54 protein-coding genes and 1 pseudogene (1 of these 55 only partly in view) are annotated in these 56,094 nt (G+C 67.7%); 24 read left to right on the top strand and 31 right to left on the bottom strand.

Features of this window, described 5'->3' with window-relative positions; all coding sequences use genetic code 11:
* Together AB0J09_RS04930 and AB0J09_RS04925 are read left to right on the top strand one after the other, a co-directional pair.
* A protein-coding gene (locus AB0J09_RS04930) for an SOS response-associated peptidase (RefSeq protein ID WP_360685231.1) crosses the window boundary here: on the top strand, positions 1-188 show its end. 559 nt of this gene lie to the left of the window's left edge; 188 of the gene's 747 nt are visible here — the last part of the coding sequence; its start codon lies off the left edge, out of view; its stop codon occupies positions 186-188.
* 155 nt (positions 189-343) lie between these two features.
* The gene (locus AB0J09_RS04925) at positions 344-676 is read left to right on the top strand and encodes a TraR/DksA C4-type zinc finger protein (protein ID WP_360685228.1); all 333 of its coding nucleotides are present in this window, start codon (positions 344-346) and stop codon (positions 674-676) included.
* Between the two features lie 115 nt (positions 677-791).
* On the opposite strand, the gene AB0J09_RS04920 is transcribed toward AB0J09_RS04925, so the two are convergent.
* A complete protein-coding gene (locus AB0J09_RS04920; protein WP_360685225.1) occupies positions 792-1,559 on the bottom strand; it encodes a methyltransferase domain-containing protein in 768 nt (255 codons plus the stop codon).
* Between the two features lie 309 nt (positions 1,560-1,868).
* Between AB0J09_RS04920 and AB0J09_RS04915 the strand changes: the two genes are divergently transcribed.
* The 7 genes from AB0J09_RS04915 (at position 1,869) to AB0J09_RS04885 (ending at position 8,272) form a co-directional block, all read left to right on the top strand.
* On the top strand, positions 1,869-2,474 hold the full coding sequence (locus tag AB0J09_RS04915) for a sigma-70 family RNA polymerase sigma factor (RefSeq protein WP_360685222.1): 606 nt from the start codon (positions 1,869-1,871) through the stop codon (positions 2,472-2,474).
* The gene (gene rsrA / locus AB0J09_RS04910; protein WP_360685219.1) at positions 2,471-2,737 is read left to right on the top strand and encodes a mycothiol system anti-sigma-R factor; all 267 of its coding nucleotides are present in this window, start codon (positions 2,471-2,473) and stop codon (positions 2,735-2,737) included. The genes AB0J09_RS04915 and rsrA overlap by 4 nt, the downstream gene beginning before the upstream one ends.
* A gap of 10 nt (positions 2,738-2,747) precedes the next feature.
* Positions 2,748-3,689, top strand: coding sequence for an NAD-dependent epimerase/dehydratase family protein (locus AB0J09_RS04905; protein ID WP_360685216.1), 942 nt, complete (start codon positions 2,748-2,750; stop codon positions 3,687-3,689).
* A 221-nt stretch (positions 3,690-3,910) separates the two neighbouring features.
* Entirely contained in the window at positions 3,911-5,260 is a 1,350-nt protein-coding gene (locus AB0J09_RS04900; RefSeq protein ID WP_360685213.1) for an HD-GYP domain-containing protein, read from the top strand.
* Positions 5,257-6,549, top strand: a complete 1,293-nt coding sequence (locus AB0J09_RS04895; RefSeq protein WP_360685210.1) for an HD domain-containing phosphohydrolase — start codon at positions 5,257-5,259, stop codon at positions 6,547-6,549. The genes AB0J09_RS04900 and AB0J09_RS04895 overlap by 4 nt, the downstream gene beginning before the upstream one ends.
* A 122-nt stretch (positions 6,550-6,671) precedes the next feature.
* A complete protein-coding gene (locus tag AB0J09_RS04890; protein ID WP_360685207.1) occupies positions 6,672-8,027 on the top strand; it encodes a biotin carboxylase N-terminal domain-containing protein in 1,356 nt (451 codons plus the stop codon).
* A 32-nt stretch (positions 8,028-8,059) separates the two neighbouring features.
* Complete coding sequence (locus AB0J09_RS04885) at positions 8,060-8,272, top strand: biotin/lipoyl-binding carrier protein (RefSeq protein ID WP_360685204.1); 213 nt, start codon at positions 8,060-8,062, stop codon at positions 8,270-8,272.
* Here AB0J09_RS04885 and AB0J09_RS04880 read toward each other — a convergent pair.
* Positions 8,262-8,645: a thioesterase family protein gene (locus tag AB0J09_RS04880; RefSeq protein ID WP_360685201.1), complete on the bottom strand. Its 384-nt coding sequence runs from the start codon at positions 8,643-8,645 to the stop codon at positions 8,262-8,264. The genes AB0J09_RS04885 and AB0J09_RS04880 overlap by 11 nt on opposite strands.
* Positions 8,646-8,935: 290 nt before the next feature.
* Here AB0J09_RS04880 and AB0J09_RS04875 point away from each other — a divergent pair, with 290 nt between their 5' ends.
* Positions 8,936-10,525, top strand: a complete 1,590-nt coding sequence (locus AB0J09_RS04875) for a serine/threonine-protein kinase (RefSeq protein WP_360685198.1) — start codon at positions 8,936-8,938, stop codon at positions 10,523-10,525.
* 5 nt (positions 10,526-10,530) lie between these two features.
* On the opposite strand, the gene AB0J09_RS04870 is transcribed toward AB0J09_RS04875, so the two are convergent.
* From AB0J09_RS04870 to AB0J09_RS04855, 4 genes are read right to left on the bottom strand one after another with little or no spacing between them, the layout of a single operon-like run.
* The gene (locus tag AB0J09_RS04870; RefSeq protein ID WP_360685195.1) at positions 10,531-12,177 is read right to left on the bottom strand and encodes an acetolactate synthase; all 1,647 of its coding nucleotides are present in this window, start codon (positions 12,175-12,177) and stop codon (positions 10,531-10,533) included.
* A gap of 49 nt (positions 12,178-12,226) precedes the next feature.
* Entirely contained in the window at positions 12,227-13,006 is a 780-nt protein-coding gene (locus AB0J09_RS04865; protein ID WP_360685192.1) for a DUF4097 family beta strand repeat-containing protein, read from the bottom strand.
* Positions 13,003-13,659 (bottom strand): response regulator transcription factor, encoded by a 657-nt coding sequence (locus AB0J09_RS04860; protein ID WP_360685189.1) that lies wholly within the window; start codon positions 13,657-13,659, stop codon positions 13,003-13,005. The genes AB0J09_RS04865 and AB0J09_RS04860 overlap by 4 nt, the downstream gene beginning before the upstream one ends.
* Complete coding sequence (locus AB0J09_RS04855) at positions 13,650-14,810, bottom strand: histidine kinase (protein ID WP_360685186.1); 1,161 nt, start codon at positions 14,808-14,810, stop codon at positions 13,650-13,652. The genes AB0J09_RS04860 and AB0J09_RS04855 overlap by 10 nt, the downstream gene beginning before the upstream one ends.
* 132 nt (positions 14,811-14,942) lie before the next feature.
* Between AB0J09_RS04855 and AB0J09_RS04850 the strand changes: the two genes are divergently transcribed.
* Both AB0J09_RS04850 and AB0J09_RS04845 read left to right on the top strand, forming a co-directional pair.
* Positions 14,943-15,518: a hypothetical protein gene (locus tag AB0J09_RS04850; RefSeq protein ID WP_360685183.1), complete on the top strand. Its 576-nt coding sequence runs from the start codon at positions 14,943-14,945 to the stop codon at positions 15,516-15,518.
* 282 nt (positions 15,519-15,800) lie between these two features.
* The gene (locus AB0J09_RS04845; protein WP_360685180.1) at positions 15,801-16,784 is read left to right on the top strand and encodes a BtrH N-terminal domain-containing protein; all 984 of its coding nucleotides are present in this window, start codon (positions 15,801-15,803) and stop codon (positions 16,782-16,784) included.
* A gap of 3 nt (positions 16,785-16,787) precedes the next feature.
* On the opposite strand, the gene bioD is transcribed toward AB0J09_RS04845, so the two are convergent.
* Both bioD and AB0J09_RS04835 read right to left on the bottom strand, forming a co-directional pair.
* Positions 16,788-17,498 carry a dethiobiotin synthase gene (gene bioD, locus AB0J09_RS04840; RefSeq protein ID WP_360685177.1) on the bottom strand — a complete coding sequence of 237 codons (711 nt, stop codon included), beginning with the start codon at positions 17,496-17,498 and terminating at the stop codon, positions 16,788-16,790.
* A 159-nt stretch (positions 17,499-17,657) separates the two neighbouring features.
* Positions 17,658-18,377, bottom strand: a complete 720-nt coding sequence (locus tag AB0J09_RS04835) for a GntR family transcriptional regulator (RefSeq protein ID WP_360685174.1) — start codon at positions 18,375-18,377, stop codon at positions 17,658-17,660.
* Positions 18,378-18,858: 481 nt separating this feature from the next.
* Here AB0J09_RS04835 and AB0J09_RS04830 point away from each other — a divergent pair, with 481 nt between their 5' ends.
* Positions 18,859-20,328, top strand: coding sequence for a histidine kinase N-terminal domain-containing protein (locus AB0J09_RS04830; RefSeq protein WP_360685171.1), 1,470 nt, complete (start codon positions 18,859-18,861; stop codon positions 20,326-20,328).
* A gap of 126 nt (positions 20,329-20,454) precedes the next feature.
* On the opposite strand, the gene AB0J09_RS04825 is transcribed toward AB0J09_RS04830, so the two are convergent.
* Together AB0J09_RS04825 and AB0J09_RS04820 are read right to left on the bottom strand one after the other, a co-directional pair.
* Positions 20,455-20,709 carry a WhiB family transcriptional regulator gene (locus AB0J09_RS04825; RefSeq protein WP_360685168.1) on the bottom strand — a complete coding sequence of 85 codons (255 nt, stop codon included), beginning with the start codon at positions 20,707-20,709 and terminating at the stop codon, positions 20,455-20,457.
* A 273-nt stretch (positions 20,710-20,982) separates the two neighbouring features.
* Complete coding sequence (locus tag AB0J09_RS04820; RefSeq protein WP_360685165.1) at positions 20,983-21,945, bottom strand: diacylglycerol kinase family protein; 963 nt, start codon at positions 21,943-21,945, stop codon at positions 20,983-20,985.
* 88 nt (positions 21,946-22,033) lie between these two features.
* Here AB0J09_RS04820 and AB0J09_RS04815 point away from each other — a divergent pair, with 88 nt between their 5' ends.
* Complete coding sequence (locus AB0J09_RS04815; protein ID WP_360685162.1) at positions 22,034-22,417, top strand: hypothetical protein; 384 nt, start codon at positions 22,034-22,036, stop codon at positions 22,415-22,417.
* Here the strand turns inward: AB0J09_RS04815 and AB0J09_RS04810 are convergent.
* From AB0J09_RS04810 to sodN, 3 genes are all read right to left on the bottom strand, one after another.
* Positions 22,414-23,193, bottom strand: coding sequence for an RNA polymerase sigma factor SigF (locus AB0J09_RS04810; RefSeq protein WP_176573444.1), 780 nt, complete (start codon positions 23,191-23,193; stop codon positions 22,414-22,416). The two genes, AB0J09_RS04815 and AB0J09_RS04810, sit on opposite strands and share 4 nt — an antisense overlap.
* A gap of 17 nt (positions 23,194-23,210) precedes the next feature.
* Positions 23,211-23,636 (bottom strand): anti-sigma factor, encoded by a 426-nt coding sequence (locus AB0J09_RS04805; RefSeq protein WP_358118069.1) that lies wholly within the window; start codon positions 23,634-23,636, stop codon positions 23,211-23,213.
* 127 nt (positions 23,637-23,763) lie between these two features.
* Positions 23,764-24,165 (bottom strand): superoxide dismutase, Ni, encoded by a 402-nt coding sequence (gene sodN, locus AB0J09_RS04800; protein WP_360685157.1) that lies wholly within the window; start codon positions 24,163-24,165, stop codon positions 23,764-23,766.
* Between the two features lie 17 nt (positions 24,166-24,182).
* On the opposite strand from sodN, the gene AB0J09_RS04795 reads away from it, so the two are divergent.
* Complete coding sequence (locus AB0J09_RS04795) at positions 24,183-24,641, top strand: S24 family peptidase (protein ID WP_360685154.1); 459 nt, start codon at positions 24,183-24,185, stop codon at positions 24,639-24,641.
* Here AB0J09_RS04795 and AB0J09_RS04790 read toward each other — a convergent pair.
* The 4 genes from AB0J09_RS04790 to AB0J09_RS04775 all read right to left on the bottom strand — a co-directional run bounded on the left by AB0J09_RS04790 (position 24,638) and on the right by AB0J09_RS04775 (position 27,598).
* Positions 24,638-25,063: a CGNR zinc finger domain-containing protein gene (locus AB0J09_RS04790; RefSeq protein ID WP_360685152.1), complete on the bottom strand. Its 426-nt coding sequence runs from the start codon at positions 25,061-25,063 to the stop codon at positions 24,638-24,640. The genes AB0J09_RS04795 and AB0J09_RS04790 overlap by 4 nt on opposite strands.
* Positions 25,064-25,175: 112 nt before the next feature.
* The gene (locus AB0J09_RS04785) at positions 25,176-25,919 is read right to left on the bottom strand and encodes an amino acid ABC transporter ATP-binding protein (protein WP_360685149.1); all 744 of its coding nucleotides are present in this window, start codon (positions 25,917-25,919) and stop codon (positions 25,176-25,178) included.
* Positions 25,916-26,743 (bottom strand): amino acid ABC transporter permease, encoded by an 828-nt coding sequence (locus AB0J09_RS04780; RefSeq protein WP_360685146.1) that lies wholly within the window; start codon positions 26,741-26,743, stop codon positions 25,916-25,918. Before AB0J09_RS04780 ends, AB0J09_RS04785 begins: the two co-directional genes overlap by 4 nt.
* Positions 26,744-26,746: 3 nt before the next feature.
* Positions 26,747-27,598, bottom strand: a complete 852-nt coding sequence (locus tag AB0J09_RS04775) for an ABC transporter substrate-binding protein (protein WP_360685143.1) — start codon at positions 27,596-27,598, stop codon at positions 26,747-26,749.
* Positions 27,599-27,858: 260 nt separating this feature from the next.
* On the opposite strand from AB0J09_RS04775, the gene AB0J09_RS04770 reads away from it, so the two are divergent.
* Positions 27,859-29,067 (top strand): NADP-dependent malic enzyme, encoded by a 1,209-nt coding sequence (locus tag AB0J09_RS04770; RefSeq protein ID WP_360685140.1) that lies wholly within the window; start codon positions 27,859-27,861, stop codon positions 29,065-29,067.
* A 172-nt stretch (positions 29,068-29,239) separates the two neighbouring features.
* Positions 29,240-30,601, top strand: coding sequence for a hypothetical protein (locus AB0J09_RS04765; RefSeq protein ID WP_360685138.1), 1,362 nt, complete (start codon positions 29,240-29,242; stop codon positions 30,599-30,601).
* An 85-nt stretch (positions 30,602-30,686) separates the two neighbouring features.
* On the opposite strand, the gene AB0J09_RS04760 is transcribed toward AB0J09_RS04765, so the two are convergent.
* The 7 genes and pseudogenes from AB0J09_RS04760 to AB0J09_RS04730 all read right to left on the bottom strand — a co-directional run bounded on the left by AB0J09_RS04760 (position 30,687) and on the right by AB0J09_RS04730 (position 40,480).
* Positions 30,687-32,186, bottom strand: a complete 1,500-nt coding sequence (locus AB0J09_RS04760) for a hypothetical protein (RefSeq protein WP_360685135.1) — start codon at positions 32,184-32,186, stop codon at positions 30,687-30,689.
* A 177-nt stretch (positions 32,187-32,363) separates the two neighbouring features.
* Positions 32,364-33,872, bottom strand: a complete 1,509-nt coding sequence (locus tag AB0J09_RS04755) for a hypothetical protein (RefSeq protein WP_360685132.1) — start codon at positions 33,870-33,872, stop codon at positions 32,364-32,366.
* Positions 33,873-34,305: 433 nt separating this feature from the next.
* Positions 34,306-35,814 (bottom strand): hypothetical protein, encoded by a 1,509-nt coding sequence (locus tag AB0J09_RS04750; protein ID WP_360685129.1) that lies wholly within the window; start codon positions 35,812-35,814, stop codon positions 34,306-34,308.
* 861 nt (positions 35,815-36,675) lie between these two features.
* A complete protein-coding gene (locus AB0J09_RS04745; RefSeq protein WP_360685126.1) occupies positions 36,676-37,143 on the bottom strand; it encodes a transposase in 468 nt (155 codons plus the stop codon).
* A 101-nt stretch (positions 37,144-37,244) separates the two neighbouring features.
* Positions 37,245-38,780 (bottom strand): hypothetical protein, encoded by a 1,536-nt coding sequence (locus AB0J09_RS04740; RefSeq protein WP_360685123.1) that lies wholly within the window; start codon positions 38,778-38,780, stop codon positions 37,245-37,247.
* Between the two features lie 275 nt (positions 38,781-39,055).
* A pseudogene (locus tag AB0J09_RS04735) lies at positions 39,056-39,235 on the bottom strand (hypothetical protein); the annotation flags it as partial.
* Positions 39,236-40,153: 918 nt separating this feature from the next.
* The gene (locus AB0J09_RS04730) at positions 40,154-40,480 is read right to left on the bottom strand and encodes a hypothetical protein (protein ID WP_360685120.1); all 327 of its coding nucleotides are present in this window, start codon (positions 40,478-40,480) and stop codon (positions 40,154-40,156) included.
* 420 nt (positions 40,481-40,900) lie between these two features.
* Between AB0J09_RS04730 and AB0J09_RS04725 the strand changes: the two genes are divergently transcribed.
* Positions 40,901-41,311, top strand: coding sequence for a hypothetical protein (locus AB0J09_RS04725; protein WP_360685117.1), 411 nt, complete (start codon positions 40,901-40,903; stop codon positions 41,309-41,311).
* 174 nt (positions 41,312-41,485) lie between these two features.
* On the opposite strand, the gene AB0J09_RS04720 is transcribed toward AB0J09_RS04725, so the two are convergent.
* The 3 genes from AB0J09_RS04720 to AB0J09_RS04710 all read right to left on the bottom strand — a co-directional run bounded on the left by AB0J09_RS04720 (position 41,486) and on the right by AB0J09_RS04710 (position 45,357).
* Complete coding sequence (locus AB0J09_RS04720; RefSeq protein ID WP_360685115.1) at positions 41,486-42,649, bottom strand: hypothetical protein; 1,164 nt, start codon at positions 42,647-42,649, stop codon at positions 41,486-41,488.
* A 196-nt stretch (positions 42,650-42,845) separates the two neighbouring features.
* The gene (locus AB0J09_RS04715) at positions 42,846-43,946 is read right to left on the bottom strand and encodes a hypothetical protein (RefSeq protein WP_360685112.1); all 1,101 of its coding nucleotides are present in this window, start codon (positions 43,944-43,946) and stop codon (positions 42,846-42,848) included.
* Positions 43,947-44,235: 289 nt separating this feature from the next.
* Positions 44,236-45,357, bottom strand: coding sequence for a serine protease (locus AB0J09_RS04710; RefSeq protein WP_360685110.1), 1,122 nt, complete (start codon positions 45,355-45,357; stop codon positions 44,236-44,238).
* Between the two features lie 286 nt (positions 45,358-45,643).
* On the opposite strand from AB0J09_RS04710, the gene AB0J09_RS04705 reads away from it, so the two are divergent.
* The 6 genes from AB0J09_RS04705 to AB0J09_RS04680 all read left to right on the top strand — a co-directional run bounded on the left by AB0J09_RS04705 (position 45,644) and on the right by AB0J09_RS04680 (position 50,730).
* On the top strand, positions 45,644-47,080 hold the full coding sequence (locus tag AB0J09_RS04705; protein ID WP_360685107.1) for an acetyl-CoA synthetase: 1,437 nt from the start codon (positions 45,644-45,646) through the stop codon (positions 47,078-47,080).
* 81 nt (positions 47,081-47,161) lie between these two features.
* A complete protein-coding gene (locus tag AB0J09_RS04700) occupies positions 47,162-47,455 on the top strand; it encodes a DUF6364 family protein (protein ID WP_360685104.1) in 294 nt (97 codons plus the stop codon).
* Positions 47,442-47,870, top strand: a complete 429-nt coding sequence (locus AB0J09_RS04695; protein WP_360685101.1) for a type II toxin-antitoxin system VapC family toxin — start codon at positions 47,442-47,444, stop codon at positions 47,868-47,870. Before AB0J09_RS04700 ends, AB0J09_RS04695 begins: the two co-directional genes overlap by 14 nt.
* 46 nt (positions 47,871-47,916) lie before the next feature.
* The gene (locus AB0J09_RS04690) at positions 47,917-48,795 is read left to right on the top strand and encodes a hypothetical protein (protein ID WP_360685098.1); all 879 of its coding nucleotides are present in this window, start codon (positions 47,917-47,919) and stop codon (positions 48,793-48,795) included.
* Positions 48,796-48,838: 43 nt separating this feature from the next.
* Positions 48,839-49,795 carry a zinc-binding dehydrogenase gene (locus AB0J09_RS04685; RefSeq protein ID WP_360685095.1) on the top strand — a complete coding sequence of 319 codons (957 nt, stop codon included), beginning with the start codon at positions 48,839-48,841 and terminating at the stop codon, positions 49,793-49,795.
* A gap of 77 nt (positions 49,796-49,872) precedes the next feature.
* Complete coding sequence (locus AB0J09_RS04680) at positions 49,873-50,730, top strand: oxygenase MpaB family protein (RefSeq protein WP_360685092.1); 858 nt, start codon at positions 49,873-49,875, stop codon at positions 50,728-50,730.
* 58 nt (positions 50,731-50,788) lie between these two features.
* Here AB0J09_RS04680 and AB0J09_RS04675 read toward each other — a convergent pair whose 3' ends face one another.
* From AB0J09_RS04675 to AB0J09_RS04660, 4 genes are all read right to left on the bottom strand, one after another.
* On the bottom strand, positions 50,789-51,529 hold the full coding sequence (locus tag AB0J09_RS04675) for a PadR family transcriptional regulator (protein WP_360685089.1): 741 nt from the start codon (positions 51,527-51,529) through the stop codon (positions 50,789-50,791).
* Positions 51,526-52,281 carry a DUF4097 family beta strand repeat-containing protein gene (locus tag AB0J09_RS04670; RefSeq protein WP_360685086.1) on the bottom strand — a complete coding sequence of 252 codons (756 nt, stop codon included), beginning with the start codon at positions 52,279-52,281 and terminating at the stop codon, positions 51,526-51,528. Before AB0J09_RS04670 ends, AB0J09_RS04675 begins: the two co-directional genes overlap by 4 nt.
* Before the next feature lie 197 nt (positions 52,282-52,478).
* A complete protein-coding gene (locus AB0J09_RS04665; RefSeq protein ID WP_080045373.1) occupies positions 52,479-52,658 on the bottom strand; it encodes a DUF6104 family protein in 180 nt (59 codons plus the stop codon).
* 69 nt (positions 52,659-52,727) lie between these two features.
* The coding region (locus AB0J09_RS04660; RefSeq protein WP_360685082.1) for a multifunctional oxoglutarate decarboxylase/oxoglutarate dehydrogenase thiamine pyrophosphate-binding subunit/dihydrolipoyllysine-residue succinyltransferase subunit at positions 52,728-56,094 on the bottom strand (3,367 nt) is incomplete at its 5' end.

Below are 56,094 nucleotides of genomic sequence, written 5' to 3'. Positions count from 1 at the left end.
GGGAGCGCTGGGAGGAGTGGCTCGACCCCAAGCTCAACGACGTCGAGCAGGCCACCCGGCTACTGGTGCCCGCCGAGCAGGGACGGCTCACGGCGTACCCCGTCTCCACTGACGTCAACAACGTCAGAAACAACGGCCCGGACCTCATCAAACCGCTACCGGAGGAGGAGGAAACCGCCCTTTTCTAAAGGTGTAAGAAGCGTGGTAAGTGGGCATTCGGTGAGGAAAGCGATGCATCCGTTCACTCGGTGTCACCGCCAAAAATGCCCCCTAATTGCGCCGGGCGGGACAACCGGGGAGTCCTAGCCGCGGGTTGCCGTGATTCACCCGGAGGTGCGGATTCGTGGACGTCACGACCGCTCGTGAGCGGCTGGAAGACATGCTCGCGGAACTGGACCGATCGATCGGGGTCCTCCAGGGCGACCCCGTCGCCGTGCGCGAGCACTCGGCGGCCGACGCAGGCTCAGACCTGACCGACACCGATCGTGCTCAGGCCATGCTGACCGTCGCCACCGCGCAGCGTCGCGCCGTGATCGAGGCGATCAAGCGCCTGGACGAGGGTGTGTACGGCCGGTGCGTCGACTGTGCCGAGCCGGTGCCGGAAGGACGGCTCGATGCCCGGCCGGAGGCCGCGCGTTGCGTGCAGTGTCAAGGCAAGCGGGAGCGCCGTCGCTGAGCACGGGGGCCGCCGGACACGAAGAACGGCGGCCGGGGCTCAGCCTCCACAGGCGCCGCTCAGGCTCTTCACGGATCGGGGCCTCAGGCGTTCAGGCTCTTCACGGATCGGGGCCTCAGGTGCTCAGGCCGGGGCCTGATCGGGTCTTGCGGCAGCTGGCCACCAGATGGATGCCGACCGTGTCGTCGTCGTCCGGATGGGCCTCCAGCTCCGTGCGCACCAGATAGTTCAGTGCCCGTGCGTCCGACCCGAGCACATGGTCCACCGTGGACGGCGACAGCACCGTGCGCGGCCGCATCCACTCGACCTCGAGCCCGGCGCCCATCAGCAGCTCGCGCAACTGCCCGCTGCTGAAGCAGCGCGTGATGCTGCCGTCCGGCCACGGCACCAGCATGACCTCGCCGGTCTGCCTCAGGTGCTGCCACTGCTCCTGCTCGGCCAGGATCGCCATGCCCAGCACCAGCGAGTCGACGCACACCAGCGCCCGCCCGCCCGGCCGCAGCACCCGGGCCACGTCGTTCATCGCCGACTCGGCCATCAGCTCGATCGACAGCACGCGTTCCTCGGCGAGCACCGCGTCCACGCTCGCGTCGGGCAGGAACGCCAGATCGTCGGCGCGTACGTGACGAACCCGGTCGACATCCCGCAGCCGGGACTGCCCATCGACGACGGCACGGCGGAAGTCGAGCACCTCGATCACCTTGTGCCCTGCCCTGGCCGCCTGGCCGGACCATCGCCCCCGGCCGCCGGAGAGATCGAGGATGACGGAGGGTTCGCCAGGGAGCCATCGGTTGAGTTGTTCGGCGGCGACGGCGCGGTAGAAGGTCCAGTACGGCCCGAGCGTCCCTGAGCCGTTCAGTTCCTCGGCCGGAATGGGCAGCACACGCGACTCCTGGGTTCCGGGTAAAGGGCTACCAGCCGGTACGTATGGACGTTCCCCGCACCGGGTCCTTCGTACCTTCTATCTTGCGGGAACAGACAAGGGCGCGGGTGTGTTGCGACGAGCATGCTCGCTGTTGTTGATGGTCGCGACCGCTTCGGCAGTCGTTGGCTCGGTCCTCGCTCACTCCCGCCGAGCTCCTTCGCTCGCATGCTCGAACCCCTCCCCGCTGGCCAGCAAGTCATCGGCCAGCGGGTATCCTCCCCTGAGTACGGTGTTCCGCAACAGCCGGCCACCGGTGATCTTAGGGGGGTGGGTCCGGTGCCCGCGACAGGCGCGGAGACGCTGGAGCAGCGAAGCGAGCGATTCGAGCGCGACGTCATGCCGTATCTCGAGCAGCTCTACTCCGCCGCGCTCCGGATGACCCGGAATCCCGCGGACGCGGAGGACCTGCTGCAGGAGACCTTCGCCAAGGCGTTCGCGTCGTTCCACCAGTTCCAGGAGGGCACCAACCTCAAGGCGTGGCTCTACCGGATCCTGACGAACACGTTCATCAACAGCTACCGCAAGAAGCAGCGTGAGCCGAAGCAGTCCGGCACGGAGGAGATCGAGGACTGGCAGCTCGCGCGGGCCGAGTCCCACACCTCGAGCGGCCTGAAGTCGGCGGAGGTAGAGGCGCTCGAGCACCTGCCTGACGGCGACATCAAGCAGGCGCTCGCGGCCCTGCCGGAGGAGTTCAGGATCGCGGTCTATCTGGCCGACGTCGAAGGCTTCCCCTACAAGGAGATCGCCGACATCATGGGCACTCCGATCGGCACTGTGATGTCGAGGCTGCACAGGGGACGCAGGCAGCTCCGGGGCCTCCTTGAGGACTATGCCCGCGGGCGTGGCCTGGTTCCGGCGGAGGGATCGAAATGAGCTGTGGCAACCCGCATGACACCGACTGTCGCGAAGTGCTCGACAAGGTCTACGCCTATCTCGACGGTGAGCTGACCGAGAGCGACGTCGTCGACATCCGCGTGCATCTCGACGAATGCGGCCCGTGCCTGAAGGAATACGACCTGGACAAGGCGGTCAAGGCGCTCGTGCACAAGCACTGCGGCTGCGACCCGGTTCCCGCGGACCTGCGCTCCAAGGTCCTGGCCCGCATCGCGCAAGTCAGGGCGGAGCTTCCGGACTAAGATTCACACCATGCGTGTGCTGGTCACCGGAGGCGCCGGGTTCATCGGGTCCAATCTTGTCGATCGTCTGCTCGCCGAGGGCCATGACGTCGACGTGGTCGACGATCTGTCGTCCGGGTCGAGGGACAACCTGGCCGAGGCCGTCGAGAGCGACCGTTTCAGGTTGCACGTGCTCGACGTGCTCGACCCCGGGCTGATCGGCCTCGTGGCCGAGCTGCAGCCGGAGGTCGTCTGCCACCTGGCCGCGCAGATCAGCGTGCGCAAGAGCGTGGCCGACCCGAGGCGCGACGCCAGGGTCAACGTCGAGGGCACCGCCGCCGTGCTGTCCGCGGCCCATGAGGGTCGCGCGCGCAAGGTGGTGTTCGCCTCCTCCGTGGCCGTCTACGGCAGGCCCGCCACGATCCCCGTGCCCGGTGACGCGCCCACCGACCCGCGCTCGCCGTACGCCGCGTCGAAGCTCAGCGGTGAGACCTACCTCGCCGCGTTCCGCGCGCTCTACGGCATGGAATACACCACGCTGGTGCTCTCCAACGTCTACGGCCCGCGCCAGTCGCCCGAGGGCGAGGCGGGCGTGGTCGCGATCTTCACCGACGCGCTGCTCAGCGGCACGCCCACGGTCGTCTACGGCGACGGCGCCCAGACTCGCGACTACATCTACGTCGACGACGTGATCGACGGGTTCGTCAAGGCGTGCGGCCAGCAGGGCGACGGCCAGAGGTTCAACCTCGGCACCGGCATCCAGACGACCGACCGCCGGCTCCACTCGCTGATCGCCGACGCCGCGGGCGCGCAGGACCATCCGGGGTTCGCGCCGCCGCGCCCTGGCGACCTGCCCGCGATGGCGGTCGATCCGGTGCCGGCCCACGAGGGGCTCCGCTGGCAGCCGAGCATCGACCTGCCCACCGGGGTGAAGAAAACGGTCGAATGGGCGCGAAACCGTCGCCACAAGTAGTTGCATGATTACGCTTTGCTTGCGATTCCCGACTCGGCCCATGCGGTGACGGCGTCTTCTGTAGCGTGAGCTCCAGAAGCCGACATGGAGGCATGTGGATGATGAAGGTTACGGTCGCCCGGCTACTCACGGCCATCCTGTTGATCACCCCGGTGATCATGCTGATCGGGGGAGCGGTTCCTCCCGGGGTGTCCTGGACCTGATCTCCGTAGGGGGCCGCAATGCGTGATCTGCCGTGGCCCGCAAGGGTCTATCTGGTTGCCGTGATCGGGGCGGCGGCCGCTCTCATCGTGCGTAGCGTCATGGTCTCCGGCGCCCCCGTGGCGCAGGAGGACCTGGACGTCCTGCTGGTGCTCGCGCTGCTGTTCCTGGTGTGCGAGTCGATGCCGACGCTGCTCAACATGGAGCAGTTCGCGGTGTCGGTCAGCTTCTCCGCCTCCCTGGCGGCGGTGGTGCTGATCGGGCCGGAGGGCGCGGCGCTGGTCGGGCTGACCGCGGTGCTGAGCGTGCGTCCCGGGCTGCCGCTGGTCAAGCGGCTGTTCAACGGTGCGCAGTTCGCCATCTGCGGCTACGTGGCCGGTCGGGTCTACGAGGCCCTCGGCGGCCAGGTGGGCGTGCCCCAGGTCAACGCGTTCGACGATCTCATCGGCCCCTACGCGGCGGCCACCGCCGTGTTCGTGCCACTCAACATCGTGCTCACGCTGACCATCATCGGGCTGGCCACGCGGGTGCGGCCCGCCGAGGTGCCGATGCGCGGCATGGCCCAGTTCCTGCTGTCGTACCTGGGCTACGGCACGTTCGGCCTGCTGGTGGCCGGGCTCTGGGCCACCGTGCAGTCGATCTCGGCGGTGCTGGTGCTGCTGCCGCTGTTCGTGGCGCGATGGGCGTTCGGGCAGTACCACGCGCAACAGCGCTCGTACGACGCCACCATCGCCGCGCTCTGTCAGGCCGTGGAGACCAAGGACTACTACACCCGGGGCCACTGCACGCGGGTCTCGCTCGCCTCCTCCATGATCGCCCAGGAGATCGGCATGGGCCCCGAGCGCGTGCGGGCCATCCGTTACGCGGGCATGCTGCACGACGTGGGCAAGCTCGGGGTGCCGACCAAGGTGCTGCAGAAGGACGGGCCGCTCACCGAGGAGGAGTTCGCCGCGATCCAGCTCCACCCCATGCGCGGCCTGGAGATCGTCCGTGGCATCGGCTTCCTCGACGAGGCGTACGCCGGGATCATGCACCACCACGAGCGCCACGACGGCACCGGCTACCCGATGGGCCTGGCCGGTGACGAGATCCCCGAGTTCGCCAAGGTCATCGCGGTGGCCGACGCGTTCGACTCGATGACCTCCGACCGCTCCTACCGCGGCGCCAGGCCCGTCACGGAGGCGCTCGAGGAGCTGCGCAAGACCGCGGGCACCCACTTCGACCCGGTCATGGTCGTGGCCTTCATCCGCGCGCTCGAGCGGGAGCCGTGGCAGCCGCCGCGCAAGGTCGAGGCGCCGCCGCCCGACGAGACCCCGATCAAGGACCACGACGACCCGACCATGCCCATCGAGGTCGTGACCGGGCAATGATCACCACGGAGCGCCCGAGGCGCACAGAACGCTCGCTGAACACGGTCCTCCGCCGGCTCGACTCCGGCCAGCTGCTGCTCATCTGCGCGGCGGGGCTGGCCGCGGTCGCGGGCGTCGCCCACACCGCCGCCGTCGGGCTCGATCGCCCGGAGATCGCGGTCGGGTTCGGCGCGCTGATCGCGGTCGGCGAGCTGGCCAGGCTCACCATGCCGGGCAACAGGGAGGTCGCGCCCATCGGCGCCGCCGCCGCGCTGGGCTACACGCTGCTGCTCGACCTCAGCCAGCACCCGCTCCGCCACTCCGCGCTGCAGGTCGTGGCCGTGATCGCGGTCGGGATGCTGGCCGGGGCGCTCCCGCACCTGGCGGTCGGCCGCCCGCCCCGGCTGGACGCGATGGCGCGGCGGCTGCTCACCGGCGCGCTGCTGGCCTTCGCGTTCCGGCCGCTGGCCGACCCGCTCTACGAGCTGACGAAGCCGCCGACCAGCACCTGGTGGCCCGCGCTCGTGGTGATGGTGACGCTCATCGCGATCACCCTGATGATCGACGTGCTGATCGCCGCGCTGCTACGGGCCGAGCAGCTGCGCACGGCGTTCAGGGTGGCGGTGCGCGACGAGATCAACATGGCCTTCCCGCTGGGCGCGGCCGTGGCCTCGTCGGGCGTGCTGCTCGCGCTGGCCACGCACAGCATGGACCTCGTCGCGCTGCTGGTGTTCGCCGCGCCGCTGCTGGTCACGCAGGTGGCCTTCAGGAAATATGCCGGCATCCGCGCGACCTACCTGCAGACCGTACGCGCCCTGTCGCGGGTCACGGAGGTCGGCGGCTACGTCGAGCCCGGCCATTCGCGCAGGGTGAGCCGCCTGGCCGTGGCGATCGGCAGGGAGCTGGGCATGGCCGAGCCCGAGCTGCTCGAGCTGGAGTACGCCTCGCTGATGCACGACATCGGCCAGCTCTCGCTGCGCGACCCGATCCCCGGCGGCGCCACCGTGCTGACCGAGCCCGAGCAGGCGCGGCGCATCGCCGAGCTGGGCGCCGAGGTGATCAGACAGACCGGCGTGCTCGATCGGGTGGCCGACGTGGTCAGGCGGCAGTGCGACCCGATCGCCGACGATCCGCCGCTGTCGAGCCGCATCATCAATGTCGCCAACGCCTACGATGACCTCGTGGGGCCCTCGACCGACCGCGACCGCGCCGGGGCCGCGCTGGAGCGCATCCGGTTGTCGTCCGGCAGCGCGTACGACTCCCACGCGATCGAGGCGCTCACCCGGGTGATCGACCGCGGACGCGTTTAGCCCGTACAACTGCTGTCGCGTTTCGGGCCGCTCACAATTGTGGGGTTCCTACAGATCGTGCTCTTCGGATCGGTGCTTTAGGGGAAAAGGGGCGGGCCGGTAGCGGCCATAGGCTGGTCGGCGTGCTTACTGAGACGCTCGGACCCGTCCTGATCGCCAACCGAGGGGAGATCGCGCGGCGGATCATCCGCACGGTCAAGCGGCTGGGGTTGCGCGCCATCGCCGTGCACTCGGAGGCCGACGGCGATCTGCCGTTCGTGCGCGAGGCCGACGAGGCCGTGCTGATCGGCCCGGCCAACCCCGCGCAGAGCTACCTCGACGCCGGCAAGGTGCTGGAGGCGGCCCGCGCGACCGGCGCCAAGGCGATCCACCCAGGTTACGGGTTCCTCGCCGAAAACGCCGCGTTCGCCAGGGCCGTGATCGACGCCGGGCTGGTGTGGATCGGGCCCGCGCCCGAGGCCATCGACAAGATGGGCGACAAGATCAACGCCAGGAACCTCATGGAGAGCGCGGGCGTGCCGGTCGCCGCGGGCACCCGCGAGCCGGTCACCGACCTGTCGCTGGCGCTCAAGGCCGCCGAGGTCGTCGGCTACCCGGTCATGGTCAAGACCGCGGGCGGCGGCGGTGGCATCGGCATGAGCGTGGCCCACGACGACGAGGGCCTGGCCAAGGCGTTCGAGCAGGCGGCCAGGGCGGCGGCCAGGTTCGCGGGAGACGCCCTCGACGGGCCGGCCGTGCTGCTCGAGCGCTACATCGAGCGGGCCCGCCACGTCGAGGTGCAGATCCTCGGCCTGCCCGACGGCCGCGTCGTGGCGCTGGGCGAGCGCGACTGCTCGGTGCAGCGCCGCCACCAGAAGGTCGTCGAGGAGTCGCCGTCCCCGGGCATCACCCCCGAGCTGCGCGAACGCATGCTCGCCGCCGCCGTACGGGCCGGCGAGGCCGTCGGCTACCTCGGTGCGGGCACGGTCGAGTGCCTGGTCGACGCCGACAAGCAGGACTTCGTGTTCCTGGAGATGAACACCAGGCTGCAGGTGGAGCACCCGGTCACCGAGCTCGTCACCGGGCTCGACCTGGTCGAGCTGCAGCTGCGCGTCGCGGCGGGCGAGAGCCCCGAGGTGCGGGCCGCCACCACCGGGCACGCGATCGAGTTCAGGGTCTACGCGGAGGACCCCAAGAGGTTCTTCCCCGGGCCCGGCACGATCACGGCGTGGGTGGAGCCGGACGGCGAGGGCGTACGCGTGGACTCGGGCTACGCCGCGGGCAACACGGTCACCCCGTTCTACGACCCCCTGATGGCCAAGCTCTGCGTCTACGGTGAGACCCGCGCCGACGCGCTGGAGCGGGGGCGCAAGGCGGTGGACGCGTTCGTCGTCGAGGGCCCCAAGAACAACCTGCCGTTCTGTGCGGAACTGCTGGACAACGCGGAATTCATCACCGGCGACTACGACACGGGCCTGGTTACGCGGATGCGGGCCTAAGGTGAATACATTGGTGAAAGAGGGGAGTTCCGGTGGCTGAGGTACGCGCTGAGATGGTGGCGAACGTCTGGAAGGTCGTCGTCAGTGAGGGCGACACCGTCTCTGAGGGCGACACGCTGGTCATCCTGGAGTCGATGAAGATGGAGATCCCCGTGATCGTCGAGGACGGCGGCGTGGTGGCCCAGATCAAGGTGGCCGAGGGCGACGTCATCCAGGAGGGCGACCTGATCGCCGTCATCGAGTAGCAGCCCTCGCCATGAACTTGGCGCGGTCGACCACCACGCGTTCGATTGTGCCGCGGCCCACGACGGCATGCCTGTCGTGGGCTTCGAAGGCGAAGACCAGCCGCCGCCCGTCGACCTCGGTGAGCTCGACGCCGATCTGCACATGCGTGCCCAGCGGGCTGGCGGCCAAGTGCTCGAGCTCGACCCGGGTGCCGACCGACGTCTCGTCCGGCGCCAGGTGCTTCTCCACGGCCTGTACGGTCGCCGCCTCGGCCAGCGCGAGCAGCCGGGGCGTGGCCAGCACGGGCACGTCACCGCTGCCGATCTTCTTGGCGGTATCCTCCATTTCCACCATGATGAGCAGCTGGGAGCGGAGACCCGGAGCGAGCGTCATGGGATCAGCCTATGGTGGGCCGTGTTCTGACAGCACACCAGAGGCAGCGGGCGAAGGCCGCACCTACTAGTGGGTTCGCTGACTTCCCCGAAACGCGGACAAGTGCAGCCATAAGGCTCCAGGATAGGGTTTGTACGGCTTAAGAACATTTGAGTGGCATGTGGGACAGGTGAGTCGTACACTCTCTGAGTTCCGTGACCACTGTGTGACCTGAACGCGACAAAAGTTCGCTTTGTTGGAGAGCCGCGGGGTGCGCGAGGTTACAGGTGTAGGGGGGTAGCGGGGGAGTCATGGTGGCCCAAGGGACGACGCTGGCGGGGCGGTATCGGCTGGATACCCGCATCGGCGCCGGTGGCATGGGCGAGGTGTGGCGGGGCGAGGACATCGTCCTGGCGCGCACCGTCGCCGTCAAGGTGCTGCTTCCCGGCCGTACCGAAGATCCCGGGTTCGTCGCTCGCTTTCAGGGGGAAGCGCGGGCGATGGCCACGATCAACCACGCCGGTGTCGTCGACGTCTACGACTACGGCGTCAGCGGCGACACCGTCTATCTGGTGATGAAGTTCGTCGACGGTGAGCCACTCGACCGGCTGCTGGCCAGGCTGGGCCGGATTCCGCCGCAGGCGGCCATGGAGCTGATCGCGCAGGCCGCGTCGGCGTTGCAGGCCGTTCATGACCAGGGGATCGTGCACCGCGACGTGAAGCCGGGCAACCTGCTCGTGCAGCGCGACGGCACGCTGGTGCTGACCGACTTCGGCATCGCCCGCTCCGACCTGGCCAACCGGCTCACCGACGCCGGCATGGTGCTCGGCACCGCCGCCTATTGCGCCCCCGAGCAGGCCGAGGGCGCCCCTGTCACGCCCGCGGTCGACATTTACGCCCTCGGCGTGGTCGCGTACGAGTGCCTGGTGGGGCAGCGGCCGTTCGACGGCGACAGCGCGGTCACGATCGCGCTCAAGCACATCCGCGAGGCGCCGCCACCGCTGCCCGCCGAGATCCCTCCGGCGGTGCGCACGCTGGTCGAGGTCGCCCTGTCCAAGGACCCGGCCAGGCGTTACCCGACGGCCAGGGCGATGAGCGAGGCGGCCAAGGCCATCGCGAGCGGGCAGGCGCCCGCGGTCCCCGAACCGGTCCTCACCACCGGGGCGACGATGGCGCCGCCGGTGGAGGCGTACCAGACGGGGGCACAGCAGGCGCGTCCGCAGGAGGAGACCACGACGGTGGCCGACCGGCGCGGGGGCAGCCGCCGTGCGGCCAAGGCCCCGCGCAGGACCGGGCTCATCGCGGGCATCGCCGCCGCGGTGGTGCTCGGCGCGGGCGCCACCGCGATCGCGCTGACCGGCATGACCACCGGCGGGCCCACGCCGACGAATACCGTCTCCCAAGCCGCTGACGACTCGAAGAACATCGCCACGACGACGACCAAGCCGCCGCCCAGGAGAACGACCAAGCCGCCGACGACCGAGCCGACGCCGGATCCCACGCACACCACCCCCAAGCCGCCGGTGCGGACCACGGAGGAGGAAGAGGAGCCGACCAAGACGCCCAGCAGCACGCCGAGCGTCACCAAGACGCCGACCAAGACGCCGGCCAAGACGCCCACGAGCACTCCCACACCGGGCGTCAAGAAGGCGGTCGTGCCGCCAGTGGTCGGGAAGGGTTTCCTGAAGGGGCAGGAGATGGTCCAAGCGGCCGGCTTCGAGGATGTGATCCTCGACGACAGGACCTCCACCTCCAACGGCATGCGCTGCGGCAAGATCAGCCAGATCGTGCCGAACGTCGGGACGACGTGGCCGGTGAACAAGCCGGTCAAGCTGGTCGTCATCGACGGCGTGTGCCCGGAGAACAGCCCGACCCCAAGCGTCACCGCCACGACCAAGTAGCCGGGTCAGACCCCCGTCGTGTTGCGGGGGTAGGCGATCTGCGGGTCTGTCGCGATGTTCACCATGTACGGGATGCCCGAGTCGAACGCCCTGCGCAGCGCCGGCCCGATCTCCGACGGCTTGGTGACCAGCTCGCCGCCTCCGCCGAGCGCGGTCACGACCTGGTCGTAACGGCACTGCGGCTGGAGCTCGGCGGCCACGTCATAGCCGTACAGGAGCTGCATGGGGTGCTTCTCCAGGCCCCAGATCCCGTTGTTGCCGCAGATCATGACGACCGGAAGCCTGTGACGGACGAGGGTGTCGACGTCCATGAGCGAGAACCCGGCGGCGCCGTCGCCCAGCAGCAGCACCACCTGCGAGGACGGCCTGGCCAGGCGGGCGGCGATGGAGTAGCCGAGGCCGGTGCCGAGACAGCCGTACGGGCCCGGGTCGAGCCAGTTGCCGGGCTGCTTCGGCTCGACGTATTTGCCCGCGTAGGAGACGAAGTCGCCGCCGTCGCCGATCACCACGGCGTCGTCGGCCAGGACCTTGCCGAGCTCGCCGTACACACGCATGGGGTGGATCGGGTCGGAGTCGGAGGCCAGCAGCTCGGCGTCGCCCGCGATGGCAGCGGAGGCCGCGTCGGCCAGCTTCGACACCCAGGAGGCGTACGCGTCGGGCTTGACCCCCGCGTCGCCGCAGGCGGTGCCGAGGCTCCAGAGCACCACTGACAGGTCGCCGGCGGCGGACGCGGCCGGCTTCATGTGGGTGGCCAGCTGCGAGGGCGCGTCGGCGATGTGCACCACGCGGGCCAGCGGCGCGCCGTCCTTGCCGCCGAACCATCCGTATCCCAGGCGGAAGTCGAGCGGAGTGCCGACCACGATGACCAGGTCGGCCTTGGCGAAGGCGAGGCCGCGGGCCCGCGTGACGAGCAGCTCGTGGCCCGAGGGCAGGATGCCGCGGCCCTGGCCGTTGGGGATGACCGGCAGCCGCCACGTCTCGGCGAAGTCGCGTGCGGCCTCCTCGGCCCGGTCCATCCACACGTCGGAGCCGTACACGAGCACGGGCCGCTCAGCCTCGGCCAGCAGCCGAGCGATGGCGGCCAGGCCGTCGGGGTCGGGCTCGAGCGGTGACGGCGTCTGCGTCCGTACCTCGTGCGGCGGTGAGGGCGCGAACAGGTGGTCCATGTAGAAGTCGAGGAAGACCGGGCCGCGGTGGGGCGCGACCGCCGTGCGGAAGGCCACCTCGACGTGCTGGCCGATGGACTCGGCGTCGGACGCGGTGAACGACAGCTTGGTGACCGGCTTGAGCAGCGGCGGGTGGTCCATCTCCTGGAGCGCGCCGCTGCCCCACCGCGACTGGGGCGCCCGGCCGCCCATGACGACCACGGGGGAGCCGTTGAAGTGGGCGGTCGCGACGCCGCTGACGCCGTTCGTGACGCCCGGGCCGGCGGTCAGCACGGCCAGCCCCGGACTCCTGGTCAGCCTGGCCGTCGCCTCGGCGGCGAAGACCGCGCTCTGCTCGTGGCGTACGTCGAGGATGCGCATGCCCTCGTGCACCGCGCCGTCGTAGAGCGGGAAGACGTGACCTCCGGACAGGGTGAACATGGTCTCGACGCCGTAGGCCTTGGACACGGCGACGGCGGCGTCACCGGCGTGCTTCGCAGACTCCATGCCGGGAACTTACCAACCAGTCAGCAGAGTAAACAGATCTTAAGGATCTTCATTCACAGCAGACGGACACGGTTCCGCTGGGAGCCTTGGCGACGATGTTCCGCGACGCCTGGGAGTTCTGGTCGACGTCGATGTCGCTTTCGGCGGCGTCCGCTGTCACGTGGTACGCGGCCTTCGGCACATCCAGGCGGATGTCGCCCGTCGTCCTCACCACTGCCTTGACATCCGTGGGCGCGCTGATGAAGGAGAGCTTCACCTTCCCCGAGCCGATCTCCACGTCGGCCTGCTCGACGTCGAGCCCGCGGGCGTCGACGTCGCCCGTGCCGGTCCTGGCCCAGATGGTGCCGGAGATGTCGTCGATGTGGACGTTGCCGGAGACGGAGGACAGGCGCAGCTTGCCGAAGACGTCGTTGACGACGAGGTCGCCGCTGGTCGTGGCGGCCTCGATGTCGGTCTGCGGCGGCACGAACACCATGAAGTCGGCCCGGCAGAGGGGGCCGTTCGGCTGGTCCGCGCCGGGGCAGACCGCGTCGAGCCGCAGGGTGCCGGAACGGGTGTCCCAGTCCTCGGTGACGGTCGGCCGGTCCCTCGACCACAGCAGCGACCTCACCACGAGCAGCTCACCGGCCCTGCCCGGCAGGATGGACAGGTGCACCTGGCTGCCCTTGCCCGTCTTGATGCGCACGTTCGCGTGGTCGAAGGGGATGGACCTCTCCGTGTGCTCCTCCGGCATCCTGGCCCGCGCGACCCCGTGCCAGAGCGTCAGAGTGGAGATCAGCAGCGCGATCACGGTCGCCACGGCGCCCGCCGCCAGCCAGGCCACTCTCACGGCAGGCTCCTGATCTTGAGAAACTGCAGCACGGCCAGCACGCGCCGATGGTCGCCCTCGGCAGGCGACAGGTCGAGCTTGGTGAAGATGTTGCCGATGTGCTTGCCCACCGCCCCCTCGCTGAGCACCAGCGCCTGGCCGATGCCGGCGTTGGAGCGGCCCTCGGCCATCAGCCTGAGCACCTCGTGCTCCCTGGGCGTCAGCCGTTCGAGCGGATCGCTGTTGCCGCGCAGCAGGAGCTGGGCCACCACCTCCGGGTCGAGCGCGGTGCCGCCGGCGGCCACCCTGCGCAGCGCGTCGATGAACTCGGACACGTCCGCCACCCGGTCCTTGAGCAGGTAGCCGACCCCGCCCGTCGCGGCGGAGGCGAGGAGCTGGGCGGCGTAGCGCTCCTCGACGTACTGCGAGAGCACCAGGACCGCCAGCCCCGGCTGCTGGCGGCGCAGCACCAGCGCGGCCCGCAGGCCCTCGTCGGTGTGTGTGGGCGGCATCCGGACGTCCGTGATGACCAGTTCGGGCTTGTGCTCCTCGGCCGCCCGCAGCAGCCCCTCGGCCTCGTCCACGGCAGCCACCACCTGCATGCCCGAGGCGTCCAGGAGCCGGATCAGCCCCTCGCGCAGCAGCACGGAGTCCTCGGCCAGCACTACTCGCACGGAAGCTCCACTTCGATCGTCGTCGGGCCGCCCAGCGGGCTGGACAGCCGGAGCGTCCCGTCCACCGAGTCGATCCGCTGAGCCAGGCCGCGCAGACCCGTGCCGCCGTCCAGCCGGGCGCCACCGCAGCCGTCGTCGTAGACGAGCATGTGCAGGCGGTCGCGCTCGCGCCGCACGCTCACCTCGGCCTTGGTGGCCGCGGCGTGCTTGGCGATGTTGGTCAGTGCTTCGGACACGATGAAGAACGCCACCGCCTCGATGGTCGGAGAGGTACGCCGTTCGATGTCGACGCGGAGTTTCACAGGGAACGGGGCACGGGCGGTCACACCGGACAGCGCCGCGTCCAGGCCCTGGTCGTTCAGCACGGCCGGATGCAGGCCGCGGACGAAGTCACGCAGCTCCTTGAGCGCCTGCTTGGCCTCCTCGTGCGCCTGCGCGATGGCCTCGCGGGCGGGCTCGGGCAGGTCGGTGAGGGTGGCCCTGGCCAGGCCGAGGTTCATGGCGAGGGAGACCAGCCGCTGCTGGGCGCCGTCGTGCAGGTCGCGTTCGATCCTGCGCCGCTCGGCGTCGGCGGCGTCGATCACGCCGGCCCGGCTCTCGGTCAGCGTCTCGATCCGCTGGCCCAGCTCGGAACGGCTGGGGCCGAGCAGGGTACGCGCCACCGACAGGTCCAGCGCCGCCATGACGCGCGCCAGCACCGGCGCGAGCAGCAGCAGCGCGAGCCCGATCACCATGAAGACGGCGATGACCTTGTCGTCCCTGAGGTCGAACGGGAACTCCATCGGCGGGGGCTCCACCCTCCGCGGCAGAAACGACAGCAGCCCCACGATCGCCCCTCCCCACGCCACCGCCACCAGGAACGCCGCCGCGAAGCCCACGAACGGGGACAGCAGGTGGTAGCCGATCTGCCGCCACGTGGCCGGGCTGCGCCAGCTGCTCGGGGAGCGTACGGGCGCGATGTGCGCGTCGAGGAACGCCTCGAACCTGGAACGCTGCACCCCGGTGAACCGCGGCACGCTCCGCATCAGCAGGGGCGGCCACACGGCCAGCACGAGCGTCAGCCCGCCGAGCAGCACGGCGACCGGCAGGCCGATCATCACGTGAGCCGTGTCGAGCCAGGCACGCGCTGACCACGGGCGGGGGACTTTCATGCCTCAACCGTATTGAGCAGCAGGCGGGCCGCGAAATGGGCCTGGTGTGCCGATGGATGGTGGGGTTTTCCCCACCTCTTCTCCCGCGAACAAATCCGCTTCCCGGCCCATCCCATGGATGGGAGGTTCCAGATGATTCATACGGGGGTCGCCGTCGCGCTTGCGGCGGCGATGATGTCCGGCGGCTTGCCCGACGGCATGTTGTTCATGGAGTCGCACCCGCCCGCGAAGAAGTGGGAGAGCTATGAGGTGATCGACTCGAAGTCGCTGCCACTTCAGCTCAACCCCTGCTTCTTCCGCCACCGCCGCGACTCGGGGCGGCTGGAGACCAGGGCCGTGCTCTACACGGGCGAGGCTGAGACGAAGTACGAGCAGTTAGTGGTCTACAAGGACGTCCAGCACGCCGAGCGAGCGATGCGCCTGCTGCGCGCCGACCTCAGGAAGTGCGCGGACGTCGGCAAGGGCGCGCACCGCTACCGCAACTTCAGCAAGCCGCTCGCCGTGGGGGACGACGGCCTGCGGGCGGGGGCCCGCTTCTTCGAGAGCGGCGAGCAGGCGGTGGCGGTACGCCGCGGGGCCGCCGTCTACATCGTGGGCGAGATGGCCTGGCCCTCGAAGAGCCTGCCGCTCGGCCGTTTCCGCGGTCTGATCGACCAGGCGGAGCGCATGACCGTCAAGGTCTGCGAACTGCCGGAGTTGTCCTGCTAGCCCCGTTTTCAACCGGCACTCGCCGAGCCGACCTCCGGCGAGGTGGGGATCATGCGGCTGGACTCTCCCCCTGTGGGAGGCCTCATGCTGCTCCTGAGGATTCTGGTAGGTGGTCAGGGAAGCAGACGGGGAGAGCGTGTGATCATTCGCCGTGTCAGCATGATGAGTGCCGCGCCGCTGACGGCAACGACGAAGCAACGCCGTAGTCGGCGAGCCGGCGCGCGTCGCCCCGGACAGTGGCTGCGTACACGCTGATCGCCCAGTTGTCGAGGAGAGCGACGTATGACCATCGTGAAGGACATCGAGGCTCGCGGCATGCACCACTGCGAGACGACGGCGCTGGGGGTGCTGTTGCGGCATGAGGGACTTGACCTGTCCGAGCCCATGCTGTTCGGGCTGGGCTCGGGCCTGTCCTTCATCTATTGGGACAGCAAGGGCATGGCGTTCCCTTTTCTCGGAGGCCGTGTCAAGCCTTTCGACCTCACCAGGAACCTGACTGCCAGGCTGGGGCTGACCTTACTGGTCGAGGAGACCACCTCACCGCGCAAGGCGTGGGAGAACGTGGCCACCCCCATCGATGCCGGTCGGCCGGTCGGCCTTCAGCTCGACTGCTTTCACCTGGAGTACTTCGATTCCAAGGTGCACTTCGGCGGCCATGTCGTCGCCATGTACGGCTACGACGAGCACGACGTCTACTTGGTGGACACCGACCAGCAGGGAGGAGCGGTGCGCACCAGCAGGTTCAGCTTGGCCATGGCGCGGGCCGAACGCGGCCCGATGACCGCCAGAAACCGATCCTTCACCATCACCCTGCCGGAGCACTCGCCTTGCTGGCAGGACCAGATCATCCCCGCCATCAGGGACTGCGCCGACGCCTTTCTGGCCGCTCCCATCGCGAATCTGGGCCACCGCGGCATCGAGAAGGCCGCCAAACAGGTGCCCACATGGCTGCTGCGCGCCGGCAACCCGCAGCGGGACCTACCGCAAGCCGCCCTCCTCATGGAGAAGGCCGGCACCGGCGGCGCCTTGTTTCGCGCCCTCTACCGCGACTTCCTCGGCGAGTGCGTCCACCTGATCGACGACAGCAACCTCCGCGCCGGTCACAAGCTGTACGCCGAGGCCGCGACCCTGTGGACGGACGTGGCCACCTTGATCACGAAGGCCGGGGAGAGCGGCGACGTGGGGCATCTCGAGCAGGCCCGCGTCATTCTCCACGATCTTTCGCGCATCGAGAGGAATGCCATGCAGGTGCTGCGTCAGCTGTAGCTCTCAGGGGGAGGGTCTGAAGCCTGTGGGGTCGAACGTGCCGCCCAGCGTGGCGGCCAGCCCCCTGCGGGCCACCTCGGCGAACGCCTCCCTGTCGAGACTCCCCGCCCCTTCGGGCAGCACCCCGGCCAGCGGCCGGGCGGCCAGCATCTCCAGGTCGCACACGCAACTACGCTCGACGATCCCGGGCTCGTCCGGCCAGCGTCCGATGACGACCCCGGCAGGCTCGAGCCCCCGATGGGCCAGCGCCTCCAGGGTGAGCGCGGTGTGATTGACCGTCCCCCGCCCGGCCCCGGCCACGACGAGCACCTGTGCGCTCAAGGACCGTGCGAGATCGGCGATGGTCCAGCCGTCCTCGTCGAACCGCTCGAGCAGCCCTCCGGTCCCCTCCACGACGACCAGCCGGTTGCTCTCGGCCAGCTCCCGGACGAGCTGATCGACCTCGGCCGGCGACACGGGCGGCAACCCGCCGACCCGGGCGGCAGCGGCCGGGGAGAGCGGCTCGGCGAACCGGCACAGCTCGAAGGTGGTGGTGACCCCGGACAGCCGGATCACCTGGTCCACATCCCCGGCCTCACCCGGCGCCAGCCCGGTCTGCGCCGGCTTGACCACGGCCACGGAAGACCCGCGCCGCAACGCCAGCGCCGCCAGCGCCGCCGCCACCACGGTCTTGCCCACCCCGGCGTCGGTGCCGGTGATGACGAGGATGCTCATGCGACCAAGCCTAGAAGTCAGCGAAGAAGACGGCCCACATCACGCTCGTAACGGTGAGCACCCCGTGAGCCTTCACGACCGGCCATGACGGGCGGCAACCGGTTACGGCGAGTGCGGTCAACTCGGCTCGCCGTACCTCCAAAGGGTCTTTATCGGGTTTCAGGGACGACGGAGCCGGGTGACGAACTTGTAGCGGTCGCCGCGGTAGAGCGACTGCGCCCACTCGACGGGGTTGCCGTCGGCGTCGAAGGCGTGGCGGGTGAGGAGGAGCATGGGGAGGCCGACGTCGACGCCGAGGGCCTTGGCGTCGTACGGGGTGGCCAGGACGGTCTCGATGATCTCCTCGGCGTCCGTGAGCCGCACGTTGTAGGCGTTGTGCAGCGTCTCGTACAGCGACGCGTGCACCTCCAGCTCCCGCCGCAGCCGTGGGAAGCGGCGCGCGGACAGGTGTGTGGTGTCGATCGAGACCGGCTCGCCGTTGGCCAGCCGGAGGCGGTGGATGCGCAGGACGCGGCCGCCGGGGTTGATGGCCAGGCGCCTGGCCAGCGTCTCGTCGGCGGTGATGTAGCCGATCTCCAGTATCTTGGTGTCCGGCTCCAGGCCCGCCGTGCGCAGGTCGCCGATGTACGAGGTGAGCTGCAGCACCTGCGCCACCTTCGGCTGGGCCACGAACGTGCCCTTGCCCTGGATGCGCAGCAGCCGGCCCTCCACCACCAGCTCGGTCAGCGCCTGCCTGACCGTGGTACGCGAGGTCTCGAACCGCACGGCGAGCGTGCGTTCCGGCGGCAGCGCCGTGCCCGGTGACAGCGTCTTGGTGAGCTCAAGCAGGCTGCGTTTCACGTCGTAGTACTTCGGTACGCGGGGGCTGTCGTCTGTCACGCTCTCACCTTCACTTCTGCCACGGCGGTGAGGGCGTGTCTGGTCACCGCGAGATCATCGGAACTCACATCGGCCCGAGCGGTCAACCGCGGGCGGGGGCGGCCGACGGGCACCGGACGGGCACGGCGGCTGGCGCGCACGGATCCGGGCAGCTCAGGCTGATTGTGAAGGATATCCACAGCAGCGTGCGCGATCGCAACCGAGCCCGGTCCGTGAGTCGTGTCGCGGCGGAACCACCTGCCCGTGTCGATCACCTCCGTACTGCTTCTCCTGGTGTCTGAACGGGTTCGGCAGTGTGATGGTTCTCACAATATGAGATCCCCGATAGGTCCGGTTGGCTGCACGATGCCGTATCTGCGTTCACTGTGCGAGTGAGCGGGCGTGCGAACGTGCCGTGCGGAGTCCTGCCCGCGTATCCGGCTGCACATTCAGTCAGGGGGTCGGTTTGGTTCTTGCGGCGGAAAGCACGCATGATGCATCTGTGCCGACACTCAGCGACCTCGTAGCCCGTCACACCGCCCTCGACGAGGCGGATCTCGACTGGCTGCACTCGCTGGTCTCCGACTGGCAGCTGCTGGCCGACCTGTCGTTCGCCGACCTCATCCTGTGGGCGCCGCTCCTGGGCGGGAGCGGCTGGATCGCGATCGCCCAGATGCGCCCCACGACGGGCCCCACCGTCTACCACGACGACATCGTCGGCAGCGTCGCCGCCAAGGGCGAGCGCTACCTCATCGACACCGCGTGGAGCGAGCGCCGGATCTGCCGCGAAGGCGACCCCGACTGGTCCACGGGGGTCCCGGTGCGCGAGGAGACCATCCCCGTGCGGCGGACCGTCGAGGGCGGCGAGGGGCGCTTCCTGGGGGTGATCCAGCGCTCCACGAACCTCTCCTCCGCCCGCACCCCGTCCCGCCTGGAGCTGACCTATCTCCAGAGCGCGTCCGACCTGGCGCAGATGGTGGCCGAGGGCCGCTTCCCGTTCTCGGGCGAGGAGCCGATCCTGGTGCGCTCGCCGCGCGTCGGCGACGGCCTGCTCAGGCTCGACCGGGCCGGGCGCGTCACGTACGCCTCGCCGAACGCCCTGTCCGCCTACCGGCGGCTCGGCCTGCACGCCGACCTGGTCGGAGCCGAGCTGGGCCGGGTCACCGCGGCGCTCTGCTACTCCGACGAGCCGATCAACGAAGACCTCATGATCGTGGCAAGCGGGCGCGCGGCCAAGGAGACCGAGGTCGAGTCCGGCGGCACGATCGTGCAGCTCAGAGCCATCCCCCTGGTCGTCGGCGGCGGCCGCATCGGCGCGCTGGTGCTCATCAGGGACGTGACCGAGCTGCGGCGGCGCGAGCGCGAGCTGATGACCAAGGACGCCACCATCCGCGAGATCCACCACCGGGTCAAGAACAACCTGCAGACCGTGGCCGCGCTGCTCCGCCTCCAGGCCAGGCGGCTGCAGGTGCCCGAGGGCCGGGAGGCGCTGGAGGAAGCGGTACGCCGGGTCGGGTCGATCGCGATCGTGCACGAGACGCTGTCTCACGCGCCCGAGGAGTTCGTGGACTTCGACGAGATCGCCGACCGGGTGATCGCGATGACCGGGGAGGTGTCGGCCGCCGAGGTGGCCGTCATGCCCAGGAGAGTCGGGGGGTTCGGCGTGCTGCCCTCGCTCATCGCCACGCCGCTGGCCATGGCGCTGACCGAGCTCTTGCAGAACGCGATGCAGCATGGGCGGCCCAAGCGGCTCGAGGTGGTGGTCGAGTCCGCGCTCGACCGGCTCAACGTCACGGTCTGGGACGACGGCCGCGGGCTTCCCGTCGGCTTTGACCTGGAGAAGTCCACCAGCCTTGGGCTGCAGATCGTCCGTACGCTGGTCGAGGGGGAACTGTCGGGCCGGCTGTCCATCGAGCCGCGGCTCGAAGGGGGTACGGAGGTCACGCTGTCGATCCCGCTGCCGGCGGCCTGACTCCGGCTCGTACGGTCCTTTGCCCGAAGGAGGCACGCGAGCCAACGGCGGCGCGTGAGCCTGTCGCGGCTCATGCGCCGATGTCAGGTTGGCGGTGTCAGGCGGTTGGTGCCTCGGAGGTGCAGGTCAGGCAGTGAGGCGGGCGCGCTGGCGAGCGCTGCGGCGCTTGAGGGCGCGACGCTCGTCCTCGCTCAGACCGCCCCAGACGCCGGCGTCCTGCCCGGACTCCAGCGCCCACTTCAGGCAGGCCTCGACGGCCGAGCAGGACCGGCAGACCTGCTTGGCCTCCTCGATCTGCATGAGTGCCGGGCCGGTGTTGCCGATCGGGAAGAACAGCTCAGGGTCCACGTCACGGCAGGCAGCTCGGTGGCGCCAGTCCATGCGTCCACTCCTTAGTAGATGAAGCCTTTGGTCGGCTCCGTGCGGCTACTACTTTGTGAAGAGTTTCACTAACTTGCGCGAGCAATTGCCCGGACCTGTGAGGACCCAGGGTTGCCCGCTGACACTCGGAGGACCCTTGGGGTTGTTAAAGGTCCTACGTTCCGACGTCAGTCTTGAGACTGTCAGCCACGCTGAGTGCACGCAAGGGGGTTGGCGGGAAGTTTTGGCTGTTATGGATGTCGGATGCGTCACACAATGACCGATTGTAACCATCTAGACCAAAACTTGTAACGCGTGCGGTGTAGACCGAAATGTTACGGTTTCGCGTTCACCCAGGTAGTCCCCGTCCAGCTGAAAGGCCACGGGCCGGTCCGCGGTCAGCGTGAACTCGGCCTCGTCATGGAGCTGTACGAGGTGCCGGCCGCCCGGAAGAGCGTCACTTTGCGTGAGCATCTGTCGGATCAATGGCGCGAGCGTGATCATCCCCATGCGCCGCAGGCCGAGCAGGTCCAAGCCGGTTTCGAAGCCGGCCCACGGGGTCGGGTGCACGGGCTTGCTACCCACGTACGTCCAGGGCGAGGTGTTCGAGATGATCGCCATGAACACCCCCTCGACGGTCGGAATCCCGGGGCCGGTCAGGGTCATCGCTGGATGCCGTTTGTCCGTGGCCAGATAGTGCCGTAGAGCGGTGTTCACATATCGGGCCGGGGATGCCTTCCGGCCGGTGCCTCTCAGGCCCTCCACGGCCCGTACAACCTCTGCGTCGTAGCCCATACCCGAACAGAAGGTGAAGTAGCGGCTCTGGCCCTCCCACAGGGCCTGCCCCAGGCCCACGGTCTTGCGCCGGCCCTCCCGCAGCGCCTCCAGCACGGCACCCGTGGACTCCACCGGGTCGTTCGGCAGCCCCAGCGCGCGGGCGAACACGTTCGCGCTGCCACCGGGGATGACGATGAGCGCGGGCCGCCCGGCGCTGGGATCGTCTGATGGGACCTCGTGGCCGTTCACCGGGTTCAGCAGGCCGTTGACGGCCTCGTTGATCGTCCCGTCGCCGCCGAGCACCGCCACCACGTCGTACCCCTTGGCCCGCGCGGTGGCGGCCAGCGCCGCGGCGTGCCCGCGGTAGCGGGTCTCCTCGACCGACAGCTCCACGGCCGCGCCGAGTGCGCGGATCAGCACGTCACGCGTACGCGCGTTCGTGGTCGTGGCCTTGGGGTTCACCAATAGCATGGCGCGCATAGCGCCAGCGTATCCGCTGGCCACGTGCGCTTTATCGGCCGAACGTCCCATTTCTCGGGCCGAAGGACCCGAGGGGTAGGGTACGGGCGTGAGTAGTCGTCCGGTCACCCTCGTCACCGCCGCCGCCATCGTCGCCCTGGAGGGCCTGGCCGCGCTCGGACTCGGGATCTACGTCGGGGTGGAGACCCTGGTCAGCACCCCGGACAACCTCACCACCGCCCTCGCGGAGTCGGCGTTCGGCCTGCTGATCGGGGCGGGTCTGCTCTGGGTGGCATGGGGCGGGCTGTTCAGGATGGAGCGGTGGGGTAGGTCGCCCGGCGTGCTGGCCCAGATCTTCATAGTGCCGGTCTCCGTCACGCTCATCGAGTCGGGCCAGCCGCAGCTCGGGATCCCGCTGATCGTGATCGCCGTGGCCGGGCTGGCGACGCTGCTCGCGCCGCCCACCACCCACGCCCTCTACGGGGACGGCTAGTCTTCGGCGGTCAGGCCCTCGCGCAGCTGCGCGAGTGTGCGGGCCAGCAGGCGCGAGACGTGCATCTGTGAGATGCCCAGCTCGGTGGCGATCTGCGACTGCGTCATATTGCCGAAGAAGCGCAACAGCAGGATGCGCTTCTCACGTGGCGGCAGCCGCTCGAGCAGCGGTTTGAGCGACTCGCGGTATTCGACGCCCTCGAGCGACTCGTCCACGATGCCGAGCGAGTCGGACACCGCGGGGGCGTCGTCGTCGCCGGAGTCGGGCGCGTCGAGCGACACGGTCGAGTACGCGTTGGCCGACTCGAGGCCTTCGAGCACCTCCTCCTCGGTCATCTTGAGATAGGAGGCCAGCTCGGCCACGGTCGGCGCGCGGCCCTCGCGCTGCGACAGATCGCTTATCGCCTTGGTCAGGGAGAGCTTCAGCTCCTGCAGGCGGCGCGGCACGCGCACTGCCCAGCCCTTGTCGCGGAAATGGCGCTTGATCTCGCCGACGATGGTGGGCGTGGCGTACGTGGAGAACTCCACGCCGCGGTTGAGGTCGAAGCGGTCGATGGACTTGATCAGGCCGATGGTGGCGACCTGGGTCAGGTCGTCGAGCCACTCGCCCCTGTTTCGAAAGCGGCGAGCCAGGTATTCGACCAGGGGAAGGTGAAGCTCGACCAGCTCATCTCTGATGCGCTGGCGGCGCGGCTCCTCGGGGCCCAGCTCGGCCAGCTCGGCGAAGAGCATGCGGGCACGCACCCTGTCGGGCACGGCGTGTTCGCTGGTGGCCATGGCTCCAGTCCTTTCCGTCACGCCGGCCTCGCCGCGCCTCGGCGCTTACGCAGGACGATCGCCATGCGATCGGGGGAGTCGGTCACCGCGTCGACATCGTCGGCCAGAGCGGTCAGCACCATCCAGGCGAAGTCATCGCGTTTGGGCGCGGAGCTGCCGACGGTCGCCACTTCGACCCTCACCTGCATCTCCTGCCCGGTCAGCTCGAACTCGGCGGTGAGGTCGGTGCCGGGCACCGCCTCGCTCAGCAGCATGGCGCACGCCTCGTCGACCGCGATCCGTAGATCCTCGATCTCGTCGAGCGTGAAGTCAAGCCGCGCTGCCAGCCCGGCGGTAGCCGTACGCAGCACAGACAGGTAGGCACTGGCGGCGGGGAGCCTGATGCTCACCACGTCGCGGATGCCGGCCACGCCCTCCGCGCGCGTCTCGGTTTCCTCGGTCACGTTCCTCCTCGCGTTTCCGACGCCAACTGCAACTTACCGCCCCTGGGAGGTGCTTGGACGATTCAGACTCGCCATCAACGGAAAAGGCTCTGCGCGGACATCGCCGCACAGAGCCTTATGTGCCGTTTTAGGCCGCCTTGGTCTCCCAGAAGATCTTGGCGATTTCGTCGATCTTGCCCAGCAGGTCCTCGGCCTTGGCGACGTCGACGGTGCCCTTGGCGCCGGCCGCGCCCGCGAGCTTCGTGGCGTCCCAGAAGAGCTGGTGAAGCTGAGGGTACTGCTCGAGGTGCGGCGGCTTGAAGTAGTCGGTCCACAGCACCCACAGGTGGTGCTTGACCAGCTCGGCGCGGTCCTCCTTGATGGTCAGCGCGCGGGCGCGGAAGACAGGGTCCTCGTTGCCGGCGTACTTCTCCATGATCGCCTTGACCGACTCGGCCTCGATGCGGGCCTGAGCGGGGTCGTAGACCCCACAGGGCAGGTCACAGTGGGCGGAAGCGACCTGCTTGGGTCGTAGCAGTCGTGCGAGCATCAGAAAGTCCTTCCTTGATGCTGAATCAGCTTGGTCCACAACCGACCTTACTCGGGTCCGGAACGCCTGCGGGGGAGGGGGTTCCCCGGCACCCGCGGGGTCTTAGGCTTGTTGCGCGACGGGCTCGGACGGGGGCCTCCGCCCGCGTGTCGTTGATGCCCAGTGAACGGTCACAGCCCATGAGAGTGCGTGTCGAGGGCGATTCGATGCGTCCCGCGCTGGTTCCCGGAGACTGGCTTCTGGTACGCAGGAACGCCACCGTCCACCCGGGTGATCTCGTCGTGGCCAGGCTTCCCGGCGACCCGGATCGGCTGATCGTGAAACGGGCGCAGTGGCACGGGGCCGACGGGTGGTGGCTGGAGAGCGACAACCAGCGGGCCAGCGGGCGCCGCGACAGCTGGGACTTCGGCCCCGTCCACGACATCGTGGGACGGGTCGTGCTGCGCTACTGGCCCCTCCTGCGACGGCGGCGCTAGGAGCCGTTCCTCTGCCGGGCGCGGAAGGCGGCCACATTCGCGCGGCTGGCGCAGCGCGGTGAGCAGTAGCGGCGGGAGCGGTTGGACGAGGTGTCCAGGAACGCCTGCCGGCAGCGCGGCTCCTGGCACCGGCCGAGCCGGTCCACGCCCAGCTCCGCCACCACCGCGGCCAGGCCCATCACGGCGCTGGCCGCGTTGTCCTCGGCCAGGTGGAGGTGCCAGCCCCGGCCGTCGTGGTCGGTGAGCTGAGGGTGTACGGGGTAGCGCACGAGCAGGGCGTTCAGCCGCTCGACCGCGGCCTGCTCGTCGTCGGCCGCGTCGAACACGGCGGCGAGCTCGTCCCGCAGCCCCCTCAGCTCGGGCGGCGGGTCCGGGTCGTTGACCAGGCGGAGGGCCCACTCGGCGTAAGAGGTGAGGTCCATGCCGGAGTATTACACGATCAGCCCGCCGACCGTGGTTGAGGGCCTTTTGAGGTCCATATAGCAGGAGCGCGCCCCGGGATGGGGCGCGCTCCGTTCAGGCGTGAAGCCGGGGTTACTCCTCGGGGTGGAGGACGCGGCGGAGGAACGTGCGAGTGCGTTCCTGGCTCGGGTCGCCGATCACCTGCGCAGGCACGCCGTCCTCGACGATCACGCCGCCGTCCATGAACACCACGCGATCGGCCACCTCACGGGCGAAGCCCATCTCGTGGGTAACCACGAGCATGGTCATGCCCTCCTCCGCCAGCTTCCGCATGACGGCCAGCACGTCCCCCACCAGTTCGGGGTCGAGCGCCGAGGTGGGCTCGTCGAACAGCATCAGGTCAGGGTTCATGGCCAGCGCCCTGGCGATCGCCACGCGCTGCTGCTGACCGCCTGAGAGCTGCCCCGGCAGGGAGTCGCACTTGTCGCCGACGCCGACCTTGTTCAGGTTCTCCCTGGCGACGACCTCGGCTTCCTTCTTGCTCCGCTTCAGCACCCGCTGCTGGGCGATCATCACGTTCTGCAGCGCGGTCATGTGCGGGAACAGGTTGAACTGCTGGAAGACCATGCCGATGTGCCGCCTGACGGCGTCGATGTCCACGTCGGGGTCGGTCACCTCGGCCCCGCGTACGAACACCTTGCCCTTGGTGGGCTGCTCCAGCAGGTTCACGCAGCGCAGCAGGGTCGACTTGCCAGATCCCGAAGGTCCGATGACGCAGACCACCTGCCCGGGATCGACCGCCAGGTCGATGCCCTTGAGCACCTCGTTCTGGCCGAAGTATTTGTGCAGGTCCCTGACATCGATCGCGTGCGTCATCGGGCGCTCCCCTTACGTCGCTCGAGCCGGGACGCGAGGTATCCCAGCGGGATCGTGACGATCAGGTACGTCACGCCCGCGACCATGATGGGCGTGGCGTTGGCGTACTGGGAGGCCAGGTCGTTGCCGAACTTGGCCAGCTCGACGTACTCGCTGGACACGCCGAGGAAGAGTACCAGCGAGGAGTCCTTGAGCAGGGCCACGAACTGGTTGGTGGTCGGCGGGATGACCAAGCGGAGGGCCTGCGGGATCACCACGGTGAACTGGGCGCGGGTGGCGGACATGCCCAGAGACCTGGCGGCCTCGGTCTGCCCCTTGGGTACGGCCTGCAGACCCGCGCGGAACACCTCCGCCTGATAGGCCGACCCGATCACACCGAGGCCGAGGGCGACCTGGCCGTAGGTGCCGAAGGGCACCTGGAAGCCGGGCAACGCCAGCGGCAGGAAGGTGATCATGATGAAGATCAGCAGCGCCGGCAGGCCACGGAAGATCTCGATGTAGACGATCGCGATCCAGCGGTACGGCCGGACCGGCGACAGTCGCATGAGCGCCAGCAGCAGGCCGACCACGAACGCGAAGACGAATCCGCTGACCGTGTAGATGATCGTGTTCCGCAGCGCGATGGTGAACAGCTCGGGTAGCGCCTTCTGCGCCACGTCGGGCTTGGCGAAGTTCTGCGCCAGGCCGCCCCAGTCGGCCCACACCACCACGGCGACGAGCGCGACGACCAGGACGGCGTACTGGATGCCCCGGCTGATCTGCTGCTTCTTCCGAGGGCTGAGCCTGGCGCGGGCAGGCTCAGCCGTCTTCGGCTGGTCGGCCATGGATCAGCCCAGCTCGCCGGGCTTCTTGCCGAACCACTTCACGTAGATCTTCTCGTAGGTGCCGTCTTGCTTGGCCTTGGCGATCTCTTCATTGATCGTCTTGAGCAGCACCGGGTCGGCGCCCTTCTTCAGGCCGATGCCGTACTGCTCGCCGGTGTTCAGACTGGCGATCAGCTCGAACTTGGCGGCGATCTCCGGCTTCTTCAGCCAGGTGAGCACGACCGGGAGGTCCTGCACGATCACGTCGGCCTGCCCGGCCTGCAGGGCCAGCAGTTCCTTGGCCGAGTCGGCGTACTCGGTGGGGTTGAAGCCCTGCTTCTTGACGTAGTCGAGGCCCGTGGTGCTGGCCTGGGCGCCCAGCTTGAGGTTCTTGGCCTTGACGTCCTCCAGCGACTTGGCGCCCGTGCCCTTCTTGGCCAGCAGTGCCTGCGTGGCGTCGAAGTACGGGTCGGAGAAGTCGATGTTCTGCTGGCGCTCGGGGGTGATCGTCATGCCGGCGGCGGCCACGTCGCACTTGCCGGCCGCCATGGCCGCGCCGCTCTTGATGACGGCGAAGTCGATGTCCACGATGTTCTGGGTCACGCCCAGCTTCTTCGCGGCGAGGTCGACGATGTCCACGTCGAACCCGACGATCTTGCCGCTCGCGTCCTTGAACTGGAACGGCTCGTACGGGATGTTCGTGCAGACCGTGAGCTTGCCGGGCTGCACGAGCTTGACTCCGCCCGCCGCGGAGGCGCTCGCGCTGGTCGTGCTGCCCGAGCTCGAGCCTCCGCCGCACGCGGTCAGCGTGAGAGCAGCGGCCAAGACGAGCGCGCCGGCGGCGTAGCCACGGCGGCCCTTGGGACTGAGGGCCATGTACGGCCTCCTCGAAGTGAAATGCCACGAAGCTTGCGTTTTGTGCAGTTTAAATGGGGTTTAGCAGCGGTCCGTCATCAGGGATTTAACGATGCGTCAACGGAACGGCGTCGGCGCCGACACCGAGACCATCTCACCATGTGGCACGATAGGGAGACGGGTGACCCCCGTACCCCTCCGAGATGACCGACGAGGGGATCCTGGCAGCTACCGAAGCCAGCCCGCTCCCGCTCGTCCGCCGAAGGTTTCTTCCGCTCCCGATGACTACAGGGGTCGCTGTGGCTGTCACGCCCGCTTCTGCTTCCGTTGACAAACTCGATCTCGATCCGGCTTTCGCGCTGCACCGCGGAGGCAAGCTCGAGGTTCGCTCCACCGTTCCCGTCCGCGACGCGGACGACCTCTCGCTCGCCTACACGCCCGGCGTGGCCCGGGTCTGCACCGCCATCGCCGACACGCCCTCGCTGGTCAACGACTACACCTGGGTCTCCAACGTGGTCGCCGTCGTCTCCGACGGCACCGCCGTGCTCGGTCTGGGCGACATAGGACCCTCGGCCGCCATGCCGGTCATGGAGGGCAAGGCGCTGCTGTTCAAGCAGTTCGCGAACGTCGACGCCGTCCCCATCTGCCTCGACTGCACCGGCGTCGACGAGCTCGTCGAGACCGTCGCGCGCCTCGCGCCGTCGTTCGGTGGCATCAACCTGGAGGACATCAGTGCCCCGCGCTGCTTCGAGGTCGAAGACCGCCTTCGTGAGCGGCTCGACATCCCCGTCTTCCACGACGACCAGCACGGCACCGCGATCGTGGCGCTGGCCGCACTCCAGAACGCCGCGCGCCTGACCGGGCGCTCGCTGGGCGACCTGCGCGTCGTCGTGGCCGGAGCGGGCGCGTCCGGCGTCGCGGTCACCCGCATCCTCCTGGAGGCGGGCATCGGCGACATCGCGGTCTCCGACTCCAAGGGCATGATCTACGAGGGCAGGGAGGGGCTCAACCCCGTCAAGGAGACCCTGGCCCGCGACACCAACCGCGCGGGCCACACCGGCTCGACGGAGGACGCGCTGGCCGGCGCCGACGTGTTCCTCGGGTTGTCGGGATCCACCGTGTCCGAGCAGGCCATCGCCTCCATGGCGCCCGACGCCATCGTCTTCGCTCTCTCCAACCCCACGCCCGAGGTCCACCCCGACGTGGCCGCCAGGCATGTCAAGGTCGTGGCGACCGGGCGCTCCGACTTCCCCAACCAGATCAACAACGTTCTGGCGTTCCCCGGGGTGTTCAGGGGCGCTCTGGACGTGCGCGCGTCCTCCATCACGGAGAACATGAAGGTGGCCGCGGCCAACGCGCTGGCGGCCGTCGTCGGCGACGACCTCTCGCCGACGTACATCATCCCGAGCCCGTTCGACGAGCGCGTCGCGCCCGCCGTGACGGCCGCGGTCGCGGCCCAGGCCCGAGCCGACGGCGTCGCCCGCCTCTGACCTGCTCTTACGGGGGCCTCCCGCCTGATTGACCCAGCCACGGGTAGGGAGGCCCCCGTTCGCCGTCGAGTTGGGTTGTCCTTTGCGAATCACCCTTAAACCTTTACCCAAGGTGATATAACAATAGCTCTCTGTAAGGACGTGGGCGCCCACTCCTGTGACGAGGAGAGCGATGGAACGCGAGCCAAACCGACTGCTGCGGCAGCTCATCTCGGAGGCGGGGTTCTCCCACAAGGGACTGGCCAGGTGCCTCAACGATTGGGGAGCTGCGCGTGGCACTCCGGGTCTCAAGTACGACCACAGCTCCGTGCTGCGCTGGATCGGCGGTCAGAGGCCACGCGACCCCGTGCCCGGCCTGCTCGCGGAGATATTCGCGATGCGGCTGGGCCGACCGGTTACCTCGGAAGACCTGGGCATGCCCGCCATCCTCACGCCCCTCGATCTCGGACAGGAGTTCACGCACACGTGGCAGGAGGGGGTCGCGACCGTGACGGCGCTTTGGCGGGCCGACGTAGAGAGGCGGAGGTTCCTCATCGACTCGACGTTCGCGTTAGGAGCAGGCTCCGTGGGAGCCTTCCGCTGGTTGACGTCCCCACCCGAGGGACACCCGAGCGGCATGGGCGCGCGGCGGGTGGGCCGCGCCGACATCGCCGCCATTCATGAGGTCACCCGATCGTTCGGCCAGCTGGACAACCGCTTTGGCAGCGGCCGCGTCCGCGCCTCCGTGGTCAAATACCTCGACACCGCCGTCTCACCGCTGCTCAAAGACGGTCTGTACGGCGAGGCCACCGGCAGGCAACTGGCCGCCGCGGCCGCCGAGCTGACCCGCCTGGCAGGCTGGATGGCCTACGACATGGAGCAGCACGGCCTCGCCCAGCGCTACCTCATCCAGGCACTCCGCCTGGCCAGGGGCGCCGACGACCACATCCTGGGCGGTGAGATCCTGGCCGGCATGGCACACCAGGCCATCTACATGGGCCAGCCCTCACACGCTCTCGACCTGGCCAGGGCCGCCCAGCTGTCCGCCCGCCGCGCCGGCGCGCACACGCTACTGGCCTCCGCCCACGTCCTCGAGGCCCACGCCCACGCGGGCCTGGGCGACGCCCGCTCCTGCGGCGTCTCCCTGCACGAGGCGGAGTGCGCCTTCGACGCCCGCAAGCCCGCCGAGGAGCCCGCGTGGCTGAGTTACTTCGACGAGGCCTACCTGTCCGCCAAGTTCGCCCACTGCTTCCGCGACCTGGGGGAGGGCGAGCGTGCCGTGCGGCAGGCCCGGCGATCGCTCGACATGGACTCCCGGTACGTTCGCGGGCGGATGTTCAACCTGTCGCTGCTGGCCGCCGGGCTGCTGCAGTGCGGGGAGCTGGAGGAGGCATGTTCTGCCGCCGCCAGTGCTTTCGCGCTGGCCGGGGAGCTGCAGTCGGCTCGGACGCGGTCGTATGCGGCGGATCTGCGGCGGCGGCTGGAGCCGTACAAGAACGAGCGCGCTGTGCTGGCGCTGCGCGAGCGGGCGCCGCGCGAGCTCACGGCGGTGTGACTCGTCGCTCCTCGAGACATGGAACGGCCCGGGTGCGCTCATCTTGAGTCCTTTGAGCGCGCCCGGGCCGTTTCCTTGGGCCGTCCTACTTCAGGAGCTCGCCGTTGGGGCCGACGATCTTCTTGGTCGCGGCGTAGTTGGCCTTCGCGTAGACGTCGGCCACCTCACTGTCGAAGATGGCCGAGCTGATGTAGTCGATCCGGCCGTTGCCGTCGCTGTCGAGGAACACACTGGTCACGCCGTTGACGTAGCCGGTGCGCTTGCCGTTGTCGTACCTGATGAGCCACGGGCCGCCGTCGGCGCCGGGGGTCATGGAGCACTTGAGCAGCTGGTGCGTCTCGACCTTGAACGTGTTGACCTGGTAGCTCTTGGTGGCGGTCTTGCCGGCGCACCACTTCGGCGTCACGCCGGAGAACGGCCGGTCACCGTCGGGGTGCGGGGCGGAGGGGTAGCCGAACGCGGTCACCTGCTGGCCGAGCGGCTGGTTCCAGGCCACGCCCTGCCCGCCGACCACGTCGCCCAGGCGGCCCATGTCCTTGGCGATGCCGACCGTGAAGACCGTCTTGTAGTACAGGGTCTTCGTGGATTCCTTGACCCAGTACCCGAGGAAGTAGTGGCTGATCGTGTAGTTCCCGAGAGCGTCGATCTTCCGGTAGCCGAGGCCCTTGTAGGCCTTGTACTCCGACTCCGTCACCTGGTCGACGACGATCTTGTCCGGCTCCTTGGCGCCGTTTCCGTTCCCGGTCGGAGCCTTGTCGTACTGCTCCTTGGAGACTTCCTTGAAGGCGCGCTTCTTGCTCGGGTAGTCGGGACCGACGACGTCGGCGGTCGTGGCGAGCTTGGCCCAGCAGTCGGCCGTCTCGCCGCCGTTCAGGTCCTTGCACTTCTGGTACTCGGCCGGGCTGATCTCGACGTCCTTGGCCCACTTGTCGCCGACCCACTTGTCGAAGTCGGCCTTGGACACCTGCTTCTCGCCGTTGAGCACGAAGCCGTTGTGCACCGCCACGAAGGCGAAGTCGCCGTCGTAGTCGTCGTACGTGTCGAGGTCATACGCCGTGAAGGCGTAAGCGCCCGCGTAAACGCCCCAAGGGGCACGGCCCTTGTAGTAGCCGGGTACGAAGATCCACTTGTCGTAGACGTCGTCCTTGCCGTTGGCGAAGACGCAGTGGCCCGCCGTGGCGACCAGGTTGCGGTTGCGGGCCTGGATGGACGTGGCCGAGCACCAGCGGTACTGGCCCGCCTTGTCGAGGAAGAAGACCTTGCCGATGGTCTTGGGCAGGTTGACGTTCTTGCTCAGGCCGGGCTTGGTGGTGCCGGTCGGGCCCGTCATGCCGGGCTTGCCGTCAGGGGCCCCGTTGCTCCCGGACGACACGATCTTGGGGACGCTCTTGGTGTCGAGGTTGTACTGGGTGGCCTTGCGGAGGGCGGCTCCGTTGGAGTCGAGCCAGAAGTATGCGGCACTGTACGCGTCGGCGGGCTTGGGTAGGAGGTTGTCGGTCGACCAGCTCGGGGCTGCGTTGGCGGGGACGGCGAGGGCGGCGGCGCTCAGGCCGGCAGCTGCTAGGGGGATGAGCAGGCGCTTCACGGGAGGCTCCACAGTTGTCAAAAAGGGTGTAAAGACCCTATCGACACTTCAGTCACTCTGGTAAGGGAAATGACCTGATTTCTCAGCAAAAAGCCGAAGGGCCCGGCAGAAGCCGGGCCCTTCGGGTGAAGCAGGGTTGGTCCGGGGTTTGGACCCCCGGGCCAGGTGCTGTGCGGACTAGCCCAGCTTGCCGGACCAGTTGTTGGAGGCAGCCTTGTAGACAGCAGCCGTCTCGCCGTCGAAGTACGACGAGAAGATGTAGTCGTAGCGGTTGTTGCCGTCAACGTCGCCGAACACAGCGGTGGTGACACCGTTCACGTAGCCGAGACGCTTGGCGTTGCTGTACTTGTACAGCCACGGCGAACCGTTGTAGCCAGGCGTGACGGCGCACTTCAGGCCCACGAGCTCCTCGGCCTTGAGGGCCGGGTACTGCACCCGCTGGGTCGAGGTCTTGCCGTAGCACCACTTCGGCGTGACACCCGTGTAGGGCTTGTTGCCGTCGGGGTGCTCGCCACCGGGGTACCCGAAGGTGCGGACGTACTTGCCGGTCGGCTGGTTCCAGGCGAAGCCCTGACCGCCGACGTTGTCGCCGAGGCGACCGGCGTCCTTGACGAAGCCCTCGATGATGAAGAACGTCGTCCGGTAGTACTTCACCGAGGTGGTGCGCTTCACCCAGTACTTGAGGAAGTAGTGGGTGATGGTGAAGTTGCCCTTGGCGTCGATCTTCCGGTAGCCCGGGCCGGTGTAGCCCTTGTACTGCGACTCGGTAACGGTCTCAGTAACGGTGGCCTGGGTCGCCTGGGCGCCGTTCTTCTGGCCGGTGGGAGCGCCGTCGAACTGCTCCTTGGAGACTTCCTTCAGGACCTTGATCGCCCCGGGGTAGTCCGGGCCGACCAGGTCGTCGAAGTCGCTCGCCTTCGCCCAAGCGTCCGGCGTCTCGCCACCGTTGAGGTCAACGGTCTTCTGGTACTCGGCCTGAGTGATCTCCTCGTCCTTGGCGTCCTTGACACCCTGGTACGCGTCGAACTCGGCCTTGGTGACCTTCTTGGCGGTGCCGCCACCCAGCTTGATGCCGTTGTAAACGGTGACGAACGCGTAGTCGCGGTCGTAGTCCTCGTAGTTGGAGAAGTCGTAGTGGGTGTAAGCCTGCTTACCCACGTAGATGCCCCAAGGAGCGTTGCCCTGGTAGTAACCCGGGACGAAGATCCACTTGTTGAGGACGTCACCGTTCGCACCGGTCTGGTACACGCAGTGACCAGCGGTGGCGACCAGGTTGCGCTGCGCACCCTGGATGGAGGTGGCGGAGCACCAGTACAGCTTGCCGTCACGGCCCTCGAAGAAAACCTTACCGATGGTCTTCGGCAGGTTCACGTTCTGAACCTTGACGGTGGTCTTCTTTTCCTCGCCGATCGGGGCGGTCGAACCCGGCTTGGTGTCGGGCGTATAACCACCCTTCTGGACGATCTTGTCGACTTCCTTGTAGTCGTAGCGGTAGACGGACGCGGCCCGGAGGGCGGCGCCGTTCGCCTTGAACCAGAAGTCGACGGTCTCGGAGACCTTGGTGCTCGGGGTCAGAGCGGTGTCGTCAACGACGCCCGAGGCGGAGGCCGCCGTGCTAGCCAGACCAGCGGCCAGCAGACCGGTGGCCAGGATGGCACCACCGGCGGGGAGGAGGATGCGCTTCACGGTAACTCCTTGCGCTGTCGTGGAACGCCTCTTGCGTCCCATGCGTCAGTAAAGGGATAGCCAGGAACATACAGTGTGGATCTTGGTGACCGGAAGCCGCTTTGGTAGGAAAAGATGCGACAAGCCGGGCGTAACCGTTCTGTGATGTTTAAGCGGCTGATGCACAGGAGCTGAGTGAAGCTCGCCTTGTGACCGTTTGCCCTGATCAACATAAGGAAGTTGTCAGTGTGGCTCGCGGGGCTCGGGTGTCTTATTGATCAAGAGCGAGTGAGCGATGTGATGCAGATCACATTAGATTGATGGCACCGTCTGGGCGTGCTGTGCGTCCAAGGCGCCATCACTTTCGTGGGAACGCAGAAGGGCCCGGCGGGATGCCGGGCCCTTCGCGTGTAACGGTTATACGAACGGTCTATGCCCGGTCGCTATCCGTTACTTAGACAATCTTGCCGGACCAAGCGGCCGCGGCGGACTTGTAGACGGTGTTGGTCTCGCCGTCGAAGTACGGCGACGAGATGTAGTCCACGCGACCGTTGCCATCCTGGTCGTTGAAGGTGCTGACGACACCGTTCAGGTAACCGAGACGCTTGGTGTTGCTGTACTTGTACAGCCACGGACCACCGTCGGCGCCCTCAGTGAAGGCGCACTTGAGGGCCACGTGCTCCTCGATCTTCTTGGCAGCGGAACCCTGCAGCTTCTTCGTGGTGGCGCCGTAGCACCACTTCGGAGTCACGCCGGTGTAGTTCTTGTTGCCGTCGGGGTGAGGAGCGGCCGGGTAACCGAACACGCGGACGTACTTGCCGGTCGGCTGGTTCCAGGCGAAGCCCTGACCGCCGACGTTGTCGCCGAGGCGACCGGCGTCCTTGACGTAGCCCTCGATGATGTAGAACGTCGTCTTGTAGTACTTCACCGAGGTGGTGCGCTTCACCCAGTACTTGAGGAAGTAGTGGGTGATGGTGAAGTTGCCCTTGCTGTCGATCTTCCGGTAGCCCGGGCCGGTGTAGCTCTTGTACTGCGACTCGGTGACGTTCTCAGTAACGGTGGCCTGCTCCGCCTTGGCACCGTTCTTCTTGCCGGTGGGAGCGGCGTCGTACTGCTCCTTGGAGACTTCCTTCAGGACCTTGATCGCCCCGGTGTAGTCGGGGCCGACCAGGTCGTCGAAGTTGGACGCCTTGGCCCAGGCGTCCGGCGTCTCGCCACCGTTGAGGTCAACGGTCTTCTGGTACTCGGCCTGGGTGATCTCGACGTCCTTGGCGTCCTTGACGCCCGTGTACTTGTCCCAGTCAGCCTTGGAGACCTGCTTGGGGGTACCGCTGCCGATCTGGACACCGTTGTAAACGGTCACGAACGCGTAGTCGCGGTCGTAGTCCTCGTACACGTCGAAGTCGTAGTGGGTGAAGGCCTGCTTACCCACGTAGATGCCCCAAGGAGCCCTGCCCTGGTAGTAACCGGGGACGAAGACCCACTTGGACATGACGTCCGAGTTGGTGGCCGTGTCGTACACGCAGTGACCGGCCGTGGCGACCAGGTTGCGGTACTTGGACTGGATCGAAGTGGCGGAGCACCACTTCTTCTCGCCCTTGCTGTTGACGAAGAACACCTTGCCGATGGTCTTCGGCATGTTGACGTTCTGGACCTTGGCGGTGGTCTTCTTCTCTTCGCCGATCGGAGCCGTCGAGCCGGGCTTGGTGTCCGAGCTGTAGCCGCCCTTGCTCTGCAGCTTGGTGACGTCGCCCTTGTCCCAGACGTTGGACTCCTTGGCGGCCCGGAGGGCAGCACCGTTGTTGTCGGCCCAGAAGTCAGCAATGGCCTTAGCGTTCGCCGCACTCGCCGCCATCGGGTCGCTGGCAACGTCGCTTGCGGCCTGGGCGTTACCGGCGAGGCCGGCAGCCAGAAGGCCGGTAGCCACGATGGCGCCACCGGCGGGGATGAGGATGCGCTTCAAGGGAACTGCTCCTTGCTCTGTCGTGGGTCGCAACTTGCGTCCCATGCGTCAGTAAAGGGATAGCAAGGAACATAGCGTGGTGATCTCCGCAGGTGGAACCCGGTTTGAGCGATCTGGTAGTCACCCTTACCGTCGTTACCGTGCTGTTACCAGTCAGTGATCTTCGCGCGGAGTGATTGGATAGTCACGTTTTCGCAGGGTATGGAGGGGTTGTGGCTGATGGGACTGAAGTGCCGTTAGTGGTCCGACACAAAGCGTTACCGCCGAAACGTGACTCAGATCACAGGAACCAGATTGGCACCTCGTCCGTCTAACTCGCTCCAATCCTCACAGGTGATCTTCAGATTGGGCTCTGGGGGCGCTCAGATCGCCGTCTCGGGGCACTGGAATCGGCGCGTGAACCGGCCACGTGACGCCATTTAGAGGCAGCAGTGCCGGCGACACCTATATAGAGGGGTCATCTCAGGCCGGTCGCCGAGTCGGTCTCGCCGGCGGTCGGTGGCCCGTTCCAGGCGAGATCGGCTGCCTCCTGGCCTCAGGCGAGGGGGCGACAACGAAAGATGCCGTCCTCGCCCGTGGAGGGGGCGGCGAGGACGGCCGTCGGCGGTCAGGCGGGGCTTCAGTGGGTCTGCCCCAGCCTGATCTATCGAGAACTGGGCGCTTGAGGCGCCTCAGCGAGGGTTGTGTTCCGCAGCTGAGTGTCACCGGCCGCAGGAGGAGGGTCGGCTGCCCGTGCGATCGGCTGCTCGGGATGAGCCTGAGCCGTCGTAGGGAGTCTGCCCGAGTGCGGATGTCAGACCAGCCGTGCAGGCAATCGTCTAGGTCAGGTCCGCAAGTCGGGTCGCAGCGGCCTTTCGTGGCTCAAAGGTCTCTCTGCCTGACTATCGCCGCCAGGTGGGCGCGCAGGCTTGCCAGCACCGGATCGCCGACGGCCCGCTTGTGGCGTGGATGCTGTGTGACCTCTGGAGCTTCGCGCTGGTTGACGCGTGCCGCGTTGTTCTGGGCGGTCTCGACCGCGGCCAGCAGTCGTCGCCAGGTGCCATCCGCGGTCCAGTGGCGGTCTCGCCGGTAGATGGTCACCCAGCACCCGAACCGATCAGGCAGATTACGCCACCGCAACCCCGTGCGGGCCTGGTAGAGCACACCGTTGATCATCATCCGGTGCTCATCCCGTCGGTCTCCACGCCTTTCGCCCGGTGGCAGCAACGATGTCAGCCGCTCCCACTCGGCGTTCGTCAGATCGCCTCGATGCATGAGCTCATCGTGACAAGGTAAACACGCTACGTCAGCAAATTCAAAAAAGATCTTCGTGCGAAGTTTGCCGATCAAGTGCAGAAAGCTGTCAAGGGGCCGCAGCTATCAGGACAACCGTTGCGAACTGGGCCGCCGCAGGCCACCCCGCCCCGGGGTGGCCTGCCTGCGTCACCGCGTCATGGCGCGGGGTTGACGTAGAAGGTGTAGGTGCGTGGCGCGCTCGTGTAGCCGGCCCGGTCGACGCTCAAGACCGTCAGGACGTTGCTGTCGGGTGTGTCGGGTGTCAGGGAGACCCTGGCCGACCCGTCCTCGCCGACCGGGACGTCCACGTTTGCGCCGGAGTTGAGGATGTAACGGTAGGCGACGATGTCCTGCGCGCCGTTCAGCTCGAAGACGAACTCCCCGGGAACGCCGACTCCGCCGCCGTACTGCTGCTGCGGGTAGACCTCTGAGGAGACGAGCGGTGCGGGGTTCCGGCTGACCCTGAACGAGTAGTTTTTCTCCGGGCCGCGGTTGCCGGCGCGGTCGATGCTGCTCACGGTCAGTGTCTTGGGGAAGGGGGTGTAGCGGGTAGGCGTGATCGTCACAGTGGCTGTCCCGTCCGCACCGACCGTCACGGTCCCGGAGGCCGGAGCGTCAGAGCTCAATCTGTAGTCGTAGGCGACGACGTCGTCAGAACCGTTGGGCGAGAAGACGAACTCGCCGGGTGTGCCTACCCGCGCCCCCACCGCGTTCTCCGGATAGGCGGCAGACGACACCGCCGGTTGCGCGGGCCGCGTGGTGTCGACCGTGAACTCCTGCCACTCGCTCCACTCGCTGGCGTCGCTGAGCAGTTCAATCTCGCCCTGCGCCTGGTACTGGTCCTCGGTCCGCACCCGCCACTTGTACTGCCCGCCATCGGAGAGCTGGCCTTCAGGGATGGGCACACAGTGCCTGTAGCCGGGGTGGCTCTGATAGCTCAAGGCTTCGCCGAGTTCTGCGCCGGCGGCGTCGGCCCATTGGAAGCGGGCCCGGACCTGCTGTCCCGAGTCAGCATCGGTCAGCTTCGCGCCCAGAGCCGGCGTGGTGGTCGGAACGTAGACAGCGGACGAAAGGGGCGACTCACACCAGCTGTAGTCTCTTGCGACGCCCAGCTCGGACGGCACGTCGGGGATGCTGTTGTAGTCGATGCTCAGCCATGGGATCCGCAAACGGCCGAAGTACGGGTGGTTGATCAGGTCGCTCTCGAGAATGTGCAGGTCAGGAGGGCCGACTTCCTTGGCGGCACGCAGTCCGAAGGTGAGGTGCTCGACGCCGTGCGCGGCCGCCTCCTTGACGACATCGCTCGCCCGCCAGCTGAAGAAGCAGACCCCGTATTTGTCACTCGTCGTGGTGGCGGGGATCTTGGTCAGCCATTTCGGCTGGTTGAACCAGGTCGTCTTCGGAGAGATGTCTTCGGTCAGCCACAACTCGACAGTGGGCTCGCATACTCCGCTGTTCTGATATGCCTGGAAATAGGCGCTCAGAATCTTCTTCCCGTGAACGCGCGAGGTGTCCATCCGGAAGAAGGAGCGGAAGATGTCGTGGGGGTTCGCACCGATGCCCACGAGCGCGTCCTCGCTACTGTTCCAGTAGGAGGTGAAGGGGTGCTTCACCGACACGTACGTCCAGGCGAGCTTCTCCCCGCCGGTCGGCTCCGCTGCTTGAGCCGCGCCCGACGGCAAGACCGCCATCGTCATGAGCATCGCGGCCACTACGGTGAGGGATGCGCTAGATAAGCGCGGCAAACGTGGCTTCATCGAACCTTCCAGAGATCCCCGTTGGATGACCGCCGTCGATCACCGTTTCCCCGTTGCCGTGGTGACAGGCGGTCCTAGATTGAAGATAGGAGCGGGAAAGAAGCGCGGAGAGCGTCGCTCCAGCACCAAATCAATAACGGTGGACTTCTCGCTTCGCCGCCGCCCCGGAATGACGAGTGGGACCGTCCAGTTCGGCATCAGTAACGCAATCAGAGGGTGAGAAGATCCATACCGTCATGCCAACCCGATGCGCGCCCTGGACGCCTAAAAGGGCCGCCACGTCCCCGGCAAGACATGCCGCAGCGTTGCCACATGACGGTTGAACTGTAGGCGGTGGTGGCGCCGCCGGGGGCGGTCCAGGAGGTGAGCCGTCCGGCGTGGTCGTAGGTGTGGGCGTGGTGATCTTGGCGAGTTGGGTGCCGGAGCCGTTCTTCAGCGTCTGACCGGTGACTCGGTCCGTGTTGTCGTAGTCGATGGTCTGCGTGCTGGCAGTGGCGGTGATGGTCTTCAGCCGGCTGGCTCTGTCATAGCCGTAGGTGAAGGTGGCGGTGCCGGCGGCGTGGATGCGCTGGGTGGGGTTGCTGAGCTCGTCATAGCCGTAGGCGGTCTCGGATCACGGCGTCCACCTGGGGAAAACACCCCATGATCCATTCCGCGTGTATCCCGTGACCAGCGACAAACGGCCGCTCAGAGCTGCCTACGGCTGCATGCCCCCGAAACGCAGAAGAGGCCCCGAAGGGCCTCTGATCTGCACTTACTGCTGGTGGCAGGTGCAAGGTTCGAACTTGCGTAGGCTGAGCCGACGGTTTTACAGATCCCTGTCTACCGAGCTATCACATAACGCCTGACGTGCTAAAACGCCGTGGAAACGGACAGGTGGAGACGATCGCAAGCATGAGCCGCTTGTTCCTAGCGCCGGGCTGCCGGGGACGGTTGCTGAACTCATCCTCCGTCACACGAGTAAACAAACGAGTTGACGCGCGAAGCGAGGGCCGACGGTAAGGCTGGGGCCCAGAGCCGATACACCGCAGGAGAGCATGGACGGTCACCATCGAGTTCGCCTTCACTTACACCTCACGGCAACCGTGCTGCGCGCCGCGGGACAGGCGTATCGCTCCACCGCCTACCTGTACACCGAGGACCCACAGAGGATCCGGCCCAGGACAGCCTCGGGACCTGCATGACCGTGCTGAGCCGACCGCGAGCATGGCGGCTGATCCGGTGCGATGCAGGCCCTTCCACAGCGTGGCAACTGCCGGTGATCGGGGCGCTCGGAGAATCTCACCTCCGGGCGCCCGCAAGTTATCCTATTCAGGAAGGATAAATAGAAGCCCTGAAACGGCGATTCCCAAGATTGCAGAGAAAACCTGCATGATGCGCGATTGAACCGGCAAGGCGCAGGAAATGATAGCGGGAATATAGGCAAACTGCAGCATCCAGCGAACGATTATGAGCATGTCCTTGTCTACCTCGGCTGCGGACATGTCATCCCACCATGCATATTCGTAAACCGGAATTAGCTGGCTGGATATGGCAAGCAGAGCAGCCGTCGCAAACATTAGCGCCCAGAGAACTCTCCAGATGACCAATCCTGCGGTGCCGTCGGATCGACGCCCGTCAACAGTTGTAGTCACATAACCTTCCTCATGCGCTCACGACAGCGCCGTAAATAAGGTGCTTCACGCTCGGCAAGGACTTCATGAAGCGTTCGGCATATGCCCGCGCGTCCGGACCTGACAATTATAGGCCGTTGCAACACGGCGCACCTCCGACTCTGTCCAGGCGCCTCCCTTTTGGCGTGTAGGTTACTCAGATGCTTAGCGCCAAGGAACAGCCCCCCGCCGGGCTCTCGAGTAGATCGATGATCTGCCACGCCAGAGTCGCGTTCGCTGACGTATAGCCCAAAAGAGATTTCGCAAGCCTAAACTGAATGGAGAGTGGACCAAAAGAAGTATCCAGGGCCTTTTCTTTTTGGCCTCTGAGTAGCCGAATATTGAAAGCCTGTCGACCCACAGGAGGCCGCCGCCCACATAGACCTCGCGGCCCTGTCGGTCATGGTCCACGGCCGCGACCGCAAGGTCGTCGAGGCGTTCACCACTGCGCTGGCCGACGTGACCGATGAACACTCTCCGGATTACTATGAACACGCCTACAGCATGTCCGCGCCCGAGATCCGCCGCCTCATGGAGGAGATCATGAAGTCCGCGTCCACCAAATGGCCGGTCTACAGCCCCTTCGCCCGCGAGCACTTCGGCCGCGGCCTCGCGGAAGGAACGGTGAAAGGCAAGGCGGAAGAGGCAGCCAGGTCGGTGCTGCTGGTGCTGGCTGCCCGCGGCCTTGACGTTCCGGATGACTCACGTGCCCGGATCATCGCCTGTGCCGACCTTGCCCAACTCGAAACCTGGGTTACTCGCGCGGCCACCGCTCAGTCCATCCAGGATCTGTTCAACGAAGCCGGCGGATAGCACGGCCCTCTGGGAGGTGCTGTCTGGAACCACTGGCGCGAAGCGCTCCCTCTTGTGGAAGGCCATGCCCCTCGGCAGCCTGAAAGGTGCCGTCTGGCGCGTGGCTGTGCCTAGACGTACCAAGGCGAGGGCCTCGGCTACCCGCCGAGGCCCTCGCCGTTCCCCTGGTAGGGCTTACTTGTACAGCTCGCCGTTCGGGCCGACGATCTTGCCGGACCACACGTCCTTGGCCGCGTTGTACACCGCAGCCGTCTCACCGTCGAAGTACGGCGACGTGATGTAGTCGATGCGGTCGTTGCCGTCCTGGTCCGCGAAGGTGCTGGTCACACCGTTCACGTAGCCCAGGCGCTTCGCGTTGCTGTAGTTCGAGAGCCAGGGGCCGCCGTCGAACCCGGGGGTCACGGCGCACTTGAGGCCGATGTGCTCCTCGATCTTGAGCCAGGGGGCGCCGACCGCCTTCGCGGTGGTGTTGCCGTAGCAGTTCTTCGGCGTGACGCCGCTGTAGACCTTGTTGCCGTCCGGGTGCGGGGCCGCCGGGTAGCCGAAGGCGCGGACCGGCTTGCCGGTGGGCTGGTTCCAGGCGATGCCCTGGCCGCCGACGTTGTCGCCGAGGCGGCCCGCGTCCTTCGACTGCAGGATGTAGTGGCGGCCGCCCCACGAGCGCTTCGGGCCGGTGAAGCGCGCGTACTCCTTGCTGTCCACCCGCTTGGCGCCGTTGAACTGGATGCCGTTGTAGACCGCGACGAACGCGTAGTCGCGGTCGTAGTCCTCGTACGTGTCGAAGTCGTAGTGGGTGAAGGCCTGCTTGCCCACGTAGATGCCCCACGGGGTCTTGCCCTCGTAGTAGCCGGGGACGAAGACCCAGTAGTCCAGGAGCGCCTTGTTGCTGTCCGTGTCGTACACGCAGTGGCCGGCCGTGGCGACCAGGTTGCGGTAGTTGGACTGGATCGAGGTGGCCGAGCACCAGCGGAACTTGCCCGAGCCGTCGACGAAGAAGACCTTGCCGATGGTCTTGGGGAGGTTCACGTTCTGGGCCGAGCCGGTCGACTTCGACTCGCCGGTCGGCGCCGTGGTGCCGGGCCGGCCGTCGGGGGTGTAGCCACCCTTGGAGACGACCTTGCGGACCTCTTTCGCGTCCCACGTGTACTGGGTCGCGTGGCGGAGCGCGGCTCCGTTCGACGCGAGCCAGAAGGAGGCGACGGACACGGCCCTGGACGTGCTGCCGGCCATGGGGTCGCGGGAGACGTCGCCGTCAGCCTGCGCCGTACCGGTCAGACCTACGGCGAGCAGGCCAGTCGCGAGGACGGCTCCGCCGGCGGGCAGAAAGATTCGCTTCAAGGTAACTCCAGGTTGCGCTGACACGAGGCGCCTCTGCACCTCCAAAACTCAGCAAACGGACAGCCCGGAATTTACAGGTTTGACCGTGGGAGTATGAATTTTAGGTAGATCATGTCAGCGCTCCCACGAGGCGCCGAGACCGTACCGAGACCAAGGATTGGCTGATCACCAGCAGTGATTGGCCGGTTGCTGTTATTTAGGTCACATTTGCCGGGGTGGTCAGTGCGGCGGCGCGTCGGTAGACCTCTCCGGCGGTGGTGTCGAAGTACGGGGACGACACCGCGTCATACCGGTCTTTCGCGTCCCTGTTCCAGGTCAGGCTGTTGACGCCGTTCAGGCTGCCGAGCCCGCGGTCCTCGTTGTAGCCGATAAGCCAGGCGCCGCCGCTCGCGCCGGGGCTGAAGTCGCACGACAGCAGCTGTACGCCCTTCTGCAGGTCGAGGCTGACGGCCGAGGTCCAGCGGGTGGGGCCTTGCTTGCACATCTTCAGGGACTTGCCGTCGTACGGGTGGCTGCCGTCAGGCTGCGCGCCGGCCGGGTAGCCGAAGGCGGCCACCATGTACGTGCCCGGCTTCTTGTTGAGCTCGATGCCCTGGCCGCCCACGTTGTCCTGGAGCCGCCCGACGTCCTCCATGACGTAGCCGCCGTCCTTGGCCGTCCACTTGAAACCGCGGTGCACGGTCACGAAGGCGTAGTCGAAGTCGTAGTCTCCCTTGCCGGTCCAGTCCTCGTGCATGCTGATCGAGGCGCCCACGTAGATGCCATGGGGCGTCTCGCCGTTGGGGCCGGGATTGGGGACGAAGATCCAGTACTCGGCCGCCTTGGCCTGGCGCGGGTCGTAGGCGCAGTGTCCGGCCGTCGCGACGACGCTGCGGTTCTTGGCCGCGACCGCGCTGGCGGAGCACCAGTACGTCTTGTCCCCGAACCGGAAGAAGACCTTGCCCATGGTCGTCGCGGCTGAGCCCTTGCGCGGTGGCGTCGGTGCCACGGGCTGAGCTGCGGTCGCCCGCGTGACCGGGGACGTCACCTGTGTGGCGGGGGTCGAGGAGTCCGGGGTGGACGAGGGCGCCGGAGTGGCCGCGGCGCCCGGCGTGGCCGGGCTGTAGCTGTCGGCGTTCTTGAGCTGTTCGGGCTTCCAGTAGTCGGCGACCCGCTTCACGTCCGCTGCGGTCCTGGCCAGCGTGACGGCGAACACCTTGCTGTCGCGCGCGGCGCTCGCGACCCCCGTGAAGGCAGGCAGCAACAGCAGCGCGCTGCTGAGCGCAGCGGCCACCAAGTGCCTGGCCCGGGGGATCATGAGAATGCCTTTCTTGGGGTTGTAAGGGTGGATTTTTCCAGATGAACACGTGGTATTGCAGCCAGGATAGACATTCGTTACCTGATCAGGGTGCATGGCAGGCTATAAGGCTACTGTCAGGCAAGGCATAAATGATCATTGTTTCTTGGCGTTTTCGCAGGTCAGAGCGGGTGCTGGAGTGTGTTGAATTGCAGCGACTCCGTGCTGCCTCAGTGGCGAACGCCTCATTGGCCGCGCCTCAGGGGAAGGCCCCGGTTCCGGGGAACCGGGGCCCAGGGTGCCGGCCTGATCAACGGAAGTTGCCGGTCCAGCGGTTGGCTGCTGCCTTGTAGACCTTGTAGGTGTCGGTGTTGAAGTACGGCGACGAGATGTAGTCGTAGCGGTCGTTGCCGTCGGTGTCCCACGCGACGCTGTTGACGCCGACCAGGTAGCCGGTGCGCGACGCGCTCTTGTAGTTGTAGAGGAACGGTCCGCCGCTCGCGCCGGCGGTGAAGGAGCACTTGAAGCCGATGTGCTCCTGCAGGTTGTACTTCTTGGCCTCCGGCATCGGCCTGGTCTTGCCGTAGCAGAACTTCATCGTGCGCCCGGTGTACGGCTTGTCGCCGTCGGGGTGCTCGCCCGCCGGGTACCCGAACGAGAACACGTTCAGCTTCGTGCTCCTGTTCCAGGTGAAGCCCTGGCCGCCGACGTTGTCACCGAGCCGGCCGACGTTCTTGACGGTCCACTGCCAGCGGTTGTTGACCTTCTCCCAGTTGACCTTGATCCCGTTGTAGACGTTGACGAACGCGTAGTCGAAGTCGTAGTCCTCCTTCACCACGAAGTCGTCGTGCGCGTTGAACGTCTTGGCGGCGTAAATGCCGTAGGGCGCCTTGCCCTCCCAGACATTGTTGCCGTCCCAGTACGACGGGATGAAGATCCAGTTGTCGTAGAAGGTGTTCTTGCTGGTGTCGTAAACGCAGTGGGCGGAGGTCGCCACGAGGTTGCGGTACTTGCCCTGCACCGAGCTGGCCGAGCAGTAGCGCCAGCTCCTCGGGTCACGCGGGTCGGCCTTGGGCAGCGTGAAGAACACGCGGCCGACCGTGTTCGGCAGGTTGACCTGCTTGCTCTTCTTGGCCTTCGTCTTCTCCTCGCCGATCGGCGCGACGGATCCCGGAGGGCCGTCGGGGGCGTCGTTGGTGCCCTTGACGCCCTTGGAGGTCAGGTCGAGGCCGTCGTCGTAGTCGGTGGCCAGCTTGATGCGGTCGGGTGTCCAGAACTGGACCGCCTGCTCGGCGGGGGTGGCGGAGTTCCGGGACACGACATCTGAGGGTGCGGCCGCGCTCGCCGCGGTGCCGCCGATCGTGCCCGCGGCCAGCCCGACGGCCACCAGGCCGGCGAGCGGGATCGCGATGCGCCTTGCTCGGGAAAACATGGAGCTCCTCTCAGCTTTCGGCGGCCCAGAGCGGGGTTCTGCGCCCCGGTGGGCCAGGAAAACGATCGGAACGTTAATGAATGGCGCAAGCGGGCGGCCAGGAAACGACGTGAAAAAGCATGGCCCGGTTCCATTCCGTTATAGAAATAGCGAAATCGCATGTATTCCTGATTGGCATCTCCGCAGGTAGTGGTATCGGTTATTTGTCTGCAGTAACAGCGGTAACTCGCATTATCAAATGCCACTTCCCAGCCATCCGAACCTTGTTCTGGTTAGATGACTTTTCATGGACCCTCGCACCCCCTGTCTCATTGGCATCGCGCAACGCACCATTCGCGAGCAGCCCGGCCCCGAACCGCTCGATCTGTGGGAGGAGACGGCCCGCGCGGCCGTCGGCGACGCCCGGCTCCCCGTCGAGCGGCTCGACTCGATCCAGATCGTCTACACCGACTCCTGGCAGTACGACACCCCGGTCGGCCGCCTCGCCGAGCGCCTCGGCGCGACGCCGCGCCACCGCGCGTACTCCAAGGTCGGAGGCACGGCTCCGCAACTGCTCATCGGCGAGGCCGCGGCCAGGATCGCGGCGGGCGACATCGATTCCGCGCTGGTCACGGGGGCCGAAGCGCTCGCGACGCGCAGGGCGTACCGGCAGGCGGGCGAGCACGTGCCGTGGAGTCATCCCGCCGTGCCCAAACCCCCTTACGGGTGGGAACGCCCGCCGCACCCGTCCGCGCTGGCCCACGCGCTGTTCCTGCCGGTGCACACCTACGCGATCATGGAGACGGCGCGGCGGGCGGCGTTCGGGCTCACGGTCGAGGAGGAGATGCGCGACAGGGGCCGGATGATGGCGCCGATGACCGAGGTGGCCGCCGCGAACCCGTACGCCTGGCGCAGGACCGTCCGCACCCCCGACGCGCTCGCGCACGACGACCGTTTCGTCGGCTGGCCCTACACCAGGAGCACGGTGGCCGTGCTGGAGGTGGACCAGGCGGCGGCCGTCGTCCTGGCCAGCACTCGGCTGGCCGACCGGCTCGGGGTGCCCGCCGAGCAGCGCGTGTACCTGCGCGGATGGGCATACGGGGAGGACACCTGGGAAGTGGCCGCGCGGCCCGCGCTCGGCGCCTCGGAGGCGATCGGCGAGGTGGCCGATGCCGCCTTCCGGCGGGCTGGGCTCGGGCGGGACGACATGGACGCGCTGGACATCTACAGCTGTTTCGCGGTCGCGCTGCGGCAGGCGTGCGACGCGATCGGGCTCGACCCGCTGGACCGGCGCGGGCTCACGGTCACCGGCGGGCTGCCGTACGCGGGCGGGCCGGCCAGCGACTATGTGCTGCACTCCACGGCGACCATGGCGGGGCTGCTGCGGGCACGGCCGGGGCACGGGCTGGTGAGCGGGGTGGGGATGCATCTGACGAAGCACACGTACGCGGTGTGGTCCAGCGAGCCGGGTGGGCGGCTGGGGAGCGCTTCGCCGGTGTTCGTGGCCGAGGAGGTGCCTCTTGTGGACGCCTTTGACGGGGGCGGGGTGGTGGCCGGGTACACGGTCGCGCACGCGCGGGACGGGGCCGCCGAGAGAGGGATTCTCGTGGTCGACGTGCCTGGTGGTCGCGCTTATGCGGTGGTGGAGGAGGCCGAGCTGCTGGCGGAGGCGGAGTCGCGGGAGCTGGTGGGGCAGCGGGTGCGTCTTGTGACCGACGGGAAGGTCAATGTAGCCGCGTGGTGACCTAAAGTGGATGCCAAATCCGTGACCGTGTGACTACTGTCCGGTGTTGACATTTTTATGTCACAGGCGGACGCTGGAGTCATGCGGAGGACAACTGTGCGCATCGACGAGACGCTCCTCAACGAGGCGAAGGCGTACGCGGCACGTAACGGACGCAGTCTCAACTCAGTGATGGAGGATGCCTTGAGGCAACTGCTCAACCGGTCCACGGAGGTCGCTGAGCGGCCCCGCGTGGAGCTGATCACTTCCAACTGCAAGGCCGGGTTCCAGCCGTGGGTCCAGGAACGTCTCGACGCCGGCGAGAAGCTGGAGCACATCGTCTGGGACCTCGACGACGAGGAGCGTTTCCCGGAGCTGCGCCATGCTGCTCGCTGACATCAACGTCCTCGTCAACGCCTTCCGGCACGAGTCCGCCGATCACGATCGCTGCCATGCGTTCGTGGAGGAGATGGTGAACGGCGACTCGAGCTACGCAGTGAGCGACTTCGTCGTCAACGGCTTCATCCGGACGGTGACCAACCGGCGCGTCTACAAGGACCCCGACGACCTCGAGCGTGCCCTGACCTTCGCCGAGACCTATCGCAACCAGCCGCAGGCGTCGGTGGTCACGCCGGAGGCGAGGCACTGGGGGATCTTCAGTCGGCTCTGCCGTCAGGCGGGCGCTACCGGCAACCTGGTCCCCGACGTCTACCTCGCCGCACTCGCCATCGAGCACGGTTGCGAATTCGTGTCCTGCGACAAGGATTTCGCCAGGTTCGAGGGCTTGCGTTGGAGGTCGCCACTCAACTGAACTGAGGTGAAGGGGCGCGAGCCCTCACTACTCGGCTAGGAACGTCGTGGCTGACCAGTTCGACGTCATCGAGCAAGGCGCGCGAGGTCGCCGCCGGTGGATCGGGCTGGTCGCGCTGCTCGCGCTCTTATTGATCCCGGTCGTCAGCCTGCTGGCCAGCCGGGATCCCGGCCCACAGCCGTCGGCGACGCCCACCCCCGGGCCCATCGGGTCGCTCACCAGGATCGGCGGTGCCCCCAACCTCCTGAACGCCCCGGCCAGGGCCAAGGGCGGCGACGAGGTCATCGAGGTGGTGTTCCCGCACGGGGTACGGGCCGAGGTGCGTTACCCCGCCGAGCTCGGCCTCGGCGAGATGGGGTCACGGCCGTTCCAGGGTGCCTGGATCGACGGGCAATACCGGCAGTTCACAGCCCCGTACAGCGGTGAGTTCGAGGTGACCAAGGGCGGTGAGCCGATCAGGCACTACACGCCCAACGTCACCCTCTGGCCCCGTCAAGCGGGGAGCGGCTACTACGGACAGGTGCTGCTGTTCGCGTTCGGGCGGTGGCGGCTGGCGATGTCCGACCGGGGGCAGGGGCTGACGTTCGACCAGCGGATGGCGCTGGCGAAAGGGCTGAAGGGGCGGGTGACGAAGGACGGTTACCTCGTGCTGTCGGCCAAGGAGCCCGTGCGGCTCGCCAAGCCGGGGGAGACCGTGCAGGGGGAGCCGGTGGGGCCGCAGCTCTGGTTCGGCGGTGGCGTGGGGGAGGTGGTCGCGCTCGTGCCCACGCCCGACTGCAAGAAGCGAGCCAGGGTGCCGGCGGTCATCAGGGGGCGAGGGCGGTCTGCCGACTCGGTGTGCCGGGGTGACGTGCTGGTCGCCGTCACGGGGTCGCAGCCGTTCAGGAAGAAGGCGATCGAGGGGATCGGCATCACGCTGAAGTAAGGCGGTCCGGGGAAAGGCAGGGGCGCTGAAGTAAGGTGCGGCCATGTTCGCCGTAACCGCCACACAGACCGACCCCGACAACCCACTCGCCGGGCTGACGCTCGGCGAGCATCCGGAGCCGAAGGTCCCGGACGGATGGACGACCGTCTCCGTGCGGGCGGCCGCACTCAACCACCACGACCTGTGGACGCTCAAAGGCGTCGGCATCAGGCAGGACCGGCTGCCGATCGTGCTCGGCTGCGACGCAGCGGGAGTGGACGAGGACGGCAACGAGGTCATCGTGCACTCCGTGATCGGCACCGGCGCGGACGAGACGCTCGATCCCAGGCGCTCGCTGCTGTCCGAGCTGCACGACGGTACGTTCGCCGAGCGCGTGGCCGTCCCGCGCCGAAACCTCGTGCCGAAGCCGCCCGCCCTCAGCTTCGAGCACGCCGCCTGTCTGCCCACGGCCTGGCTGACGGCGTACCGGATGCTGTTCGACAAGGCCGGGCTCGAGCCCGGCTCCACCGTGCTGGTACAGGGCGCGGGCGGTGGCGTCGCCACCGCGCTGATCGCGCTCGGCAGGGCCGGCGGCTACCGGGTCTGGGCGACCAGCCGTTCCGAGGAGAAGCGCGAACGTGCCCGGGAACTCGGCGCGGATCAGGTGTTCGAGCCGGGCGCGCGACTGCCCGAACGGGTCGACGCGGTCATGGAGACCGTCGGGCAGGCCACGTGGGACCACTCGCTCAAGTCGCTCAGACCCGGTGGGCGCATCGTCGTCTCCGGCGCCACCAGCGGCGCGGTCCCGCCCGCCGACCTGAACCGCGTCTTCTTCCTGCAGCTGTCCGTCATCGGCTCCACGATGGGCACGCGAGACCAGCTCCAGCGGCTGGCGGTCTTCCTGGAGCAGACCGGCGTACGGCCCGTCGTCGACCGGGTGCTGCCGCTGGCGGACGCGCATGACGGGTTCGCCGCCATGGCCGCAGGGGAGATCTTCGGAAAGATCGTTTTCGCCGTATGAATAAGTAAAGGGTTACTTTTGTGGCTCCTGGGTGATACAAGCATGAGTGGGGTTGTCTCACCCGGGAGGCCGTCATCATGGAGGTCGAGCCCTTCGGCCCAGGTTCGATGCACTGGGACACCGCCGGCGAATATCGCAACCTGCTCGTCGCCGGCAGTGCGCTGGTCATCCAGACGATGCACCCGGCTGTCGGCGCGGCCGTCGCAGAGCACTCCACGTACAAGGATGATCCGTGGGGGCGGCTCACCCGCACGCTCGTCTCCATCCAGAAATGGGTGTACGGCGGGGCGGACGGCCCGGCCGAGGGCCGGCGGCTCAGAGAGCTGCACAAGCCGATCAGTGGGGTGGACGAGCTCGGCAGGTCGTACCACGCGCTGAACGGCGAGGCGTGGGCGTGGGTGCACCTGTCGCTGTTCGAGCGGTTCGTCACGCTCCGCCGCTATTTCGGCACCCCGTTCACCGTCGAGCAGCAGCGGCGGCTCTACGCCGAGTCGCGACAGCTCGGCGCGATCCTGCGGGTGCCTGAGCGCGAGATGCCCCCCGACCTGGAGGCCTTCTGGCGGTACTTCGACGAGATGGTGGCCCACCGGCTGGAGGCCCACCCGACCGCGCTCGACGTGCTGTCGGTCCTGCGCGGCACACCGGCGCCGCCCGGGCTGCCGAGGCCGCTGCGCCGGTTGTGGACGCCGGTCGGGGCCGGATCGGGGGAGTTCAACCACTTCGTGACCGTGGGCACCTTGCCGCCCGCCGTACGGCGGAAGCTGGGGCTGCGGTGGACGGCACGGGAGGAGCGGCGGCTACGGCACCTCGGGCACGCCGTGGCCGTGCTGACGCCGCGCCTGCCCGAACGCCTGCGGTACATGCCCATCGCCTACCACGCCCGCAAGGCCGAACGGAGCTCGCGCCGCCTGGAGCGGCAGCTCCGCTCGGCATGACCAACCGCCCGGCCCAGCGTCCCGGAGGGGTTCAGCGTCCCGAGGGCATGGGCGAGGGTCAGCGTTCGAGGATGTCCCGGACGCGGCGCCTCGCCTCGTCGAGCGCCGTACGCAGCTCCGCCAGCTTCTCCGGCGTCAGCCGGGCCTCCGAGGCCTCCTCGCGGGCCTCGGCGACGAAGTCGGCCAGCAGCTCGCCCAGCTCCGCGTCGAGGTCGGCGCGGTTCTTGGGCGCGCCTCCGAGCGTGGACCAGACCTCCGACCAGATCCTGCGCCACTCCCTGCTGAGCCGGTCTCCCTCGTCCTGCCAGTGGTAGGCGTGCTCCATCCACTGCCGCTTCTGCTGCTCCTTGAGCCGCTTGAAGTCCTCCTTCTGCTGCTCCTTGAGTCGCTTGGTGCCTTCCCCGGTCCCCGTGCGGACGTCCTTGGCCATCCGCGTCAGCTCGTCACGCAACGACCTGACCGTGTCGCGGACGTCCTCCTTGACCTCGCGGGCGATGTCGCGTACCGAGGCGGAGATCTCCTGCTCGAGGTCGTCGAGCTCGTCCAGCCGGGCGTTCAGCTCCTCGCGGCCCTTGTCGGTGATCGAGAACACCTTCTTTCCCTCGACCACCTCGTGCGTCACCAGGCCCTCTTCCTCCAGGCGGGCCAGGCGCGGATAGATCGTGCCAGGAGAGGGGGAGTAGACGCCGAGGAAGCGGTCCTGGAGCAACCTGATGACCTCGTAGCCGTGACGCGGGCTCTCCTCCAGCAGCTTGAGCAGGTACAGCCGGAGCCGGCCGTGACCGAAGACAGGGCTCATTCCTTCTCCCCCTTGAGCAGCGCGACCTCGCCGGAGATCGTGGTCGCCGACAGCGACGCCATGCCGCCGCCCAGCCGGCCCGACATCGACTTGGAGCCGGGGCCGTGCATGTTGGACAGTTCGTCGAACGTGCTGACCAGCCTCCCGGAGGTGGACCGCACGCTGACGTCCGTCTCCACGTTTTCCGGCAGCCTGACCAGGATGGCACCGGAGACGCTGTTGAGCGTCACATGACCCGTCGGCCGCAGCGCCAGGTCGGCCGTGATCCGGCCGGACACGGTGTTCGCCCTCAGCCTGCGCGGGGTGCCGTCGGCCACGGTCAGGTCGCCGGAGACGCTCTTGAACGCCAGGTCGCCGTCCATGGCCCGGCTCTCCACGGGGCCCGAGACGGTCGTGGCGCTCACGTCACCGCTGACGCCGTCGAGCACGATCTCCGCGGACACGCTCCTGACCTGGGTCATCTTCTCGAACCCGGCCACCACGGCGGGCGCGGAGACCACCCCGGCGTTGACCGTGCAGTCCTTGGGCACCGCGATCGTCAGGACCGTCCTGCGCCGGTCACGCCGCAGCCAGCCGAGCAGGCCGTCCCAGGTGAGGTCCTTGTAGGCGACCGTGAGCGCCCCGGTGTCCTCGTCGTACGTCACCAGCAGCGGGGACGCCGACTCGATCTCGGCCACCTCCACTGTGGGCGGGCCGTCACTGGCGAGCACGTCCAGCCGGCCGGCGACGATGCGAACGTCGAGCGACTTCACTGGACCGAACGTCAGCTGTTCCGGTGCATCGATCGTCCACTGTTGCATTGATCCCCCGCCCTTCTGGCGACACGTCTCTACACAAGACACGATATGTCGCGTGTATCGAAATCTCAAGATGTATCGCGTTCGGCGGGCGGTCGGCCGGTGTCCATGGGAGAAGAGGGGTGGCGGCGATCCCCTTCTCCCCATCGGGATCAGTCGTCCTCGTCGTCGTCCAGCCGAGCGAGCCAGGTGGCCAGCCGCTCGATCGGGGTCTCGAACTCGGGGTTGAGGTCGACGAACTCGCGCAACCGCTCACCGAGCCACAGCAGGCTGACCTCCTCCTCACCTCGCCGCTCGACGAGCTCCTCGATCCCCCGATCCGTGAAGTACATCTCTCTCCATTCCTCCTGAAACGGCAGCGAGCCCCCAGCCGGGGCCGGGGGCTCACTTGTTGCGTTGGATCAGCCGAACACCTCGTGGAGCATCCCCTCGAGTTCGGTGTCGTGCGTGTTGTGCGACCCCGTCGCGGGCGAGCTGTTGGGCCGGCGCGAGATGCGGCGCACCGGGCGGCCGCCCAGCGTCTGCGGGTCCTCCGCGAGCTTCAGCGTAAGGTACGGCCACGGCCCCATGTTGGCCGGCTCGTCCTGCGCCCAGACCAGCTCCGCCTGCGACCCGTAGCGCGCCAGCTCGGCGGCCAGCTCCTCACCCGGGAACGGGTAGAGGCGCTCGAGCCGGACGATCGCGACGTCGTCGCGGCCCGACTTCTCCCGCTCCGCGGCCAGGTCGTAGTAGACCTTGCCGGAGCAGAGCACCACCCGGGTGACCTTGGCCGCGTCGGCGAACGAGTCGCCGAGGACCGGCTGGAAGGTGCCGGAGGTGAAGTCGGCCGCCTTGGACGTGGCCGCCTTGTGGCGCAGCAGCGACTTGGGCGTGAAGACCACCATCGGCTTGTGCCGCTGCGACTCCACCTGCCAGCGCAGCAGGTGGAAGTAGTTGGCCGGGGTCGAGGGCTGCGCGACCGTCATGTTGTCGAGCGCGCACACCTGCAGGAACCGCTCGATGCGGGCCGAGGAGTGGTCGGGACCCTGGCCCTCGTAGCCGTGCGGCAGCAGCAGCACGACCGAGGACTTCTGGCCCCACTTCTGCTCGCCCGACGAGATGAACTCGTCGATGATCGTCTGGGCGCCGTTGACGAAGTCGCCGAACTGCGCCTCCCAGGCGACCAGGGCGTCCGGGCGGACGACGCTGTAGCCGTACTCGAAGCCGAGCGCCGCGAACTCGCTGAGGAGCGAGTCGTAGACGTAGAACTTCGTGGTGCCCTCGTTGAAGGTCTTGAGCGGCGTGTGGTCGGCGCCGGTCATCCGGTCGACCAGGACGGCGTGGCGCTGCGTGAACGTGCCGCGGCGCGAGTCCTGGCCCACCAGGCGCACCGGGTGGCCGTCGATGAGCAGCGAGCCGAAGGCCAGCGTCTCGCCCATCGACCAGTCGATCGTGTCCGTCTCGACCATCTGGCCGCGGCGCTGCAGCACCGGCGCCAGGCGCGGGTGCGGCGTGAAGCCCTCGGGCAGGTTGAGCTGGGTGTCGACGATGCGCTTGAGCGTCTCGTCGCTGATCGCGGTGGGCGTCTCGTCATGCGACCACTTGACGACCTCGGCGGGTGGCACGCGCATCGCGGCCGCCTCTGCCGGCTTCTTCGCCGCCTCGCGGGTCTCCGTGAACGCCTGCTCCAGCTTGGCCTGGTAGTCGCGCAGCGCCTGCTCGGCCTCCTCGACCGTGATGTCGCCCCGGCCGATCAGCGCCTCGGTGTAGAGCTTGCGGGTCGAGCGCTTGGCGTCGATCAGGTCGTACATCAGCGGCTGGGTGAAGGCGGGGTTGTCGCCCTCGTTGTGGCCGCGGCGGCGGTAGCAGATGAGGTCGATGACGACGTCCTTGCGGAACGCCTGGCGGTATTCGTAGGCCAGCTGGCCCACGCGCACCACGGCCTCGGGGTCGTCGCCGTTGACGTGGAAGATCGGGGCCTGGATCATCCGGGCCACGTCGGTCGCGTAGACCGACGACCTGGACGAGGCGGGCGAGGTCGTGAAGCCGACCTGGTTGTTGACCACCACGTGCACGGTGCCGCCGGTGCGGTAGCCGCGCAGCTGCGACAGGTTGAGCGTCTCGGCCACGACGCCCTGGCCGGCGAAGGCCGCGTCGCCGTGGACGAGGACGGGCAGGACGGTGAAGCCCTCCTCGCCGCGCTCCAGGAGGTCCTGCTTGGCGCGGACGACGCCCTCGAGCACCGGGTCGACCGCCTCCAGGTGGGAGGGGTTGGCGACCACGGACGCGGTGATGGTCCTGCCGCTAGGCGCGGTGAACGTGCCCGCCGCGCCGAGGTGGTACTTCACGTCGCCCGAGCCGTGCGCGGTGCGCGGGTCGATGTTGCCCTCGAACTCGCCGAAGATCTGCGCGTAGGACTTGCCCACGATGTTGGCCAGCACGTTGAGGCGGCCGCGGTGGGCCATGCCGATGACGACCTCGTCGAGGTCCTCGTCGGCGGCGTCGCTGATCACCGAGTCGAGCAGCGGGATCAGGGACTCGCCGCCCTCCAGGGAGAAGCGCTTCTGGCCGACGAACTTCGTCTGCAGGAACGTCTCGAACGCCTCGGCGGTGTTGAGCCGGGCCAGGATGTTGAGCTGCTCGTCACGCTCGGGCGACTTGTGCGGCTTTTCCACCCGCGCCTGGATCCAGGCCCGCTCCTCGGGGTTCTGGATGTGCATGTACTCGATGCCGACCGTGCGGCAGTAGGAGTCGCGCAGCACGCCGAGGATCTCGCGGAGCTTCATCAGCGCGCGGCCGCCGAAACCGCCCGTGGCGAACTCCCGCTCCAGGTCCCACAGCGTCAGCCCGTGGGACTGGATGTCCAGGTCGGGGTGCTTGCGCTGCTTGTACTCCAGCGGGTCGGTCTCGGCCATCAGGTGGCCGCGCACGCGGTAGGCGTGGATCAGCTCGATCACGCGGGCGGACTTGGACACGTCGTCGTCGTGGGAGGCCGAGACGTCCTGCACCCAGCGGACCGGCTCGTACGGGATCCGCAGCGCCTCGAAGATCTCGTCGTAGAAGCCGTCCTCGCCCAGCAGCAGCCGGTGGATCTGGCGCAGGAAGTCGCCCGACTGGGCGCCCTGGATGATCCGGTGGTCGTAGGTGCTGGTCAGCGTCATGACCTTGGAGACGGCCAGGCGCGAGAGCGTGTCGGGCGAGGCCCCCTGGTATTCGGCCGGGTATTCCATCGCTCCAACGCCGATGATCGTGCCCTGGCCGGGCATCAGGCGGGGCACGGAGTGGACGGTGCCGATCGTGCCGGGGTTGGTCAGCGAGATGGTGGTGCCGGCGAAGTCGTCGACGCCCAGCTTGCCCGCGCGGGCCTTCCGGACGACGTCCTCGTACGCCATCCAGAACTGGCGGAAGTCCATCTCCTCGGCGCCCTTGATCGAGGGCACGAGAAGCTGGCGCTCGCCGTTGCTCTTCTGTACGTCGATCGCCAGGCCGAACCCGACATGCTCGGGCTTGATCAGCGTCGGCTTGCCGTCGACCTCCGCGTAGGAGTAGTTCATCTCCGGCATGGCCCGCAGGGCCTTGACGATCGCGAAACCGATCAGGTGGGTGAAGGACACCTTCCCGCCGCGACCCCGCTTGAGGTGATTGTTGATCACAATGCGGTTGTCGATGAGCAGCTTGGCCGGGATCGCGCGCACGCTGGTGGCCGTCGGGACCGTCAGCGACAGGTCCATGTTGGCGGCCGTGCGTGCGGCGGCGCCGCGCAGCTTGACCTCCTCGGCGCCCTTGGGC

The sequence above is a fragment of the Nonomuraea sp. NPDC049784 genome, assembly GCF_040659615.1.
Lineage (GTDB): Bacteria > Actinomycetota > Actinomycetes > Streptosporangiales > Streptosporangiaceae > Nonomuraea.
Note: the sequence above shows the minus strand (reverse complement) of the source record. Positions and strands in the feature narration are given on the sequence as shown.

What these genes read in the sequence shown, in the direction of transcription:
- rsrA (WP_360685219.1), top strand. Translation starts at nt 2,471, where the DNA reads ATGAGCTGTGGCAACCCGCATGACACCGACTGTCGCGAAGTGCTCGAC.
- AB0J09_RS04905 (WP_360685216.1), top strand. Translation starts at nt 2,748, where the DNA reads ATGCGTGTGCTGGTCACCGGAGGCGCCGGGTTCATCGGGTCCAATCTT.
- AB0J09_RS04900 (WP_360685213.1), top strand. Translation starts at nt 3,911, where the DNA reads ATGCGTGATCTGCCGTGGCCCGCAAGGGTCTATCTGGTTGCCGTGATC.
- AB0J09_RS04895 (WP_360685210.1), top strand. Translation starts at nt 5,257, where the DNA reads ATGATCACCACGGAGCGCCCGAGGCGCACAGAACGCTCGCTGAACACG.
- AB0J09_RS04880 (WP_360685201.1), bottom strand. Translation starts at nt 8,645, where the DNA reads ATGACGCTCGCTCCGGGTCTCCGCTCCCAGCTGCTCATCATGGTGGAA.
- AB0J09_RS04875 (WP_360685198.1), top strand. Translation starts at nt 8,936, where the DNA reads ATGGTGGCCCAAGGGACGACGCTGGCGGGGCGGTATCGGCTGGATACC.
- AB0J09_RS04870 (WP_360685195.1), bottom strand. Translation starts at nt 12,177, where the DNA reads ATGGAGTCTGCGAAGCACGCCGGTGACGCCGCCGTCGCCGTGTCCAAG.
- AB0J09_RS04855 (WP_360685186.1), bottom strand. Translation starts at nt 14,810, where the DNA reads ATGAAAGTCCCCCGCCCGTGGTCAGCGCGTGCCTGGCTCGACACGGCT.
- AB0J09_RS04850 (WP_360685183.1), top strand. Translation starts at nt 14,943, where the DNA reads ATGATTCATACGGGGGTCGCCGTCGCGCTTGCGGCGGCGATGATGTCC.
- AB0J09_RS04845 (WP_360685180.1), top strand. Translation starts at nt 15,801, where the DNA reads ATGACCATCGTGAAGGACATCGAGGCTCGCGGCATGCACCACTGCGAG.
- bioD (WP_360685177.1), bottom strand. Translation starts at nt 17,498, where the DNA reads ATGAGCATCCTCGTCATCACCGGCACCGACGCCGGGGTGGGCAAGACC.
- AB0J09_RS04825 (WP_360685168.1), bottom strand. Translation starts at nt 20,709, where the DNA reads ATGGACTGGCGCCACCGAGCTGCCTGCCGTGACGTGGACCCTGAGCTG.
- AB0J09_RS04820 (WP_360685165.1), bottom strand. Translation starts at nt 21,945, where the DNA reads ATGCGCGCCATGCTATTGGTGAACCCCAAGGCCACGACCACGAACGCG.
- AB0J09_RS04810 (WP_176573444.1), bottom strand. Translation starts at nt 23,193, where the DNA reads ATGGCCACCAGCGAACACGCCGTGCCCGACAGGGTGCGTGCCCGCATG.
- sodN (WP_360685157.1), bottom strand. Translation starts at nt 24,165, where the DNA reads ATGCTCGCACGACTGCTACGACCCAAGCAGGTCGCTTCCGCCCACTGT.
- AB0J09_RS04795 (WP_360685154.1), top strand. Translation starts at nt 24,183, where the DNA reads ATGCTGAATCAGCTTGGTCCACAACCGACCTTACTCGGGTCCGGAACG.
- AB0J09_RS04790 (WP_360685152.1), bottom strand. Translation starts at nt 25,063, where the DNA reads ATGGACCTCACCTCTTACGCCGAGTGGGCCCTCCGCCTGGTCAACGAC.
- AB0J09_RS04785 (WP_360685149.1), bottom strand. Translation starts at nt 25,919, where the DNA reads ATGACGCACGCGATCGATGTCAGGGACCTGCACAAATACTTCGGCCAG.
- AB0J09_RS04780 (WP_360685146.1), bottom strand. Translation starts at nt 26,743, where the DNA reads ATGGCCGACCAGCCGAAGACGGCTGAGCCTGCCCGCGCCAGGCTCAGC.
- AB0J09_RS04775 (WP_360685143.1), bottom strand. Translation starts at nt 27,598, where the DNA reads ATGGCCCTCAGTCCCAAGGGCCGCCGTGGCTACGCCGCCGGCGCGCTC.
- AB0J09_RS04770 (WP_360685140.1), top strand. Translation starts at nt 27,859, where the DNA reads ATGACTACAGGGGTCGCTGTGGCTGTCACGCCCGCTTCTGCTTCCGTT.
- AB0J09_RS04765 (WP_360685138.1), top strand. Translation starts at nt 29,240, where the DNA reads ATGGAACGCGAGCCAAACCGACTGCTGCGGCAGCTCATCTCGGAGGCG.
- AB0J09_RS04740 (WP_360685123.1), bottom strand. Translation starts at nt 38,780, where the DNA reads ATGGCGGTCTTGCCGTCGGGCGCGGCTCAAGCAGCGGAGCCGACCGGC.
- AB0J09_RS04725 (WP_360685117.1), top strand. Translation starts at nt 40,901, where the DNA reads ATGGTCCACGGCCGCGACCGCAAGGTCGTCGAGGCGTTCACCACTGCG.
- AB0J09_RS04715 (WP_360685112.1), bottom strand. Translation starts at nt 43,946, where the DNA reads ATGATCCCCCGGGCCAGGCACTTGGTGGCCGCTGCGCTCAGCAGCGCG.
- AB0J09_RS04710 (WP_360685110.1), bottom strand. Translation starts at nt 45,357, where the DNA reads ATGTTTTCCCGAGCAAGGCGCATCGCGATCCCGCTCGCCGGCCTGGTG.
- AB0J09_RS04705 (WP_360685107.1), top strand. Translation starts at nt 45,644, where the DNA reads ATGGACCCTCGCACCCCCTGTCTCATTGGCATCGCGCAACGCACCATT.
- AB0J09_RS04700 (WP_360685104.1), top strand. Translation starts at nt 47,162, where the DNA reads ATGCGGAGGACAACTGTGCGCATCGACGAGACGCTCCTCAACGAGGCG.
- AB0J09_RS04695 (WP_360685101.1), top strand. Translation starts at nt 47,442, where the DNA reads ATGCTGCTCGCTGACATCAACGTCCTCGTCAACGCCTTCCGGCACGAG.
- AB0J09_RS04685 (WP_360685095.1), top strand. Translation starts at nt 48,839, where the DNA reads ATGTTCGCCGTAACCGCCACACAGACCGACCCCGACAACCCACTCGCC.
- AB0J09_RS04680 (WP_360685092.1), top strand. Translation starts at nt 49,873, where the DNA reads ATGGAGGTCGAGCCCTTCGGCCCAGGTTCGATGCACTGGGACACCGCC.
- AB0J09_RS04675 (WP_360685089.1), bottom strand. Translation starts at nt 51,529, where the DNA reads ATGAGCCCTGTCTTCGGTCACGGCCGGCTCCGGCTGTACCTGCTCAAG.
- AB0J09_RS04665 (WP_080045373.1), bottom strand. Translation starts at nt 52,658, where the DNA reads ATGTACTTCACGGATCGGGGGATCGAGGAGCTCGTCGAGCGGCGAGGT.